The sequence below is a fragment of the Alishewanella maricola genome (assembly GCF_016343785.1).
In the GTDB taxonomy this organism is placed as follows: domain Bacteria; phylum Pseudomonadota; class Gammaproteobacteria; order Enterobacterales; family Alteromonadaceae; genus Alishewanella; species Alishewanella maricola.
Genome location: NZ_JAEINI020000001.1, coordinates 518,658 through 576,328, shown reverse-complemented (window position 1 = coordinate 576,328; position 57,671 = coordinate 518,658). Strand labels below are relative to the sequence as shown.

The window sequence follows — 57,671 nt, the reverse complement described above, 5'->3', positions numbered from 1 at the left end:
TTCATCTGTGCTTCCTGTTACAGCTGTGCAAGCACATTGATCATTTCGAGTGCCGACATGGCTGCTTCGCCGCCCTTGTTACCGGCTTTAGTACCCGCACGCTCAATCGCCTGCTCAATACTGTCTACGGTTAGAACGCCAAAAGCCACCGGCAGGTCATACTGCATACCCACTTGGGCAATACCTTTGACACACTCGCCAGAGACATACTCAAAGTGTGGTGTGCCACCACGGATCACCGCACCAATTGCCACAATCGCATCATATTTCTTGGTTGCAGCAACACGTTGTACCGCTAATGGCAACTCAAAAGCGCCAGGAATACGTACAACAGTAATGTCTTGTTCAGCGATATTACCCACGCGACGCAAGGTGTCGATGGCGCCACTGAGTAAACTCTCAACAATAAAACCGTTAAAGCGTGCGACTACTATCGCAATTTTCTTACCATTTGCTGCATAGCCTGCTTCAATTACCTGCATGACCTGTCCTTACTATTTAACTGCCGTCAAAATTTAGCCGTGTATAATAGCATAATTTCTGACGCTCGGGCATAGCCTTATTCAGAAACGTAATCCACTACATCCAGACCAAAGCCGGATAACGCATGGTACTTAATCGGCTTGCTTAATAAGCGCATTTTCTTCACGCCTAAACTGGCTAAAATTTGTGAACCCACCCCCACATTTCGTGAGGTGCCTTTCCAAGGTGCCACTGGCGGTTTCTCACCTTTATCTTCTGCTTCAAAATGTTGCACCATCTGCACTAGCTCTGAGGTACTTTCGTGCTTACCTAACAACACCAAGACGCCACCTTCATCAGCAATGCGCTGCATGGCGGTATGCAGTGGAAAACTACGATGAGTCCCGCGCGTCGTCAGCAATAAATCATTAAAGGTGTTATGTAAATGCACCCGCACTAAGGTTGGCTCATCAGCGACAATCTCGCCTTTAACTAAAGCAAAGTGCAACTGATTATCAATAGTGTCTTTAAAGGTCACTAATTCAAAGTCGCCCATCTCGGTTGGCAACTGACAAGTCGCCACTTTTTCAATGGTGGTTTCATTGAGGTTTCGGTACTCAATTAAATCAGCGATGGTGCCGATTTTAATATCATGCTCTTTCGCAAACACTTCAAGATCCGGACGGCGCGCCATAGTGCCATCATCATTAAGGATCTCGACAATCACAGCTGCAGGTTCCAGCCCGGCTAACCGCGCTAAATCACAACCGGCTTCAGTATGGCCGGCACGAACTAATACACCGCCATCTTGCGCCATTAAAGGAAAGATATGCCCTGGCTGAATAATATCTGTTGGGCGAGCATCACGCGCCACCGCCGCTTTCACTGTTTTAGCGCGATCGGCCGCTGAAATACCAGTGGTCACGCCTTCTGCAGCTTCAATGGATACCGTGAAGTTGGTAGCAAACGGTGATTTATTGGCATCGACCATTAAGGGTAAGTTGAGTTGCTGGCAGCGTTTTTTCGATAAGGTTAAACAAATTAAGCCACGACCAAACTTTGCCATAAAATTGATGGCTGCAGGCGTGACATACTCGGCGGCCATCACCAAATCGCCTTCATTCTCGCGATCTTCATCATCCATCAAAATAACCATTTTACCTTGGCGGATATCTTCAATAATTTCTGCAGGTGTATTCAGTTGCATAGCTAACCTTCTTTATAAAAACCCGCGTTGCGCTAACAACGCCAGATCAACACCTGTTGTAGGGGCAGGTGTTTTAGTATGGAGTAAGCGTTCTAAATAACGCGCGATCAGATCCACCTCTATATGGACCAAGCTGCCTTTTTGCAACTGCAGCAATGTCGTTTGCGCAGCCGTATGCGGCACTATCGTTAAACGAAAGGCTGTGGCACTTAATTCATTTACGGTTAGGCTGACGCCATCAATGGTTACCGAACCTTTATGTGCTAAATAAGGGGCTAACGCCGCAGGCATAGCAAACCACAGTTGCCAGGCGCGCGCGGTTTTTTCAATACGCAGCAGCTCGGTTACGCCATCAACGTGACCACTGACCAGATGACCACCTAATCGACTGGTGGCTAATAAGGCTTTTTCTAAATTCACTCTCTGTCCCACCTGATACTGACTAAAGCGGGTTAAGGCGAGTGTTTCAGCGGATACATCAGCGACAAAACCTTGGGCTAGCAATTGGGTAACGGTAAGACAGACCCCATTGCTGGCAATACTGTCCCCTAACTGCACATCGCTAAAATCTAACTGCTCACTGTGGATCTGCACTTCTAAATCGCCGCCTTTAACGGTTAAGCGGCTAATGTGACCTGTGGCAGCAATAATACCGGTAAACATATCAGCTCTCTTTTGTTGGGTTGGCAACAGTTGCTGTAGTAGGCTTCGCCCGAATTCGAATATCGTTGCCGAGTTGGTGTACATCCAGCAGCGTTAAATGCGGTACTTCGGTTAATTGTTGGAAATCGCCCAATTTCGCTAAAGGTTGAGCGCAGTCACCCAACAGGAGTGGCGCTTGATACAAGATGACTTCATCGACTAGCCCATGTTGCAATAACGCCCCAGCAAGCGTGCTTCCCGCTTCAGTCCACACGCTATTAATATGCTGCTGATGTAACGCTTTAAGCAAGGCCGATAAATCGAATTGATCTGACGCTAACACGGCTAAAGGCAATTGAGTCACCCTAACTTTAGAGGTGCTAAGTTGCTTTGCGGCTTGTGCTGCGTCATAGCAAAGTAACACCGCGCCACCTTGACTAAATAAGGCTTCAGTACCGGTTAAGCGCTGTTGCCGATCCAAGATCACGCGCAGTGGCTGGCGTAAGCCGCCATCGGCTAAAGTAGTAATGGTATTGCTCGCGGTTTGTCGCACCGTTAAACGGGCATTGTCGGCTAAAACGGTGCTAGCAGTAGAAAGAATCGCGCTGCTCTGAGCTCGAAACTGCTGCACATCATCACGGGCAACATCCCCGGTTAACCATTGACTTACGCCATTCGCCAGTGCTGTGCGCCCATCTAAACTGGCGGCCATTTTGAGCCAGACATAAGGTCGTTGACGTTCCATCCGACTGAGAAAACCCGGATTAAGCGCCCGAGCGGCGTTCGTAAGCAAACCATGCTGCACGCTGATCCCTGCGCTTTCGAGGATAGCGACGCCTTTGCCTGCCACCAGTGGATTCGGATCTAACATGGCAATCACCACCCGACTGACCCCAGCTTTGACTAACGCTTCGGCGCAAGGCGGGGTGCGTCCATAATGCGCACAAGGCTCTAACGTGACATAACAAGTCGCGCCTGCTGCCGCAGAGCCGGCTTGTTGTAAAGCATACACTTCGGCATGGCCCTGCCCCGCTTGTCGATGATAGCCTTGCCCTATAACCTGAGCGTTTTTCACCAACACCGCACCCACATTAGGATTAGGATCGGTGGTGAAACGCCCAGCCGCAGCTAAGCTTAACGCCAGCGTCATATACTGATGATCGGCTTCTGAAAAGGACACCGTTACTTCTCTCCCAATCGGGCAATTTCCTCGCCAAACTCACGAATATCTTTGAATGAGCGATACACGGAAGCAAAGCGCACATAAGCCACTTTATCGACTTTAACTAACTCATCCATAATTAAATTACCCAGCAAATGACTACCGACTTCACGTTCGCCCGTTGCACGTAATTGCGATTTAATTTTATGGATCAGCTGTTCGATTTCTTCGGTAGATACCGGGCGTTTTTCTAACGAACGCAATAAGCCATTGCGTAATTTATCTTCGTTAAAAGGCTCACGCGAACCATCACGCTTAATAATGCGCGGCATCACCAGTTCGGCAGCTTCAAAGGTCGTAAAACGTTCATGGCAAGCCAAACATTCACGACGCCGGCGCACTTGATGACCGTCGGCGACTAAACGAGAATCAATGACTTTGGTGTCATCCGCGTTACAAAAGGGACAAAACATGCTGAGCTCTCTATATCACCCTATCGGGACTTTTTGAGATGGCCGGATAAAATAATGGCCGCAATTGCGGCCATCATAACATGTTATTTTAGTTTACGCATAAACTGGGAAACGGCTACATACCTCAGAAACACGGGCTCTGACGGATGCAATAACCGCTTCATCACCACGGCTGTCTAAGACTTCACAAATCAATGTTGCCACTAAACGTGCTTCAGCTTCTTTAAAGCCACGACGGGTAATAGCCGGAGTACCAATTCGTAAGCCACTGGTCACAAAAGGTGAACGTGGGTCGTTAGGCACTGAGTTTTTATTAACGGTAATGTGCGCTAAACCTAACCATGCATCCGCTTCTTTACCGGTAATATCTTTGTCGATGAGATCCATCAAGAACAAGTGGTTTTCCGTACCGCCTGATACCACTTTATAACCGCGAGAGATCATCTCAGCACACATGGCTTTGGCATTTAGTAACACTTGTTGCTGATACACTTTAAATTCAGGCTGTAAGGCTTCTTTAAAGGCTACCGCTTTTGCCGCAATAACGTGCATTAAAGGGCCGCCTTGGCCGCCAGGGAACACCGCTGAGTTTAACTTTTTCTCAATGGCTTCGTTTTTACGCGCCAAAATTAAACCACCACGTGGACCGGCTAAGGTTTTATGCGTTGTCGTTGTCACGACATCAGCAATAGGTACGGGGTTTGGATATAAACCCGCCGCCACTAAACCGGCTACGTGCGCCATATCAACCAGTAAGTATGCACCGACTTTATCCGCGATATCACGGAAACGCTGCCAATCAACAATACCAGAATAAGCAGAGAAACCAGCAATAATCAGCTTAGGTTTGTGTTCTAGCGCTAAGGCTTCGGCTTGATCATAATCAATTACGCCGGTTTCGGGATGCAGGCCATATTGCACAGCATGATAAAGTTTACCGGATGAGCTGACACTCGCACCGTGCGTTAAGTGACCGCCATGCGCTAAGCTCATACCTAAAATGGTATCGCCAGCGTTTAATAACGCTAAAAATACTGCTGAGTTAGCTTGTGAGCCAGAGTGTGGCTGTACGTTAGCGTAGTCAGCACCAAACAATTCTTTAGCACGAGCAATGGCTAAATCTTCGGCTAAATCAACATATTCACAACCACCGTAGTAACGCTTATGCGGATAACCTTCGGCATATTTATTCGTTAACTGTGAACCTTGCGCCTGCAATACCCGAGGGCTGGCATAGTTTTCTGAAGCGATAAGCTCGATATGGGCTTCTTGACGTTCAGTTTCTTGTACCATGGATTGCCATAATTCCGGATCGAAATCTGCAATATTCATTTCACGCTTTAACATGCTTTCTCCTGCGCGCGGCTACCACGCTGATCGATTGACAACAGTCTAAAAATTGTTGGTTATTCTACTCTTATTTTTTAATTCTTGCACTGAAAAAACAGACATCCAGACAGCTAAATGAAATGAAGTCTAAAAAAATCTTACTGGCTGTGCAGAAATACTGCCACTTGCTTTACAACGTGTTACAAGGGGCGTAAATTACTGGTTATTCATACAGCGCTATTTGCAGCAGGATTATGTCGCATCGAAAAATTATCCATTTAGACATGGATTGCTTCTTTGCCGCGGTTGAAATGCGCGACAATCCTGCCCTGCGGCATATTCCGTTAGCTATTGGCGGTAGTCGATCTGAACGCGGCGTGATTGCCACCTGCAATTATCCGGCTCGGGCTTTTGGTGTGCGCTCCGCCATGCCGACACATGAAGCCTTAAAGCGTTGCCCGCATCTAACCTTAATGCGCGGGAGCATGGATAAATACAAAGCCGTTAGCCAACAGATCCAAAGCATATTTCGCCGTTATACCGAGCACGTCGAACCACTTTCTTTAGATGAAGCCTATTTAGATGTCACCGATTGTAAGCAATTTAAAGCTAGCGCCACGCTGATTGCTGCGGATATTCGCCGCACGGTGTTAGCAGAAACCGGTTTAACCGTTTCTGCTGGGGTAGCGCCCAATAAATTTCTCGCCAAAATCGCCAGTGATGAACAAAAACCCGATGGTTTATTTGTGATCCCGCCTGAGGCTATCAACGATTTTGTTCTGCAACTCGCCCTGCGCAAAATCCCCGGCGTTGGGGTAAAAACCGCAGAGAAACTTGCCAAGCTCGGATTTCATTTTTGCCGTGATATTTGTCAGCCAGGTGAAGAGATCAGTACAGAGCGACTTGCCTTGTTATCTCGGCATTTTGGCAGCTTCGCCGCTACGTTAATTAAACGCAGCCAAGGTATTGATGAACGCCCGGTCCGGCAAGATCGTGAACGTAAATCGATCGGTGTAGAACAGACATTGCCGAACGACATCGCGGACTTAGAGCAAGCCGAACAAGAAATGCTACAGTTATTACCCACCTTAGAGCAGCGTTTAGCACAAAGCGGTAAAGCGGCATTACTACAAAAAATTGGTGTGAAATTAAAATTCAGTGATTTTCGGCAAACGACAGTAGAAACCCAATGTCATCGTTTAGATCCGCGCTTATTGGCACAACTATTAGCGCAGGCTTGGCAACGCAGGCAAGAGCACAGCGTGCGTTTGATTGGCATACAGCTTGGCTTTAAATCGGCTTGTCATGAACAATTACCCCTACCGTTAGAAGGCACCACTTTTTAAAGGCGTAACTTAGGCAAGGTATTCGGCAATAAAAAAGCCGGCGCTAAGGCCGGCTCTTTAAAATCTTTACTAATTAACCGATAACAGTTACGTTTTCAGCTTGTGGGCCTTTTTGGCCTTCAGTAACGATAAAGGTCACTTGTTGGCCTTCAACTAACGTTTTACGGCCTGTACCGTTGATAGCGCGGAAGTGAACAAACACATCTTTACCGCCTTCACGCTCGATAAAACCAAAACCTTTATCTTCATTGAACCACTTAACTGTACCAGAAATTAACTGTGACATAACACTCTCTTACTTTAACAAATTTTGCCGAAATTCCGGCGACTTAAATAATACCGGCCACGTCATCGAGCTGATACTTACTTCGACCGCATTATCAGGGATGCTGATTAAGTGGTCAATATAAATACCGAGACGAACAGAAAATAGTTTTCTGTTGGGCCGTTCCGGCAAGGACTGCTAAGCCTTACTTACTCAGTGTAGCAGTAATGTGGAAAAAACCATCAATCTTGTGGTGTTTTTTTACGTCGAACCGGCGCCAAGCCGTCATCGCCACCTTGGAAGAACACTTTCGCCGGGGCTTTTTTCACCGTTTTCGCGCTGGGCTTGCCCGAGTGTTTAGCTTTCGTGGTGCTTTTAGCTGACTTCGCCGCCGCTTTACCGGCTTTTTCTACTGGCTCGGTTGGGCCTTTGAAGCGCGCCACTAAACCTTCCACCTCGCTAAATTCTGCAGGCCGGCGTAAAAAACCTTCAATTTTTTGCAGTGATGCCCAATCTTTTGGCCCGACTAAGGAAATAGCCTGCCCCTTCGCACCGGCACGACCCGTCCGACCGATCCGATGCACATATTCTTCGGGGTGTTTTGGCAAGTCAAAATTGATAACATGAGTCACTTGCAGTAAATCTAGGCCACGCGAGGCTAAGTCAGTGGTCACTAACACTTGATATTTACCGGCTGCGAATTGCTGCATCACCGCATTACGTTGGCCTTGGTTTAAACGGGCACTTAAGCCCATGGCGCTAAAACCGTTATCAACACACACGGTCGCTAGGCGCTCGGCATCGTCACGAGTGGCGGTAAAGATAATGAGCTGTTTCACCGGCTCGTGTTTGAGCACATGTGCTAATAAGGCTTCTTTGTGCGTGAGGTTATCGGCAAAAATAAATTGCTGCTGAATATCGCTGTGTTGCTCATGCCCACTGCCTAAGGCAACCCGAAACGGGTTTTTTAATAAGGCAACCGTTAGCTCATCAACTTCAGTGTGATCTAAGGTTGCTGAAAACAATAAGGTTTGACGTAATCGATGCTCGGCGGCTTTGTTAATGGCATTTAATTGCGGCATAAAGCCCAAGTCTAACATGCGATCTGCTTCATCTAAGATCAGCATTTCTAAGCCTTGCAGAAACACTGACTTATGCTCTAGATGATCTAAAAAACGCCCAGGCGTCGCCACTATGACGGTCGGTTGGCGTTTTAATAGCTTCTCTTGATCATTAAAATTCTCGCCGCCCACAATTAATGCTGCGGTAACAGGCGTATTTGACACAAACAAGCGTAATTGTGCATACACCTGTTTTGCCAATTCGCGGGTGGGTGCCAAAATTAACGCACGGGCATCTTGCTTAGACAAAGGGCGGCTTTTCAACAGCCGCTGCATCATCGGTAACAAATAAGCCAGGGTCTTACCCGAACCGGTTTTGGACGAGACCATCAGATCACGGCCCACCAATACTGCAGGGATAGCTTCTTGCTGAATTTCTGTAGGCGTGGCAAAGCCTAAATGTTGTACCGAGCGCAATAATCGCGGGTCCAGCCCTAAGTCCTGAAAAACCAAAATATACCTCTCTTTACGATAGGCACCTATGATACCTCAACTGACAGATTTGAGTTAGTGCCCTGTGTCGAGCTAGTATAAGCAATATTCCCATAATTCGTTAAGAGTAACCTCATGAGTAATGCCTTTAAAGAGCAACTGCTTAAAGCCGGTTTAGCCGATCCGAAAAAACTAAAAGCGGCAAAAAAGCAACAACACCAGCAACGTGTGCAATCAGGTAAAAACCAAAAAGTGGTTGCCGAGGCCACCTTACTAGCCGAGCAACGCCGCCAAGAGCAGGTGGCACGCGATCAAGAATTAAACCGCCAAAAAGAACAGTTGTTGCAGAAAAAAGCCATTGCGGCGCAAGTTTCACAATTAATAACTAGCAATACCATTAAGCCCAGTGGTGAAGTGGCCTTTAACTTTACCGACGGCAAAGTAGTTAAGCGGCTATACGTTAATAACAAGTTGCATAATGAATTAACTCGTGGTTTACTTGCGATCGTTAAGCAGGGTGAAAACTATGTGTTAGTGCCCGCAGCGATTGCTGCTAAAATTGCACAGCGCCAACCAGAAAGCGTTATCGTGCAACAGGATCGCCCTGTCGAACAGGCCGATGAAGAAGATCCGTATGCCGCTTACCAAATTCCTGATGATTTGATGTGGTAACACTACAAGGCGGGCTTCTTCTCTTAATATTTTTATTAAATGAAGGAGCTTGCTATGCGGCAACTACTTAGTATTGGATTATTGCTGTTTTTCGGTGTCAGCCAAGCGGTCTTTGCCACTTCTGTTTGGCAAGTGAGTAAAGATCAAACCCAGTTTTACTTAGTTGGCACAGTGCATCTACTTAGTGAAAACGACTTCCCTCTCCCTAACGCTTTTGATACCGCCTTTAATGCCAGCCAGCATTTGATTTTTGAAACCGACATGCAACAACTTACCAGCCCAGCAGGGATGAATAAGATGATGTCTCAAAACACTTATCGCCCTGGACAAAACTTAAAAGATGTTTTGTCGAATGACGTTTATCAGCAGCTGCAAGCGATGGCAAAAGAGCGGCAATGGCCACTCACTGCCATAGAACAATTTAAACCGGCTTTTGCCGCAATGATGATTTCAGTACAAGAACTGCAACGCCTCGGTGCCGCTTCTACCGGCGTAGATATGCACTATTTACAATTAGGCTTACAACAGCAAAAGCGCATAAGTGGGTTAGAAACGGTCGATGAACATCTGGCGGTGCTGACAGCATTAAATGAAATTGACGCCAACAAAGTGATCAGTTCAACCTTACAAGATTTAGAAAAAATCGAAAGCATGTTGGCACAAATGAAGGCCGCTTGGCGCAGTGGTCATGCTGAGCAATTGGCTGATCTATACATTGATGACATGAAAAAAACCCCTGAGATCTATCAAATCACCTTGGCAAAACGCAACTATGCTTGGCTGGATACGCTAACACAACTGGAAGGTAAGGATACGATGGTATTAGTGGGAGCACTGCATATGGTCGGTGAAGATGGCCTATTAAAATTACTGGCCGATCGCGGCTATCGTATTGAACAGTTGCACGATTAAAGCGTTAACGCAACAACGATGCCCAACTGCCTTGGCGGATCTGTTGGGCTTTTTTAGCTTTATTTTATTGATTTGCGCTGGGCGCCATGCCTCGCACTGATGCCCTGTGCGGTAGAAAAGCCAGTTTGTACCTGCCATTTTGGCCGGATCGGCGTTAAGGGTAATTCTCTTTTCCGCGCCACCAAGAGATAACTCGACGCAAAATAGCGTAAATGACGTTCACTGAAACGTTGCCAACGCCCAGCTTTATAATCTGGACTTAACATTGAACTGCAAAAAAACCGCTGCTCACCGACCACTTCAAAACCAATTAAGTGCAACCAATCTTTAATCCTCGCCGCACTAAAAAAATGTCCTTGCCACGGAAATTCATTTTTTAGCCAAGGCGCAAAGCGGGTTAACCCAAGCACACTATGTGGATTAAAGCCGCTAAGCAATAAATAACCATCGCCAATTAACACCCGGTGCGCTTCGCGGATCACGTGATGCGGATCGGATTGAAATTCTAAACAATGACTTAATAGCACCGCATCAACGCTCGCTGCCGCTATTGGCAGCGCGTCGGGCTCGGCAATCATTTTTGCGCCGGTGGGGAGTTCTGCTTGCCCTTCGGCAGAGCCTAGCGTTAATTGTTGGCGTAAGCGGGCACTGGGTAAACTTAATTGGCTACTTAAATCACCAATCTTCAATAAGTAATAACCGAAGATTTTTTGCAACCACGGCTCTAACTCCTGCTCTAGCGCACTGGCTAAGGCATGACCTTGCCGAAAACAGTGCCAGCCGGAAGGGACTGCAGGATGATTGTCACGAAGTGCCGGTTTCATGTTAATGTTCTGCCCTGATTAAATGCAAAGGAGTTCCCAATGCTGGATATTAGCCCTATTCATGCCTTTCAGGATAATTATATCTGGGTTATGTCACGCCCGAACCAACCCCATTGTTTGCTGGTTGACCCGGGTGATGCCACGGTGGTCAATCAGTACCTTCAGCAAACCGGCAAACAATTGCTTGGGATCTTAATTACTCATCATCATGCTGATCATACCGGAGGCCTAGCGCAATTAAAACAGCAGTGGCCTGAGGTTCGGATCATCGGCCCTGAGGCAGAACAACATAAAATTCCATTATTAACCGAAACCGTAGCCGATAATAGCATCATTCATTTTCCGGAACTTAATTGGCACTGTCAGACTCTACAAGTGCCGGGCCATACGGCTGGGCACGTAGCTTATTATTCAGCGGACGTTTTGTTTTGCGGTGATACCTTATTTAGCGGCGGTTGTGGCCGCTTATTTGAAGGGACACCCGCGCAGATGCTGCAATCTTTGCAGCGACTCGCTCACTTGCCCAGTACCACTAAAGTGTATTGTACACATGAGTACACCTTGACAAATTTGCGTTTTGCCTGTGAGGTTGAGCCAGATAATCTTGATTTACTAGATTATCAGCAGCAAAGTCAGTTAAAGCGACAAAATAATCAGGAAACTTTGCCTTCTAATTTAGCATTAGAGAAAAAGATCAATCCTTTTTTACGCTGTGAAAACATAGCGTTACAACACAAATTTAAACAAAGCTCGGCTCTTGAGCTGTTTACTTACTTAAGAGCAGCCAAAGATCAATTTAAATCCTGACTTGCATTGAGCTGTCAGACAGGTAATATTTATTTTTTTAAAACTGGATCTTCGTTATGTTTGTAAGAATCTCTGCCGTAGTTTTACTGGCACTGTTATCCGGCTGTGTCAGCACGACAGGGTCTGATGCTGAAACGACAGCTCAGTTACCACAGCCACAACCAGCAAAAACTAAAGCTGTAGATTTTCACAAGAATACCGCTTCGGCTGAGAAAATTGCCGCGAGGTTATGGGCTTCAGGCCTCAGTGAAGAACAACTGCTTGATGCCAGCGAGTTGGAAGATCTTTGGTTGCGTATCCAAGCGCAATTAAGTTTTAAGGTGCCACAAACCCGCGCTATCGTCGAACAACGTAATTTTTATACTGATAATCAAGCCTATTTAGATAAGGTCGCGGGCAGAGCCCAGCCTTTTTTGTACTACATAGTGCAAGAGCTAGAAAAGCGCCAAATGCCGTTAGAATTGGCCTTATTGCCCATTGTTGAAAGCGCCTTTGATCCCCTGGCTACCTCTCCGGCGAATGCCGTTGGCATGTGGCAATTTATGCCCGTCACCGGCAAACGTTTTGGCTTAGCACAAAACACCTGGTACGACGGTCGTCGTGATGTAGTGCAATCCACCCAAGCCGCTTTAGACTATTTGCAATATCTGTACGATACCTTAGAACATGATTGGTTAAACGCGATTGCCGCATACAATGCTGGCGAAGGCCGGATCATGCGCGCGATTAAAGCGAATCAAAAACGGCGCTTACCCACTGATTTTTGGTCGCTCGATTTACCGGCAGAGACCACCATTTACATTCCAAGATTATTAGCTTTGGTTGACATTTTACAACGCCCTGAAGAATTCCAAATTGTCTGGAAGTTTATTGCTAATGAGCCAAAAATTACCGTGGTTGATGTTGGTAGCCAAGTTGATTTAGCCATTGCGGCAGACTTAGCCAACATGAGCGTTGCAGATTTGCAGGCGTTAAACCCTGGCTTTAGCCAATGGGCGACCGCACCAGATGGTCCCCATCAACTGGTATTACCGATTGAGCAAGCCGAGTTATTTAACCAAGCGTTAGCCAATACCCCGGTAACGCAATTAATGCAGTTTAAACCTTATCGTGTGAAAAGTGGCGATAACTTAGGCGTAATTGCGCGTCGTTATCAAACCTCGGTTGACGTGTTAGTGCGCTTAAATAAATTGTCCGGCAATACCATTCGGATTGGTCAAGAATTATTGATCCCCAACAGCACCAACCAAAGCACTTCAACGCAAAGCATTGCCGCTAACGACAGTGCCCAAAGCAGCAACGGTGAAATGACCGAGCATATTATTCAGCGCGGTGATACCTTATGGGATTTAAGCCGTAAATATGATGTGACGGTAGCACAGCTTCGTAACTGGAATAAACTAAGCGTTAACAGTGTCTTAAATGAGGGGCAGCGCATCCAGCTTTGGAGCAACAGCCCATTACAAACCGCAACTCAGCAAACCCGTACCGTTAATTATCGAGTGAGACCTGGCGACTCTTTAGTTAAAATTGCCCAGCGTTTCAGCATTACAGTCGCAGATATCGTAAAATGGAATAATATTAATACTGAACGCTATCTTCAGCCTGGACAACAATTAACGCTATTAGTCGATGCAACCGCTGTCTGATTTTTACCGAGGTATCAGATGAAATATGTAGTATTAGCCTGGTTACTGTGTTGCAGCCATTTCAGTTATGCTGACTTTGCATACCATGGCCAATTGCAATTGCAAACGGCCAGTGGCGAACAACGTCAGCAGATTTTTACCCTGCAATTGAAACGTGAAGCCGGTGCCTATCAGTTTACGGTTGGCCAACAGCAAACCCGTTTCGCGATGCCGCCGCAGTCTTATTCGATGGCTTTAATTTTACAAGATGATACTGATGTCTGGGTTACCGACTTGAGCAACCAGCCTTTGCATGGCTTTACATTGCAACTTGGCCAATATCTTATTAAGCTGAATAAGGATGATAATGCCCGTTCTGCGCGAGGCCGTTTTGTTCTGCAAATCAATGATGAGTTCTATTATTTTAGTAAAGGTCCAGCCCAAATTAATTTCAGTTTAACTGACAACGGTATTAGTGAGTTAAATGTGCGAGGAATGTTTAAACCGAAACGTTAAGGCTCTTTTTGAAGTTGTAATAAGGGCATTAAACCTGATGCTAAACAGAGCACTGGTGCCAGTAATAATGGCCAGAAATAGTCTATGGGGATCTGATTCCACCAAGCATGGATAGCTGCGGTGCCTTGAAAGACTAAACCAAAAATCCCCACATAACAGAACGTGCGATTTAACCAACGTTTTGGAAAGCATAGCCTCATCACTTTAATACCCGATGCCTTGCCGACACTTCCAAATTAACCAGCATTCTGGCAAAAACACCTAATACTAAGCGTTCTTGCTCAGTGTAATAGCGATAGTTTTTTACCGAGTCAAAACCAACAAAACCTAACAGTTCCATACCCGCCAACAAGGGTATAGTGAGAAGGCTTTTAATCCCCTGCGGTTGTAATATTTGTTTTAACGCATCCCCCTTGGGCAGCGCAGGAACATCAGGGATGTGCATCTCTTGCCCTGTTTGATGTGCATGCAGCCATTGCGGGATAGCGGCTAAGGGCACGCCTTGTAAACTGTTGATCTCCGGCATAACGCCCTCAGCGCACCACTCAAAAGTGTTTGAACAGGTATTGTTGTTAAAATCATAATTAAAAATATAAACGCGATCTGCCGCCACGGTTTGCCCTAATTTGGCTAAAGCTTGCTGGATGAATGCAGGTAATGCAGCCGGTTCGACCGTACTAAAATGCTGGCCTAGCTCTAACAGTAAACTGACTAAAGCCACAGGATTGCGCTGGCTGGCCGTTGGCGGGCTGGCAAAATGTAAGTTGGGAATTTGCTGCAGGATCACTAAAAAAAAACCTGCGGCAGGGGCATAACTATCTACTTGGTAACATAAGGCGGTGCTTTCTGAGAAGTACACCGCATGTCGGTTAAACTCCTCTGGCTGACTACCCGCTAAACGCTCGGCCGTTAATCCCGTAACCACCTTGAATATTGCATTCGCATCAACAAATACCCATTGCTCTGGATGCGTCGCGGTTTCTTGATATAAAGCACACCCAAACGGCGCTTGTCGCCACCACTGGAACATATCATCGTTGCTCATTCTGAATAATCCAACCTCGAAAAATCCTTACTTGCGAAGCATTGCATCAGTTAATACCACAATACGGTAAAGATAACGTTGCAGCAATCGCTTTACAGCAAACACTATCGAGAAGGTAAGGTTATTTATAGTTGCGCATCACTTTGATGTTCTGGCGCAGCAAGAGCAAATGCCGCCAATTGCTGACAATGATGATAAATACGATTGATCTGCGGATAATGCATCATATCGAGTTTAAAGCGCAGAGCGTTGTACACTTGCGGCACTAAACACACATCTGCCAAACTTACACTGTCGCCATAGCAATAATCGCCAGCACAGGATGATAAGCGTTGCTCAAAGGCTTTAAAGCCAACATGCAACCAGTGATGCAACCATTCTAACTTTTGCGCTTCAGATAGCGCCAGCGGACCCGTTAGGTACTGCAATACACGAAGATTATTCAGCGGGTGCATCTCACAAGCAATATCCAGCGCTAGGCCGCGAACTTGTGCTCGCGCAACCGGATTGTCAGGCAATAATGCATGTTGCGGATAACACTCTTCTAAATATTCAATAATGGCTAACGATTGATGCAGTGTTGCCTGCTCATCAATAAAAACAGGAACTAACTCGGCTGGATTTAATCGCTGATAGGGCGGTTGATGCTGCTGCCCGCCCTCTTTTAATAAATGAACGGGAATCGTCTCAAAACTGAGCTGCTTAAGATTGAGCGCAATGCGTACACGGTAAGCCGCGGATGAACGCCAATAACTGTATAGTTTCATCTAAGTTGTCCCCTCAGCAATAGGCGGGTGCGGCGCACCCGCCTGCAAACAACAACAGCTTAGTGAGAAGCTGTTACTTGCTGATCAATAGCGCCAAAGATGCTTTGACCTTGTGGATCCAGCATTTCTAAACGGATGGTATCGCCAAACTGCATAAAACGTGTCGTCGGTTTACCATCACGAATGGTCTCAATCATGCGGATTTCTGCAATACAACTATAGCCCACGCCACCTTCAGCAATGGCGGTACCATAGTCAGTACCTTGTTTATTAGACACTGTACCTGACCCAATGATAGCACCTGCACCCAGGTTGCGTGTTGCTGCCGCATGCGCAATTAATTGACCAAAATTAAAGGTCATGTCGATACCGGCATTCGGTTTACCGAAAGCTTCGCCGTTATAGGTGGATAACAAGGGCAAATGCAACCGACCGGCTTGCCAATGCTGTCCTAGTTCATCAGGCGTAACGGCAACAGGGCTAAAACTTGAAGCGGGTTTCGATTGAAAGAAGCCAAAACCTTTGCTTAATTCATTCGGTATCAAGCCACGCAGCGACACATCATTAACCAACATCAGTAAACGCACTTTGTCTAAGGCCGCGTCTGCACTTATTCCCATCGGCACATCGTCGGTAATCACGGCGATTTCACCTTCAAAATCGATGCCATGTTCAGGGGTGATCGCTACGATAGGATCACGTGGGCCGATAAAATCATCTGAACCACCTTGATACATTAACGGATCGGTCCAAAAACTCGCTGGCATTTCAGCATTACGTGCTTTGCGCACGAGTTCAACATGATTGACATAAGCACTACCATCAGCCCATTGATAGGCACGCGGTAACGGTGATTCACACGCTGCCTGCTCAAACGGCTGGGCATCGCTTAAACTACCTTGATTCAATGCTTGATAAACTTGCTCGGCTTTACTGGCTAATTGTTGCCAATTATCTAATAACTGCTGCATCGTGTGTGCGATCTGTGGAATAGCAACACAATGCTGTAAATCACGGCTGACCACTACAAGCTGGCCATCACGTGTTTGGTTTTTTAAACTTGCTAACTTCATTTTTTATCCTTATGCAGGCAATTAAGGCTTAACTTTCCAGCTGTTAACATAGTCAGGGTTTTCGGTAGCCACCGCCGCATCGCCGGCAATCATCGCGTCTCGCGTATCGAGCATCACAGCCACTTCATCAGTGAACTTTTTCCGATACTCTTGCCCTGCTTGAAACGCCTTAGGATGAGGACCATGAGTAAAACCGGCCGGATGGAAAGTGACCATACCTTTTTCAATATTATCGCGACTAAAGAAATCACCCGCATGATAAAACAGCACTTCATCATAATCATCGTTATTATGATAAAACGGCACTTTTAAAGCGCCAGGATCGCTTTCAATAGGCCGAGGCACAAAGGTACACACCACAAATCGTTGAGCGACAAAAGTCGTGTGTGCCGACGGTGGCAAGTGATAACGATGGCTCATTAAAGGCCGAATATCACGCCAGTTAATGCGCATCACGGCTAAATCACCATGCCAACCAATGGCATCCAGCGGATTATAAGGATAGGTAATGACCGATACTTCATTGTGTCGTTTCACTTCCACCTGCCATTGCTGCTCACTGTATTGGGCTTTAAACGCCTCATCAATTTTTGGCGTATCGAGCATCGCAGGGTCAAAAATCGCATGATTACCCACTAAGCCTTTTTCTGGCAATTGATAGCTGTCGTTAGTTGCTTCAATTAACACAATGAGCATGGGCTCAGACGGCTCTAAACGCCACATGGTCGAACGAGGGATCACCACGTAATCCCCGTCACGCAATGTTAAATGGCCATAATCGCAATACAGCTCAGCACTGCCCTCATGAATAAACAACAACTCATCACCATCGGCATTTCGAGCGAGTCGCGACATCTTGTCAGTTAAACGCCAGGTACGAAATTTACAATGGGCGTTATGTAACAAGGTCGGTACTGACCAAGGTGAAGCGGTGTTGTTGCTATTCACCGCATTAAAGTCAAATAAACGTGGCCGCAACGGGCCTTGCCAATCGCTCCAGCCCGTGGGTGCGTGCCGATGATGGAAGTGAGTTGCGGGACCAAAAAAGCCGCTGCGCCCCGCTTCACGCTCATAAATGGCCTGCTCTGGAAAATCGGCATGCGCTTGACGAGATATATCACCTTCTTTTAATGGAAAGGCTGCCCATTTACGCATTATTTAACACTCCGCGCTGGATCTGATCTTCTTCAATCGATTCAAATAAAGCCTTGAAGTTACCTTCACCAAAACCTTCATTACCTTTACGTTGAATAATTTCAAAGAATACTGGCCCGATCACGGTCTTAGTGAAGATTTGCAGCAAGATGCCATCTTTCATCGGCGCGCCGTCGATCAGAATACGCAAATCGCGCAGTTGATCGAGATCTTCAGTATGGCCTTCGACCCGTTCATTTACCTTGTTGTAATAGGTTTCAGGTGTCGGCATAAATTCCATACCGCGCTCACGTAAAGTGCGAACTGTTTGATAGATATCTTCCGTGGTTAGCGCGATATGCTGAATACCCTCGCCTTTGTATTCACGGATAAATTCTTCAATTTGTGATTTGTCATCTGACGATTCATTGATTGGAATACGAATTTTGCCACAAGGTGCCGTCATCGCTTTGGAGACCAGCCCCGTCAGTTTACCTTCAATGTCGAAATAACGGATCTCACGGAAGTTACCGATATTTTCATAGAAACCGGCCCACAAATTCATATTGCCACGCATAACATTGTGTGTGAGGTGATCAAGAATTTCTAAACCCACACCATGCTTGGCCATCTCAACTTGCCAGTTGTCATAGTATTTAAAATCGATGTCATATACTGAGCTCGCGCCATAGCGATCAACAAAATAAAGCAAGCTGCTCCCAATACCGTAAACGGCAGGAATATTAAGCTCCATCGGGCCAATTTGGTTTTTATATTCTTTTGCACCATTCGCTAAAGCATGTTGCAAAGCTGTTGCGGCATCTTTTACGCGAAACGCCATGGCGCACACGGATGGACCATGCTGGCGTGCAAAGGCTTCAGCCTGCGAATTGGGCTCGGCATTGATGATAAAGTTAATATCGCCTTGCTTATACAGCCAAGCTTGTTTTGAACGGTGTTTTGCGACTTCGGTAAAACCTAGACCGAAAAACAGCTCTTTTAACTTTTGAATGCCGTTAGCATCGGCAGCGGTATATTCTACGAATTCAAAACCATCTGTGCCTAGCGGATTAATATGATCAGTCATTGTACAACTCCTATTACCTTATCTTTGCCGACATCATGCGCGAGCGCCAGAAAAAAGAAAGGGGCAAGCTCAGGAAGAGCTTTAGACGACACTGAGACTAGAATGTACAGTTAAACATACAAAACCACTGTTTTTCTGCTTATTCAAACAGAAAGGCCGTCAGCACTGGCTGACGGCCTTAACGATGTACAATAAAAAATACAAAATCGTCTTTATATTTTTACACTCTTACGATTAATACCATAATCACGTAATTTATTTGCCACCGCAGTATGGCTTAACCCCAGTTTTTTTGCCAGTTGCCGTGAGCTAGGATAGGCCGGAAACAATTTTCGCAGAAGATTTGCTTCAAAGCGTTTTACGGCTTCATCTAAGGTGCCATCAAAGTCTTGCTCTAAATAACCAAAGTCATTGGTATAGCTTGGTAACTGTAAGTGATGCTTATCTAACTCGCTTCCATCTAACAAGGTAACCGCACGATATAAGGCATTTTCTAATTGTCGAACATTGCCTGGCCAAGGATATTGCTGCAAAAATTGACCACAGCTTTCACTTAACTTCGGCGCTTTGCGTCCTAAACGTGCAGCGTAACGCGCAATAAAAAACTCCGCTAACGGCACCACATCTTGACGACGTTCCCGCAATGGCGGTAGGTTGAGCGTCAATACATTTAACCGATAAAACAAATCTTCGCGAAACTTCGATTCTTGCACCATCGCTGGCAAATCTTTTTGCGTGGTGCACAACACTCTAACATCCACTTTAACTTCTTTTTCCTCACCCACTCGACGAAAGCTACCATCTTGTAAAAAGCGCAATAATTTCGTTTGTAGTTGATGAGACATCTCGCCAACTTCATCAAGAAAAACGGTGCCACCATTAGCTTGTTCAAAAATGCCTTTTTTGCCTTCAGCCGACCCGGCAAAAGCATTGGGACCATAACCAAATAACTCAGACTCCGCGACGTTATCAGGCATTGAGGCGCAAGGCACGGTTAAAAACGGTTTACCATGACGTCCGCCCGCGGCATGACAAGCGCGAGCCATTAACTCTTTTCCGGTGCCGGTTTCACCCATAATCAGGATAGGGGCATCAAGTTGCGACATCCGTCGTGCTTCACGCACCACTTTGCGCATGGCATTACTGGTTGCCTGAATGCTATTAAAGCTTTCTTGATCGCCTTTTTTAAAGGCAATCATATGCTGACCTAAGCGGCTTTCAGATTTCAGGTTTATCACCGCGCCCGCTAAGATATCTTTACCCGTTTCGTCCGGCACGTGTACCGGTAGAATGTCGGCGATAAAGCGTTTGCCATGAATTTCAAAACGACGGGTTTGCGCCAAAACGTCATCACCTTCTAACCAGCGCAGAAAATTGAAACCTTTGACCATGCCTTGCAACGATTGATCGGCAATCTCTTCGCGGGCAACCGACAGCGCTTCTAATGCCGCATCGTTAATAACCGTTACATTGGCTTTAGCATCAATGGCGATTAAACCATCGGGTAAAGTACGTAATAATGTCATTAATTCGTTATGCTCACGCTCAGAGGGTAGAAACGCCGTCGTTTTCACGTCTTCTACGCCATTAATGCGGCGCATTTTTGCCATTAACTCTTGGAATTGCTGAAAGTCGACAGTAGGGAAAGATACATAAATTTTGTTTAACGAAGGATCAACCTCGATACCGCGCAGATCAAGCTGGTAACTGACCAGAATATTCAGCACATCCTGCGCCAGCCCAAGCCGATTTTGACAAAGAATTTCTAAACGCATAGCCTTATTACACCTCTGGCTTAACAGATGATGCATGATACGGTATAGAATGGCTGACAGACCAGTTATTTTCGTAAAGAATTCTGCACAAAATAAAACTGGCGCCCTCGGCGCCAGTTTTTTCATCAAGCTGCCATCATGACAGCAGTGCGTCGGTTTTCGCGGCGCAAATAAAATCGTTTTTATGCAGGCCTTTAATCGAGTGCGACCACCAGGTCACCGTTAATTTGCCCCATTCAAGTAATAACGCCGGATGATGACCTTCGGCTTCAGCTAATTCAGCCACTTTATTATGAAAGGCCCAAGCTTGCTTAAAGTTTTTAAACTTGTATTCGCGCTCTAATTGTAAGATGCCATCACGCACTATCGGCGTCCAATCCGGCAACTGTCGCATTAATTCAGGTAATTCCGCATCTGATACTTTAGGGGCATCTGCGCGGCAAGCTTCACATTTCATTGTGGTTAATTGTGTCATGAACTCTTCCTAACTGGCTTGTTTTTCTTTTGGCGGAAATTTCGGGGCATGTAAACCGAGTGCCCGAGCTTGGTTAACCAACTGCATCATATCTAACTGCGAGATGTCGAACAGATCATCAATGCTGTTAATCATAAAGTAGATGGGTTGCATAATATCAATACGATAAGGAGTTCTTAGCACATCCACCGCATCAAACACTTTACGTTCGGGAATATCTGAGCCCAGTGCATACTGCGTTTCACCCGGTGAAGATAAAATACCACCGCCATAAATACGTAGGCCATCGGCGGTATTAAGTAAACCAAATTCGATGGTAAACCAATAAAGACGAGCTAAGTAAACGCGGTCTTGCTTACTGGCCGCTAAACCCAGTTTGCCGTAAGTATGGGTAAATTCAGCAAAGGCTGGATTGGTAAGCATGGCGCAGTGGCCGAATATTTCATGAAAAATATCCGGCTCTTGTAGATAATCAAACTCCTCGCGGCTCCGAATAAAGGTTGCCACAGGAAAACGTTTGTTCGCTAACAACTCGAAGAATTTATCAAAGCTGATCAGGGCCGGTACTTCGGCACATTCCCAACCGGTACACTCGCGCAGTACTTGGCTCACTTCCTCTAATTGTGGAATGCGATCTTGTGGTAACTGTAATTTCTCTAACCCAGCCATATACTCAGCGCAAGCTTTACCTTCGATCACACTGAGTTGCCGAGTGATTAATTCATGCCAAATCTGATTTTCTTCCGCACTCCAGTGGATAATGCCTTGCTCATCCGACTGCCGTGACTGGTATTTACTTGTCTTAGTCATACACTACCTGTTGTCTTAATGAAGGTCGGTATTAAACCGAATCGCTTGGCGGCATTATTATTGTTGGGCGGTGCGCCAAGCGTAATAGCTGCAGATACTAGATGATTGGGCGACAGGAGTTAATCCTGTGCGCCCGATTAATGTCATGCACAAGCGTAAAGCTGGCATTACAGTGAGCGTCAAGCGGGCAGAGAGTGGCTCTGGCGTTGTGGCACCGCGACAGTGATAATACTCAGGGCACGTTGCAAGTCAGCCAAAATATCATCGATATGCTCTAAGCCAATTGAAACGCGGATCAGGCCATCACTAATACCTGCTTTGGCCCGCTCTTCTGCCGTATATGGGCTGTGTGTCATTGACGCAGGATGTTGAATTAATGATTCGGCATCACCTAAACTCACCGCAATGTTAAACAGCTCACATCGATTGATGACTTGGCGGCTCTGTTCCAAGCTGGCCTTTAATTCAAAAGCAATAACACCACCGGCCGCTTTCATCTGATTACCAATAAAGCGATAACCTGGATGTCCTGGCAGACCCGGATAATACACAGCGGCGATCGCCGGATGCGCTTGTAAAAACTCAGCTACTTGCTGAGCATTTTCACAATGACGCTGCATTCGTACCGATAACGTTTTTAAGCCACGAATAATTAACCAAGCATCATGTGGGCTCATCGTCGCCCCCATGTCTTTTAACGTGGTCATTTTGATTTGTTGAATGTTATCTTGATCCGACACAATAATCCCCGCTACCACATCACCATGACCATTGAGATACTTGGTCGCACTGTGAATGACTATATCAGCGCCATATTGAGCAGGTTGCTGTAATAACGGCGTTAAAAAGGTATTGTCGACGACAGACATCATATTGTGCTCGCGACAGAGCCCGCATAAAAAAGCCAGATCTAACACCACTAAATTGGGATTAATCGGCGTTTCTAAAAACATCATCTTGGTATTGGGTTGGATCGCCGCTCGCACTGCTGCATGATCGGTCATATCAACAAAACTGACCTCGATACCATAGCGACGAAATTGATGATTAAACAGTGCAAAGCTACAACCATAAATGGCTTGGCTAGCAATCAGGTGATCACCTTGTTGTAAAAATGCCATGGTCGCAGCGGCCACCGCGCCCATTCCCGTTGCCGTTGCCGCGGCATCAGCCATACCTTCTAAGGCCGCCACTTTTAACTCTAATTCACGGGTGGTGGGATTACCTAAGCGGGTGTAAATATAACCTGGTTGCTCACCTGCAAATCGCGCAGCACCTTGCTCGGCATTATCAAATACAAAGGTTGAAGTTTGATACAAAGGCGTACTTAGCGCGCCATGCTGATCAACAGCTTTGCCAGCGTGAATACAAAGTGTTTCTAAATGCTTATTTTTAGGTTGATGCATAATGATGTCTGCTGATGGCTTAACTTGTGAATAACATTAACTCGCGCCAGCAGAAAGGGAAGCAAGCCAGACGGCTTGCTGTCTGAAGCAACAACATATCTTACCAGTTAAGATTGTCAGCTTTTATTGTCAGTTGCAGTCTGGCCTTTAAAGCGCCCTACTAAGACTTTGGCTAATTCGCTAACACTGACCTTTTGGTTCACTTGCAGGGGTAAAGGGCGTAATTGCTGCTGCGCTAAACTGCCAATACGGGCTACCAACAAACCGGCAATCACGCCTTGCCCAGCGCGGGCTGAAATTTTCGCCGTCAACTCACTACTGAGCACATCCGACGCCATATCCAGCACCACCTCAGAGCCGCCCGCCCACAATAAGGCGGTAAAAGTTCGTTTTAACATCGCCATACTGCGTAATTGACCAATAGGCGCACCATATACCTGCGCTAATTCGCGTAACATGCGACTGCTGCGCCATAACACCAATAACATATCGGCCAAGGCAAAAGGACTGATCGCCACCGCCAAACTGCTATCGGTACTGGCGCGCCAAATAACCTGCCGCGCTTTGGTATCGGCATCGCTTAGCACCAACTGATTAAATAAATTAAGCTGCTCTTGATCACTGTGCTCGGGCGTCAGCGCTTGCTGCCAACGCGCAGTTGCTGCGGTTAACGAGCTACTCGGAGGTAAAACCGCTAACATGTCTTGGCATAAAGCTGGTGCTTCACCAAACTGCACGCTGTCATTGATCCTTGCGGCTTGTTGCTGCCAACGCTGATTTTGCTTTAAACGCCGCCATAACTGCCACTCTCTAAAACCCACGATCAACACGACACTACCAAGCACCACACTGAGTAAGCTACTGAGTATTGCCATCGGTATACTGGCTTGCCAACTTTGTTGCCACCACGCTAACCATTGCCCTATCGCCAACACTAGTACCAACACGACACCCACATACATTAACTTGCTAACGAGGCGTGAACCGGGCTCGCTGGCAAGCTCGCTGGGCTCTGGTAGCTCTGGCTGTATTGCGTGTTCGCTAAACTGTGCACGCGGTTGTAACAAAGGACTATTCACATCGGCTACATCGCTAAAGCGTTGCGCAGGCTTTAAATCCGTCATTGTAATTTGTCTCCTAGTAGAAACTCCAAGGCGTGATCCATCCGCACATGTGGCATTGGTTGTTGTCCGCTGTGTTGCAACGGCGCGAGCGCCGGAAATTGAAAAGGATGCCGGTTAAATAAGGCCGTATCCGGCAGTTTAGCGGGTACCTCACCTGGAAACAGCGTGACCTTATTTCCGCTATCTAACTCAACACCACTGATACAAGGGCTTTTTTGCCCAGCGTGTTGCACAAATCCGGCGCTACTAGCACGAATCGCCGCTAAGGCCATGGCCTCACTTTTTGCTGACGCATAATGGCTATGTTTAATCGGCTGTTGTAAAAGCTGCTGCAATAATAACGTCAGGGCTTTATGTTGCTCGGGTGTGACATGATCGGCCTTACTGGCGGCAAACAGCACTTTATTAATCTGGGGTTTAAATAAGCGGCCCAGAATACTGGCGGGGCCATAGCGAAAGCTTTGCATAATTAAACCTAAGGCCTGCTGTAATTCTTGTATAGCGGCGAAGCCTGCATTCAATGCGGATAAGCAATCCACTAACACGACTTGACGATCTAAGCGGGAAAAATGCTGTCGATAAAAGGGTTTAATCACGTAATCACAATAGCTGTGATAATGCTCGCTGAGTTGTTGCAACAACGGGCTATCCTGCTTTAATTGCGCCGGTAACAGCGGAAAGAGTTTTAACATTGGCGCGCCGGCTAATTCGCCAGGCACTAATAAACGACCGGGTTGATGCAAAAACGTCGCCGCATTCTCGCGAAAAGTGTGTAATAAATTTAAATAAGCATCGGTTAAACGTTGCAGTTGCAATTCGCTGACATCGTTTAAATCGGTATTGGCTAGCAAGTCCGCAAAAACCTGTGCTTCAGCTTGACGATGTGGCTGCTCAAACAGCGTCCAACAAAACGTTGACCACTGCTGATAATCTTGCTGCAACATTGGAAGGTCAAGTAACCATTCACCAGGGTAATCGACAAGCTCCAGTTGTAACTCACTGCGCTGTTGGATCTTCGAGCGCCAGCCCGCGGCTGATTTGTAACGTAAGGTGAGGTTTAATTGGCTCCAACCAGCCGTAGACGGTGGCCATGTTGCTGGCTGTTGCTGTAAATACTGCACGTTTTGTTCATAAGGAAACCGCGGAAAAGCCAACGGTTGGTTGTTGGCTAGCCGCCCCCCTAAATAGCGCCCTTGTTGCACCACAGCAAAAAACGGCAAATGTTCTGGCTGATCACCCAGCGTCAATTGATGTACTAAGGAAGTAATAAATGCGGTTTTTCCAGCACCACTGAGCCCCGTCACACCAAGGCGCAAATGCCGATCCAGTGCGCGTTGGCCCCATTGTTGACTTTGATACTGAATGCTTTCTAACCAACTCATAATACTCGCTTAGTCTGTAAAGACATCAGAGGTTATTAAACTCTCGATTTAACTGAAAGTGGCTTGAGGTCACATGCCGCTCCATATCACGCAACGTCAACTCCATGCTATTAAACTGGTGGTTTAAATGCTGTAACGCCTGTTTTGGCGACTCACCACGTTGCCAGACTCGCGTTTTAAGCTCAACCGATTTCCCATTATAAATGGAACTGCCTGCCCCGGCTGTTGGCGGTTGAGCCAGTGACTTTTTTTCAAGCACCACCCAAGCTGCAATATAGAGTACAAATACTAAACCACCTGCACCAAGAAAAGCGGCAGAAATGGTAATAATGCGCACCAGCCAAATTTCCCAGCCGAAGTAATCAGCGATACCGGCACACACACCCGCGATCTTGCCATTTTCATCATCGCGCAGTAATTCAGCTCTTTTCTTAATCATGTTGCGTCCTCCAACGTGGACTTTCTGCATCTAAAATCGCTTCTAGTGTTTTAATACGCTCCGACATTTTTTCAGCGCGATGCGCCAGTTCATTTAATTGCTCTAACTCACTGGCCGAGAGCCCCTGCTTAATTTTATTTTTACTGCGATAATGCATAATTACCCACAGCGGTGCCACAAAAAGCATAAACAGTATCAGTGGCACAAAAATTAATTCATGTAAATCCATGGTTTAACCCTTTTGAAACGACGCCTGTCATCAGGCGTCTTTAGAACCTTGCTGTATCTTGGCTTTTAAAGCAGCCAATTCGTGATCAATCTTATCTTGCGCCGCCAGTTCAGCGAACTCGTCTTTTAAGGTCTTTTTGCCTAAGTCGTAGGCTTCAACCTGCGCTTCTAAGTTATCAATTTTTTGCTCATAGCGTTCAAAGCGATACATCGCATCATTCAGCTTAGTGCTATCTAGGGTTTTCTTCACTTCTAAACGATTCGCCACCGTTTGCTGGCGCATCAGCATACTTTTTTGGCGTGCTTTGGCATCCGCCAGTTTTTCTTGCAGCTGCGAGACTTCATCCTGCAACTTACTGATATGTTCATCCAGATTAGCGATATCACGGCTTACCGCATCCGCTTGCGTTTGGGCTTTTTGCCGTTCAATCAAAGCGGCGCGCGCTAAATCATCGCGATCTTTCGATAAGGCTAATTCGGCTTTAGCTTGCCAATCGTTCACTTCTTCATGCAAGCGATTAACCACACGCTGTAATTCTTTTTTCTCAGCGATCGTTTTAGCCGATGAAGAACGCACTTCGACTAAGGTGTCTTCCATTTCTTGGATGATTAACCGCACCATTTTTTCTGGATCTTCAGCTTTATCCAGTAGTGCGTTGATATTCGAGTTGACGATATCGGAAAAGCGGGAAAAAATGCCCATAATGTAATCCTCTGCGTTAAGTAAATAGTGTTTACCCCTTAACCTTATTCAGATTCCTTGCCAACTTGGAAATAAATTTTAAATTAATGAATATAAACAAGTTTATTTAAAATAAAAATAAAACTGTTCCTACCGGCGGTTATGAAATACACTATAAATTAGTTAATTTAACCAACTAATAGCTCACCATGAATCAAAAGTTTCGGCAAGATAATCTCATCGGCCAAGCCAACAGCTTTTTAAACGTGCTTGATCAGGTGTCGCAATTGGCCCCGCTGGATAAACCGGTTTTAATCATTGGTGAACGCGGTACGGGTAAAGAACTGATTGCCGCTCGCCTACATTTTCTATCTAAACGCTGGGATCAACAATATCAAACGCTTAACTGCGCCGCGCTGAACGAAAACCTGCTTGAAAGTGAGCTATTTGGCCATGAAGCCGGCGCTTTTACCGGTGCCAGTAAACGCCATGAAGGCCGCTTTGAACGGGCCAGTGGTGGTACCTTATTTCTAGATGAACTGGCGAATACCCCCGCGATGGTGCAAGAAAAACTGCTGCGGGTCATTGAATATGGTGAGTTTGAACGTGTTGGCGGCAGTCGACCGATCCGAGTCGATGTGCGCCTGATTTGCGCAACCAACGAAGATTTACCGTCAATGGCGGAGCTAGGCGAGTTTCGTGCCGACTTACTTGACCGCCTCGCTTTTGATGTGATCACCTTGCCACCGATGCGTGAACGCCGTGAAGATATTATGCAACTGGCCGAGCATTTTGCTATGAATATGGTACGCGAGTTAGGCCTAGAGCTATTTAGTGGTTTTACTGAGCGGGCAAAACGCACCCTTCTCGATTATGACTGGCCGGGTAATGTCCGCGAATTAAAAAACGTGGTTGAGCGCGCGGTATATCGCAATAATAATGCTTATGTGCCGGTACATGAGATCCAACTTGATCCTTTTGAATCGGCGTTTCGCCCACAAAAACGGACCAAGACTAGCCATGTCGCGAAAGCGCCAGCCGCTGTGGATAAAACAACTGAGCACGCAAGCCCCTCGTCTAATTCATCTGCGCCGCCTTCGGCCACCGAACATGACTTTAGCCAACCTTTGGATTTTAAAATCCTGTCGCAAGATTTTGAAATCAATTTAATCAAGCAAGCTTTGGCGGCAAGCCAGTATAATCAGAAAAAAACAGCAGAGATGCTAGGACTGACTTATCATCAGTTAAGAGGTTATATGAAAAAATATCAGCTGCTGGATAGCCAACAAGCATGAAAATTCGATTAATCGCGGTGTTAGCCAGTGTTATTTGGCTCGCCGGGTGCCAGCAAGACGTTCCCGAGACGGTGCGCTCGGGCTTAGTGTATTGCGCAGAAGGACCACCTGAACACTTTAATCCTCAGCGGGTGACCTCAGGCACGACTATCGATATCATCAGCCAGCAACTTTATGATCGTTTACTGGATATCGATCCTGAGAACGGTAACTTGCTGCCTGGCTTAGCGGTGTCTTGGCAACGCTCGGCCGATGGCCTGATCTATGACTTCACCTTACGCCAAGATGTTAAATTTCATCAAACCCGTTTTTTTAACCCAAGTAGGCCCTTCAACGCGGATGATGTTGTCTTTACTTTTGAGCGAATAATGGAGCCCAGCCATCCTTATCACTTTTTAGGTGGCGGCAACTATCCGTACTTTCAAAGCGTTAACTGGGCCGATTTAGTACAGCAGGTTAGCGCTATAGCTCCTAATCAGGTGCGCTTTGAGCTGACTCGTCCTGACAGCTCGTTTTTATCTAACCTAGCAACGGACTTTGCTGCGATTTTATCTGCCGAGTATGCCGCAAACCTTTTAACCCATGGGCAGCAGGCTTTGTTAGATAGTCGACCGATTGGTACGGGACCATTTCGCTTTCGTGAATATCAAAAAGATGTGCTGGTACGTCTATATCGCAATACTGACTATTGGCGTGGCCAATCGGCGATGGAACAATTGGTATTTGATATTGTGCCCAATAATGCCAAACGCATGGCAAAATTGCTGACGCATGAATGTGATATCGTGGCCTTTCCGCGTCTGGCGGAGCTTACGCTGATTAGCGAACGTCCCGATGTTAAAGTGCAAGAAAGCACCAGCATGAACGTGGGTTTTTGGGCTTTTAACACCACCAAAGCGCCATTTGACCAAGTTAAAGTGCGCCAAGCGTTGGCAATAGCGATTAATCAAAGCGCGATTTTACAGGCGGTATATTTTAATCAAGCCACTGCGGCCAAGGGGATCTTACCGCCAACCTCGTGGGCCTTTGAGCAAAAGCTCCCCGACGCAGAATACAATCCACAACGCGCACGCGAGTTGTTGGCAGAAAGCGGTTTAGCTGCAGGCTTTAGCATGGATATCTGGGCGATGCCGGTGCAGCGTTTGTATAATCCCAATGCGTTAAAAATGGCGGAACTGATCCAAGCCGATCTGGCTAATATTGGCGTAACCGCCAATATAGTGAGTTATGAGTGGAACACCTTTCGGCGTAAATTATCCGAAGGTGAGCATGATTCGGTGTTAATTGGCTGGGCCGCTGATAACCCAGATCCTGATAATTTCTTTAGCCCGCTACTAAGCTGTGCCGCAGCCGATAGCGGAAGTAATCGCGCATTGTGGTGTGATCCGACCTTTGATTTATTGCTGAGTCAAGCGCTCAGTACTGACAACCAAGAAGCGCGCCGCGCTTATTATCTTGCAGCACAACGCCATTTACATGCAGAAATGCCCTTAGTGGCGATTGCGCACTCGCAGCGTTTTCAGGCCATTAATGCTAATGTTGAAGGCGTTATCATTAACCCTTACGGTGGCATCGCGCTGTTTGCCGCTAAGCGGGTGCTACCATGATTGTTTTTTTATTACGTCGCTTGTTTTTGCTTGGCACCGTCTTGTTAGGTCTAAGTATCTTTGCTTTTGCGCTCGGTTATTTATTTCCTGGAGATCCGTTACAAAACTTCAGTGGTCTGCGTTATATCGAAAGTACACAGCGCGATTTACTGATCAGTGAGTATCGACTTGACCAATCATACTTGGCACAGTATTTGGCTTTTCTTGAACGCATTATCGCGGGTAATTGGGGCTTATCCTTTGCCAGTCAGCAACCGCTGTTACAAGAAATATGGCAAGTACTGCCCGCCACCTTAGAATTAACGGCCTACGCCCTACTGCTTTCCTTTGTGCTGGGTGTGCCCTTTGGTATTTTAGCCGCCATTAAACCGCAAGGGGTATTTGGCAAGACCATCTCTGGGCTGGCATTGATTGGTTATTCCTTGCCGATTTTCTGGTGGGCTTTGTTACTCATTATGTTTTTTTGTATTGGGCTCGGCTGGTTTCCCTCCGGCGGTCGTATCGGTGTGTTATATGAAATCCCCAACGTTACCGGCTTTATTATGCTCGATATTATGTATGCTGATGTTAGTTATCGACAAGCAGCCTTCAACGATGCGCTAACACACTTAATCTTACCCACCTTCGTCCTCGCTACCTACCCCACTACCGTGATGATCCGCTTTGTACGCGATGCGATGCTTGAAGTGTGGGATCAAAACTATATAAAAACGGCCAAAGCCAAAGGCTTAAACCGGCTACAAGTATTATATCGACATGGCTTGCGTAATGCGTTGTTACCAGTGATCCGGCAAATAGGTTTGCAGTTTAGCGCGCTCATCACGCTAGCGATGTTAACTGAAGTCATATTCTCGTGGCCAGGGATAGGCCGTTGGTTAATAGACAGTATTTATCAGCGCAACTTTCCCGCGATCCAATCGGGTTTAATGATTATTTCCACGTTGGTAATTACTGTTAATATGCTGACTGAAATTCTGCATACGCTGTTTAACCCACTGGCCAGGAAGTCTTAACATGGCTAAATTTCGTCTCTACATAGAAGAAAACAATCGCTCACCACTGGCACAGTTGTGGCGTGAGTTCTCTCGGCAACACAGCGCTTTGGTGGGGTTAACTCTCTTTGCCAGTTTTTTACTTTTCAGTGTTATTGCGCCCTTTATCACCCCGCATGATCCGTATTTTCAAGCCGATAATTTATTGCTACTGCCGCCGTCTTGGGCACCAGAAGGCTTAGTGCAATACCCGTTTGGTACCGACGACTTGGGACGCGATCTGCTTTCGAGAATGCTCAAAGGCACCACCTACACCTTTGGTTTAGCTTTAGTAACGGTATTAGCCAGCTTAATGGCCGGTTTGGCATTGGGCGCATTAGCCGGTATGAGCCGTGGTGTTAAATCCAGCGTCTTTAATCACTTACTCGATCTGATTTTGACGATTCCCTCATTATTGCTGGCGATTATTATCGTGGCGATTTTAGGCCCTGGTTTAGCTAACACCGCTTGGGCCATTATTTTGGCGCTCTTACCACAATTTGTGCACGGCATTCGTAATGCCATTGCCGATCAGTTAAAGCGTGATTATGTTACCGCCTACCGCTTAGATGGTGCGAATAACTGGCAGGTGTTAACCCGTGTGGTGATCCCAAATATCTGGGAAAAAATTACGGTCATGAGCAGCATGGCCTTATCCACGGCGATCTTAGATATCGCGGCGCTGGGCTTTTTAGGCTTGGGTGCACAAGCGCCTACCGCGGAATGGGGGGCGATGATCAGTGATTCTATGGATCTGATCTACGTGGCGCCAGCCAGCGTGGCAGTACCGGGCTTACTCATTTTCGCGGCAGTATTATCCGTTAATTTATTAGGTGATGGTTTAAAAGTGGCTATTCAAAAACGGCGGGAAAGCTAATGTTGCTGCTGGATATTAAAAACCTGACTATCGAACTAGAAACTCCTGAAGGGCTGATCCGCGCCGTCGATCGCGTGAGCCTCAGTTTACGCGAAGGCGAAACACGAGGCTTAGTGGGTGAATCGGGCTCAGGCAAAAGCTTGATAGCCAAAGCAATTGTTGGTGTACTCAATCGTCGCTGGCAAGTTACCGCCGATCGCTTTAACTGGATGGGCCAAGATATGCTGCGGGTGACGGCTGAACAACGGCGGCAAATTATCGGTAGAGATATCGCCATGATTTATCAAGAGCCCAGCCGCAGTTTGGATCCTACCGCCGAAATTGGTGAGCAACTTGAAGAAGCCATCCCCAGCCACCTGCTGACCGGTAGCTGGTGGCAAAAACCTTTTTTGCGGCGCAAAAGAGCCATCGCCTTGCTGCACAAAGTGGGGATCCGCGATCATAAAAGCATTATGCAAAGCTATCCCTATCAGTTATCAGAGGGGATTTGTCAAAAAGTAATGATTGCCATGGCCATCGCGAAAAACCCCAAACTACTTATTGCCGATGAGCCTACCACCGCCTTAGAAAGTACGACCCAAGCGCAGCTGTTTCGTTTACTGGCCAGTTTTAACCAATTAAAAGGCATGGCGGTATTGTTAATCAGCCACGAACTGGAGAGTGTCGCGCGTTACACACAACATATTAGTGTGCTGTATTGTGGACAATTAGTAGAAAGCGGCGAAACTAGCCAAATTCTGAAGCACCCGTTTCATCCCTACACTAATGCCCTGATTAAAAGCGTACCTGAATTTCAGAGTAACCTAGCCCATAAAACACCTCTGTATGCATTACCGGGCAGTATTCCAACCTTACAACATGTACCGATTGGTTGTCGCTTAGGGCCTCGTTGCCCAAATGCTCGCAAAGAGTGTGTGAAAACACCGGTGCTAGAACGACTACAAAATCATTATTACAGTTGCCACTTCCCTCTGAAAAAGCGAGATGAATCATGAGTGCCTTACTCGAGGTGGAACAGCTTAGCAAATGCTATTTTAAACAGCGTGGGCTAAACCGTAAAAAAATTATTGCCTTACAAGATGTCAGCTTTAGCTTAGATACCGGTAAAACCTTGGCAATTATCGGGGAAACCGGTTCAGGTAAAAGCACCTTGGCTAAGTTGTTAGTGGGCATCGAAAAACCCGATAGCGGCATTATTCGCCTGTCAGGACAGCAAGTTGATATTACTAACTATAAAAAGTATAACCACGTTATCCGTTTTATTTTTCAAGATGCTGGTCACTCACTTAATCCGCTACAAAAAGTTGGGCAAATGTTAGAAGACGTACTGCGCCTTAGTACCATTTTAGATACTGAGCAACGCCGGGTAAAAATCCGTAGCACCCTTCGCACCTTGGGTTTATTGGATGAACATGCAGAGTACTACCCGCACATGTTCTCCGGGGGGCAATTACAACGGGTCGCGCTGGCACGAGCCTTAATTCTCGATCCCAAGTTGCTGATCTTAGATGAAGCCTTAACCGCACTGGATCCTTCTTTACGCGCCCAAATTGTTAACTTGCTGCTTGAGCTACAGCAAAAAAATGGCTTGGCGTATTTATTAATTACCAATAACTTACGTTTGGTACGTCATATTAGTGATGAGATGCTGGTGTTACATGAAGGACAAATGGTCGATGTAGGTAATACCACCGCGGTGTTCAATAACCCCGTACATGACTATACCAAGCGTTTAATTAAAAGTAGCGGTTAACACCCAAGAAAAACGCCGCCAGCACAGCCTGTGCTCAAATGAATAAAAAAGGGAGCCAATTGGCTCCCTTTTCAGTGTTTTGGCGTTAACGCCGTTTCTGTGCGCTTACAGCTGCTCACTCAAATCAGCCGAGCGCAATTGACGCGTGATCTTAGCGTCAGCTTTTAAAGTGGCAATCAGCGCTTGATAATGCAGCTCTGCTTGCTGACGTGCAATCGCTTCTAACTGGCTGGTATCTGGCACACTGCTAATATTGGCAGGGGTAACCGCATCGACAGCCACTAATACCACATCACCGTTACTTAACTGCACCGAGTCAATACTGACTTGATCGTTAATAGGTCTTGGCATAGCAAACGCTTTACTGCGTACCTCTGTTTCTAAACTACCACCAAAACGCGGCGTGGCAGCACTAGCAACGATGCTCGATTCTGCTTTACTGGCCATCACGGCTAAATCGCCACCTGCGGCGACGAGCTCTGCAGCATAGGCAGCAGCTTGTTTGGCCATTTCAGCTTGTTGTAATGCGTTTTGTACTTCAGCGCGCACTTCATTTAAACCTAAGGTACGTGCCGGTACATGCTCCTTAACACGCATCACCACAACATGCTCCCGAGCAATTTCTATCACATCGCTGTTTAAGCCTTCGGCAATGAAGTTCAAATCAAATAACCGATTCAAAATAGCCGGTTGTGATAAGGGCTCTGCCGCATTAGCGCGTTCAAATAAGCCAGTACTTTTAACTTGTAAGCCAACCACATCAGCGGCTTCTTCTAAGTTGTCGGGCTGTTCAAACGAGACTTGTGCTAAACGCTGTTGCAGATCATAAAATAAGGCCGTGGCTTGCTCCGCTTTTAACGTTGTCGCAATTTCTGCAGCAACCTCAGCTAAAGGTTTAGTCACTGCCGGCTCAAGCGTGGCTAACTTGATAATATGATAACCATATTCACTTTTCACTACGCCAGATAATTGGCCTAGTTCTGTTAGAGCAAAAGCGGCTTCTTCGAACACAGGGTCCATTTGACCGGCCACCAACTCACCTAAATTACCGCCATTTTCGGCAGAAAAGGTATCGGCAGAGCGGGCTTTTGCTAACTCAGCAAAATCTGCACCTTGTTGTAATTCCGCTAATAAGGCAGCAGCTTGCGCAGCAATAGCAGCATCTTCACTTTCGCTTTCCAGCATAATGTGGGCAAATTCACGCTTTTCTTCGGTGCCATAGCGTGCAGCGTTAGCTTGATAGTAATCAGCCACTTGCTGCTCAGTCACTTCGATGTCTTCCGCTAACTTGGCCGCTGACAATTCTACATACTCAGCAGAGATTTGCTCAGGTGTCATAAAACGGCTGATATTTTGCTGATAGTACTCTTGCAGCATATCGTCACTGATACTAACTTGCTCTGCAAAACGTTCAGCAGTCACCGTGAAATATCGAATGTCACGTGTTTGCTGTTGTAACGACAGCAATAAATTAATTTCGGCAGGTAAACCAAACTCACTGCCCACTAAACCTTGCATTAGTTGGGTCGTGGCTAAACCTTCCCGAACCATTTCGCGGAAGTCAGCAGGTTGATAACCGGCTTGGCGTAATAACGCAATAAAACGGTCTTGATTAAACACGCCATCAACTTGGAATTCCGGTAGGCCAGTAACGGTTTCACGTACTTGTTCATCACCTACCCGTAAACCCAACTTACGTGCAAATTGCTTTTGTAAAGTTTCATCAATTAGACGTTCTAACACTTCATTACGAAAGTTAGCCATATACGCTGGATCGGCAGCTAACATATCGTACATTTCACCAAACTGCTGTTGCATACGAGCACGTTCATTTTGTAATGCTTGCTCATACTGCACCTGACTAATGTCATCACCATTAACCACGGCAACAACTGCATCACTTGGCGTACTTAGGTAATTACCAACGCCGGCAAGGGCGAATGTCAGGATAACCAAGCCCAAAATGATTTTGGCGGTCAATCCTTGCGAGCCTTCTCTGATTCGTTCTAACATCTTTGCTCTTTCTCTGTTATCGGTGACACAAAAGTTTGTGCTAAAAAAAAAGCGCATCTTAACAGATGCGCCTTTTTTATAGAAGCCTTGGCATTGTCTGCGGGCTTAAGGACCCTCCCCGGCGCGCCGGGCAGAATACTGTTAGTTTACTGCGTCTTTTAACGCTTTACCTGGCTTAAATGAAGGAATCTTCGCAGAAGCGATTTGAATAGTAGCACCAGTTTGTGGGTTACGGCCAGTACGGGCAGCACGCTCGCGTACAGTGTAAGTGCCAAAACCAACTAAAGCTACAGAATCGCCTTCCTTAAGAGCTTCGGTAACCGCGTCGATGAACGCGTCTAAAGCACGACCTGCTGCGGCCTTAGAAATATCTGCATTCGCAGCAATTTTGTCGATAAGTTGAGACTTGTTCACAATATCATCCCCTTCAATTGTTATTATTTTCTACAACGTCAAGCTATTAGTTTTAGAAGTTGCCCGCTTGTTATAACAAGCAACGACTTTGCTTGCAAGCAGCAGAAACGAGAAAACTAATAATTTTGGCTTTGACCGCAGCCCTTGCTACACAAGGGCTTGGCCGAAACTGACCATAACTTAGCACAGCCTACGATAATAAAAAGCCCCTAAACCGGATTTTTTTCGGTTTTTTTGCTTTTTGCAGCTGTTTTTGGTGAATTAACCGGCGTAACACGAGCAATTGGCTCTTGTAAGGCCAGTTCTAGCACTTCTTCAATCCATTTCACCGGCTTAATTTCTAAGGCACCTTTAACATTTTCTGGGATTTCTTTTAGATCACGAATGTTATCATGCGGAATTAATACCCGTTTAATACCACCACGGTGCGCAGCCAACAGTTTCTCTTTCAAGCCACCGATGGGTAATACTTCACCGCGCAAAGTAATTTCACCCGTCATCGCCACATCGGCGCGAACAGGGTTACCGGTTAAACCCGACACTAACGCTGTTACCATGGCAATACCGGCACTAGGGCCATCTTTAGGCGTTGCACCTTCAGGTACGTGCACGTGAATGTCCCGTTTCTCATAAAAGTCTTCGTTTATCCGCAGCGCTTCTGCACGGCTTCGTACCACCGTCATCGCCGCTTGGATTGATTCTTTCATCACGTCGCCAAGCGAGCCGGTATAGGTTAATTTACCTTTACCGACCACGGCCGCCGCTTCAATCGTTAGTAAATCGCCCCCGACTTCTGTCCAGGCTAAACCGGTAACCTGACCAATGCGGTTGCTGTCTTCGGCTTTACCGTAATCAAAACGATGCACGCCGAGGAACTCTTCTAAGTTGGCGTCATTAATCACCACAGTTTTCAAATCTTTATTTAGTAAGATTTGTTTTACCGCTTTGCGACATAACTTTGATAATTCGCGCTCTAAACTACGCACGCCCGCCTCACGGGTGTAATAACGAATAATGCCAATGACTGCACTATCCTCAATCACCACTTCAGTGGGTTTTAAACCATTGCGGCTAATTTGCTTAGTGATTAAATGCTGACGGGCAATGTTCAGTTTTTCGTCTTCGGTATAACCCGATAAGCGAATCACTTCCATCCGATCTAATAACGCGGCTGGAATGTTTAAGCTATTCGAGGTTGCAAAGAACATGACATCTGACAAGTCATAATCCACTTCTAGGTAGTGATCACTAAAAGCAGCATTTTGTTCAGGATCTAATACCTCTAGTAACGCCGCAGCGGGATCGCCCCGGAAATCCGAAGCCATCTTGTCAATTTCATCCAATAGGAATAATGGGTTACGGACACCCACTTTTGCCATTTTCTGAATGATTTTGCCTGGCATTGAGCCGATATAGGTTCTTCGGTGTCCCCGGATCTCGGCTTCATCACGCACGCCGCCAAGTGCCATACGAACGTACTTACGACCAGTAGCTTTTGCCACAGATTGCCCCAACGAGGTTTTACCCACACCCGGCGGGCCAACAAGACATAAGATCGGGCCTTTCAGTTTATTTACGCGCTGTTGCACCGCCAAATACTCAATGATGCGCTCTTTAACCTTATCTAAACCATAATGGTCGGCATTGAGAATTTGCTCAGCAATCGCTAAGTTTTTCTTCACTTTAGACCGCGCTTGCCACGGCACCTGCGTTAACCATTCAATATAGCTGCGCACCACCGTCGCTTCGGCTGACATCGGTGACATCATCTTCAGCTTTTGCAGTTCGGCTTTGGCTTTGGTTTCGGCTTCAGCGGGCATTTTCGCTTCAGTAATTTTTTTCGCTAACGCTTCAAATTCATCCGGCGCATCTTCTAGCTCACCCAATTCGCGTTGGATCGCTTTCATTTGCTCGTTCAGGTAATACTCGCGCTGGCTTTTCTCCATTTGCTTTTTTACCCGGCTACGAATACGCCGTTCAACTTGCAAAATGTCGATTTCACTTTCCATCATCGCCATCAAATACTCGATGCGCTCTGTAACATTGGTCAGCTCTAAGACTTTTTGCTTATCATCCACTTTTAGTGGCATATGCGCCGCCATGGTGTCAGCCAAACGGGCCGCATCATCAATACCGCTTAAGGCGGTCAGCACTTCTGGCGGGATCTTTTTATTCAGTTTGATATAACCTTCAAACTGATTAATGGCCGAGCGTAAAAACACTTCTTGCTCGCGGCTATCGATGTCTTGTGTTACTACAGGATCAATAAAAGCGGCGAAGCTTTCTGTTGTTTCAGTAAATTCAGCTAATTGCGCACGTTTGCCGCCTTCAACTAACACCTTTACAGTGCCATCAGGCAATTTTAGCAATTGTAAAATAGTGGCAATGGTACCGATGCGATACAAATCACTTTCAGCTGGATCGTCCAAAGCGGCGTCTTTTTGTGCCACCAAGAAAATCTGCTTATCGTTTTCCATAGCAGCATCTAAACATTTAATGGATTTCGCCCGGCCGACAAAAAGTGGGATTACCATGTGCGGATAAACAACAACGTCCCGCAACGCCAGTACTGGCATGTGCAAACGTTCTGAATGTTCTGTGGTCATTGATTTACTCTCGAATTAAATTACTGCAGGCGACAATAAATAGTATATGGGGACGGATCTACAAACTTCAATTCATCTGATAAAAAAGGAGCTTTGCAGCTCCTTTTTTATTTAGTGTGATTCAGCAACCGCCGGTTCGTTGTTCTCATAGATTAGTATGGGCTGACTCTCGCCTCGGATCACTGTTTCATCAATGACCACTTTTGCCACATCTTGCATAGAGGGCAACTCATACATGGTATCAAGCAGAACACCTTCCACTATAGAACGTAAACCACGCGCACCGGTTTTGCGTTCCATCGCTTTTTGAGCAATAGCTTTTAAGGCATCGTCACGGAACTCTAATTCAACGTTTTCCATTTCGAATAATGCCGCAAATTGCTTGCTTAGTGCATTTTTCGGTTGACTTAAAATTTGCACTAAAGCGTCAAGATCCAATTCCGTTAATGTTGCAACAACGGGTAAACGCCCGATAAACTCTGGGATCAGGCCATATTTCACCAAATCTTCAGGTTCAACATCACGGAAGGATTCGCTCAAGCTACGACTGCTTTCTTTGCTTTTTACTTCAGCACCGAAACCAATACCCGCACCTTTGGCGCTACGCTGTTCAATCACTTTATCTAAACCGGCAAAAGCACCACCACAGATAAATAAGATCTTAGAGGTATCTACCTGTAAGAATTCTTGTTGTGGATGTTTACGCCCGCCTTGTGGCGGCACAGAAGCAACAGTACCTTCAATCAGTTTCAGTAAGGCTTGCTGCACCCCTTCACCTGAAACGTCACGGGTGATGGATGGGTTATCAGACTTACGCGATATTTTGTCAATCTCATCAATATACACGATACCGCGCTGGGCTTTCTCAACGTCGTAATCACATTTTTGCAGTAGTTTTTGAATGATATTTTCGACATCTTCACCGACATAACCGGCTTCGGTTAAGGTGGTGGCATCAGCCATAGTAAACGGTACATCGAGTAAACGCGCTAACGTTTCAGCCAGTAATGTTTTACCACAACCGGTTGGACCGATTAACAAGATATTACTTTTACCCAATTCAACGTCTTGTTTGTGCTGCGAGCTACGTAAGCGTTTGTAATGGTTGTATACCGCTACCGCTAACACTTTTTTCGCATGTTCTTGACCGATAACGTAATCGTCTAAGTGTTGCCGAATTTCACGAGGCGTCGGTAATTTTTCACCGTCGCGTTTAGGTGAAATATCTTTGATTTCTTCGCGAATGATATCGTTGCATAGGTCAACGCATTCATCACAAATATAGACTTGTGGCCCTGCGATCAACTTACGCACTTCATGCTGTGATTTGCCACAAAAAGAGCAATACAGTAATTTGCCGCTCTTGTCGCCGTCAGTGCGGTGATCAGACATGTAACTACCTCTTTTTCCAATCAGCGGGCACATACTGCCCGCATAATCCAATTATTTAGCTTCTCTATTGGTCAATATGGAGTCGACTAAGCCATATTCCAAGGCTTGCTGCGCACTTAAGAAGTTATCGCGTTCAGTATCCTTACATACTTGCTCATAACTCTTACCACTGTGCTCAGCCATCAAGCGATTGAGTTTCTCTTTAATATACAGGATTTCCTTGGCATGGATCTCAAAATCTGTCGCTTGGCCTTGGAAGCCCCCTAATGGTTGGTGAATCATCACGCGGGCATTAGGTAAGCAATAACGTTTACCCTTGGTACCACCGGATAACAAGAACGCGCCCATACTGGCGGCTTGGCCAACACAAACGGTTGCGATATCGGGTTTAATATAACGCATGGTATCGTAAATCGATAAACCGGCTGTGACTGAACCACCAGGTGAATTAATATAAATATAAATGTCTTTTTCTGGGTTTTCTGATTCGAGAAACAATAGCTGTGCCACAATCAGGTTAGCCATATGGTCTTCGACCTGACCAGTTAAGAATATAACCCGTTCTTTCAGCAAGCGGGAATAAATATCAAAAGAACGTTCGCCTTTAGCCGTTTGCTCGATAACGATAGGTACTAAGGCATTTACGATGTCATTCATGTCACGAGACATTGGCATAATCTGGGATCCCTCTGCTGTAGCTGGGTAATACTGGCGAAAAGACGGTGCCTAAAAATAAAATGGCCCGAACACGTGTTCGAGCCATTAAAACCGCCACACGCTAAGAAGTCAATCTTAGTTAGCGGACTTTGGGTTCATAATCTCGTCAAAAGCGGCAGCTTGCTCAGTCACCTTAGCCGCAGCTAAGACAACTTCGATTGCTTGCTCTTCTAACGCAACATTACGCATGCTTTGCATCAGCTCTTTGTTAGTGGTGTAGTACTGAACCACTTCTGCTGGATCTTCATAGGCCGAGGCCACGTTGTCGATCAGCTCTTGAACTTTAGCTTCATCCACTTTCAGTTGATTAGTCTTGATAATTTCACCTAATAACAGGCCTACTTTTACGCGGTCTTTTGCTTGTTCTTCAAACAATGACGCAGGTAATTCTGGCAACTGTTTTGGATCCATGTTTTGACCAAAACGCTGTAATGCTTGTTGACGCAATACATCAACTTCGCTGGCGATCAGAGACTTAGGCACTTCAACTTCGTTGTTTGCTAGCAGGCCTTTGATCACTTGCTCTTTTACTTTGCCTTTGATGGATTGCTTCAGTTCGCGTTCCATGTTTTTCTTTACTTCAGCTTTTAATGCATCAACAGACGCATCGGCTAAACCGAATAAAGTGGCGAATTCATCATTAAGCTCAGGTAACACCTGGCCTTCAACTTTCTTCACGGTAACAGCAAAGCTTGCGGCTTTACCTTTCAGGTTTTCAGCATGGTAATCTGCTGGAAAAGTCACTTCTAACGTGGTTTCTTCACCAGCGGCTTTACCGATAACGCCTTCTTCAAAGCCTGGGATCATGCGGCCTTGGCCTAATTCTAAAACGAAATCAGTCGCTTTACCGCCTTCGAATTCTTCGCCGTCAATTGAACCCACGAAATCCATGGTGACGCGGTCGCCAGTAGCCGCCGCATCTGCTTTGTCTTCCCATTTCGCGTGTTGCTTGCGTAAAGTGTCTAACATATTAGACAAATCCGACTCGGTGATTTCAACAGTAGGCTTAGTGACTTCTACTTTATCTAAAGCCGCTACCGTGATTTCTGGATACACTTCAAAAATAGCCATAAATGCTAAATCTTTACCGCTTTCTAACGCGCCAGGTGCAAACTGAGGCGCACCGGCTGGCGTTAATTTGTTTTCAACAATAGCTTCGTAGAAGGAACGTTGCATTTGCTCAGAAGCGACTTCTTGCAGCACAGCAGAACCGAAACGTTTCTGAATAATAGAAACGGGGGCTTTGCCCGGACGGAAACCATCGATACGCTGACGTTTAGCTAATTCGCGTAAACGGCTCTTCACTTCTGAATCAATACTGGCAGCTGGCACGACGATATTTAAACGGCGCTCTAAACCTTGGGTGGTTTCAACAGAAACTTGCATCTCTTTACCTCAAATTCAATGTCAGGCGGCTCTGATACGCCTTACTGTGATGGCCGGGTGTCGACAAACTCAAGATGAACCTGACCTGTTATAAAAATTAACGCGGCATTATAGCGAGCTATAACCCGCTAGTCGAGCCTTTAGATACGATGCTTTTTCAAGACAAAAAAACAGGCTTTTATCAACGATAAAAGCCTGAAATAACTTCGTCGTGTTCTTTTAAACTCGGGTTTGCCCAACGCCGGTAACCACATACTTTTCGGTGGTTAATGCTTCAAGCCCCATTGGCCCATAAGCATGTAACTTACTGGTAGAAATACCGATTTCCGCACCTAAACCTAACTCGCCACCATCTGAAAAACGTGAGGAGGCGTTATGCATGACCACCGCAGTATCGACGGTAGCAATAAAACGGTCAGCATTAGCTTGATCTTCTGTACAAATCACTTCGGTATGTTGGCTGCCAAAACGATCAATATGGGCAATGGCACCGTCAAAATCTGCAACCACCCGCACGGCAATTTCCGGCGCAAGGTATTCTTGGCCAAATTCATCTTCCGCAATAACTGAGGCACCACTAAAATACGGTAAGCTTTGTGCACAAGCATGCACCTTAACGTGATTTTCGGCTAAGGCCGCGGCAACTTTATGTAAAAAACTATCAGCAATCGATTGATGTACGAGTAGGCCTTCTAAGGCGTTACACACACCAGGACGTTGCACTTTACCGTTAATTAATAAGTTAAGGGCCATCTCGGGTTTTGCGCTGGCATCCACAAATAAATGGCAAACACCTTTAAAGTGCTGGATCACCGGAATACGGCTATGCTCAGTTACAAAACGAATTAAGCCTTCGCCACCCCGTGGTATCACTAAATCGATGTAATCATCCTGCTTTAACAGTGCAAGTAATAAATTACGATCAGGATCAGGCACAATACTAATCACCGCATCAGGCAGATTATGCTCAGCTAATGCCTGACGCATAGCAGCGGCAATCGCTAAGCTCGTTTTAATCGCTTCCCGACCACAACGTAAAATCACGGCATTACCCGACTTGAAACACAAAGCACCGGCATCAGCTGTGACATTTGGGCGCGCTTCATAAATCATGCAAATTACACCAAGCGGAATACGACGCTTGGCAATATTGATGCCGTTAGGCCGTTGCTCAATTTGGCGGGTTAACCCCACCGGATCGGGCAGCTGGATAATTTGCTCAATGGCACTGGCCATCGCTTCAATGCGCTCAGCCGTTAACGTTAAACGATCAATCATGGCCGCGGCCGTGCCATTGGCCGTCGCCTCTGCTACTTCGGCACGGTTTTCGGCTAAAATAGTTGGCGTGGCTTGACGAATCTTATCGGCAAACGACTGCAATACGATATTTTTTTGCTCGGTGCTTAATACCGCTACCGCTTTTGCCGCCACTGCGGCTTCTGCAGCAAGCTTAGCTGCAACATCATTACTCATATTTTCTCCAGTAACATCATTTCACTGCGATGGATCACGGCGTTACTACCGTTGGGACAATAACCTAAATAATCGGCAATATGCTGGGTTTTTTGTCCTTTAATCGAAAACAGTTCACTCGCACTAAAGCGTGTTACGCCTTTAGCAATAGAGCGCTTGCCGTTAGAGCAACGAACGATCACCGCATCACCTGATTCAAACTCGCCTTTTACTTCAACAATACCACTGCTGAGTAAAGAAGCACCGTTATCACGTAGCGCATCGATACAACCGCTATCAACCCAAATTTCGCCTTTGGCACGTAAGGTATGTCTAACCCAATGTTTTTTAGCCGGTAACGGATTTTTTTGAGCATAAAATATGGTGCCCGGATTCTTGCCCGCTAAAAGACACTGAAAACTGTCAGCCTGATGCCCGTCTAAAATCACGGTATCAACACCCTGTGTGGTGGCTTTTTCTGCTGCTTCAATTTTAGTACGCATCCCTCCCGTACCCACTGATGAAGTGGCACCACCGGCTAAGTCATAAATGCGTTGATCAATTTTTTTGACAGTAGGGATTAAGGTCGCTTTCGGATCTTTGTTTGGATCTGCAGTATACAAACCATCGACATCTGAACAGATAATCAAGGCATCAGCCTGCGTTACCGTTGCAACCATTGCCGCTAAATTATCATTATCGCCTACTTTTAATTCTTCGGTGGCAATAGTGTCGTTTTCGTTAACGATAGGCAATACACCATGATCGAGCAGTCGGCGCATAGTATTTTGCACGTTAACGTGGCGTACCCGATCGCTTAAATCACCGTGCGTCAGTAATACCTGAGCACAAGGAAAATCGAAACAACGGCTCCAGAAATTCATCATCTCATTTTGACCTACTGCAGCCATGGCGCGTTTTAAAGCCATGGGTACACGATGATGCTGGAAATTAAAATGGTGTCGACCAGCCGCTACACTGCCTGAAGAGACTAAAATCACTTCACGACCGAGTGCGCGACATTCGCGGATAAATTCGGCAATAGGACGCAAATACTTTTCGCTGCATCCTTCATTGTCCGGCGCGATTAGGGCACTGCCGACTTTCAGTACAACCCTACGCCAGGATGGGTTAAGCATAATTCCTCCGTTATGTAAATCGGTGCATAGTCTAACAAAAACAGCCTAGCCCTACCACCCAACACCACGCGTACAATACTTAAAACCACAGTTAACGGAGTAAAAATAAGTGATAATTATCATTAATTTAGAAAAAAACATCGGTATTTTCAAACCTAGAATATGTAAAGGAAGCCCCTGATAACTGTAACAAAATTACAGATCCACGCGGCTCACTTTTTCTGCAAAAACGCCCCCCATTATCACAAAAATAAAAAACTACTATTATTCTGATGAATAGTGGTTATAACGCCCTGTCACTAATCCAAATGGCCACCTGTTCACTAGGGCTCAGTGAGAGCAGTAAAACTGTCCAGCAAATGTCAATTACCATTGCAAGCATGAACACAACCCTCGTTCAATGAGATGCGCGAGGTGTTGGCATATTAATTAAAGCATTTGTTTTATATAAAGAAGTTTTGCGGATACGACATGTGTTTAACTCGCATTTGCATGGTCAAAATCTGACCGGTTGGAGACATAAAGAGAGAATTGTTAAGGAAGTTGCGTAACAAATATAAATAACGGGGGTACCGGAGTTGAAAATGCGACGGCATACATGAAGACAAACATGCTCATACAATTATTGTAATGTGAGATTTTGATTCAAGATGTTTAAGACGGGACAATGGTCGGAGATGAACCTGCAACTGCATTAATGAACACAAACATGTGCATCATAATTTATTCTAATGTGAGATTTTGATAAGGTAATTTTAAGACTCAGGGAGAATGGTCGGTGATGCAGGATTTGAACCTGCGACCCCTTGGACCCAAACCAAGTGCGCTACCAAACTGCGCCAATCACCGACAAAGGGGATGGGGTGGATGATGGGGTTCGAACCCACGACAACCGGAATCACAATCCGGGGCTCTACCAACTGAGCTACAACCACCACAATTTGAAACTTTGCACCAAATGGCGCGCCCGATAGGACTCGAACCTATGACCCACGGCTTAGAAGGCCGTTGCTCTATCCAGCTGAGCTACGGGCGCACATGTCAAACGCCTATCTGGGACTCTCTTAATTTTTTGAATTAAGATTGGTCGGTGATGCAGGATTTGAACCTGCGACCCCTTGGACCCAAACCAAGTGCGCTACCAAACTGCGCCAATCACCGACAACGTTACATCGCTGCAACGGGGCGGAATATTAACGCCCGCCATGCACACCGTCAAACCTTTTTTTAGGTATTTACGCTGATTGGCTATTATTTGAACCTAATTGACCCGCACTGGCGGTTATTCATGTTTGCAACGGACGATGATAGCGTTCTTTTGGCAGCTGTGCGAAAATATTGTTCTTTTTAGTTCCTAGGAAATCAGCAGGCATGACAGCACAAATAATAGATGGCAAAGCCGTTGCTAACGCAACAAAAGACAAAGTCGCCGCTCAGGTGCGCGCTCGCGTAGCAGCCGGAAAACGAGCTCCCGGACTTGCCGTTGTATTAGTTGGGCTTGATGCAGCCTCACAAGTGTATGTTGGCAGCAAACGTAAAGCCTGCGAAGAAGTCGGTTTTCATTCAGTATCTTACGATCTTCCGGCTGAAACCAAGCAACAACAATTGTTGGAGCTTATCGATACGTTAAATAATGACAACAGCATCGATGGTATTTTAGTACAACTACCCTTGCCGGCAGGGTTAGACGCTTCGGCTATTTTAGAACATATTCACCCGCACAAAGATGTCGATGGTTTTCATCCCTATAATATCGGCCGCTTAGCGCAGCGTATGCCAGCCTTACGCCCTTGCACCCCTAAGGGTATTATGACGTTACTGCAAAGTACCGGCGTAAACGTTAAAGGTATGGATGCGGTGGTCGTGGGTGCATCTAATATAGTCGGTCGCCCTATGGCTCTGGAATTACTCCTCGCCGGTTGTACAACAACAGTCTGCCATAAATTTACCCGTAATTTAGAAGAGCAAGTGCGTCGTGCGGATTTATTGGTTGTCGCCGTAGGTCGGCCAGAGTTTATTCCTGGTGATTGGATCAAGCCCGGTGCTCTGGTCGTTGATGTCGGGATCAATCGCTTAGACAGTGGCAAACTGGTCGGTGATGTCGAATATGCTAAAGCGGTTAAATTGGCTCGCTATATTACTCCTGTCCCTGGTGGTGTTGGCCCAATGACTGTGGCCAGTTTAATTGAAAACACGCTAGAAGCGTGTGAGCTATACCACGACAGTAAATAACCGCTACAGTTGCCATAAAAAAACCGCCATCGGCGGTTTTTTTATTATGCAATGACCGTTTTAAGCCTTACGCCAACTGGTCACGCCATTTTTATCTTCAACAATAATGCCTTTAGCGGTTAATTCAGCGCGAGCCGCGTCAGCCGCGGCCCAATCTTTAGCGGCACGAGCCGCATTGCGCTTGGCAATTAACGCTTCAATTTCTGCCACATCGCTATCTGATGCGCCACTTTGTAAAAAGGTTTCGGCATCGCCCTGCAGCAAGCCCAGTACGCCCGCTAAAAGTGTCAGCAAACCCGCTAGCTCTGCGGCTTTTGCTGGCTCAGCCTCTTTAAAGCGATTCACCTCACGCGCTAATTCAAACAATACCGGCAAAGCTTCAGGCGTATTGAAGTCATCATCCATCGCGGCTTTAAAACGCACAATATACGGGCTGGCCAAATCAATGCTATGGCTTGGCGTTACTGTTCGCAGCGCAGTGTAAAGTCGTCCTAGCGCGGCATGTGCTTGCTCTAAGTTTTCTTTAGAGTAATTTAATTGGCTACGGTAATGGCTAGACAGAAGGAAATAACGTACCGCTTCTGCATTATATTCAGCTAATACGTCTTTTACCGTGAAAAAATTGCCAAGTGATTTCGACATTTTTTCTTTATCAACTTGCACCATACCAGTATGGATCCAGGTATTGACGTACTTTTGGCCATGGGCACAGGTAGATTGTGCGATCTCATTTTCATGGTGAGGAAACTGTAAGTCTGAACCGCCACCATGAATATCGAAATGTTCGCCCAAATGCTTAGCGCTCATGGCAGAACATTCAATATGCCAACCGGGCCGACCATTGCCCCAAGGTGAAGCCCAGAATGGCTCACCCGGCTTGGTGCCTTTCCATAACACAAAGTCTAATGGATCATCTTTATTTTGCGCCACTTCTACCCGAGAACCGGCTTGTAACATATCCAGGTTTTGTTGGCTTAACGCACCATATTCGGCATATTTACTGACATCAAACAGTACATCGCCATCCGCTGCAACATAGGCATAACCTTTGGCAACTAAGGTTTCGATCAGGCTAATAATCTCGGCCATGTGAGTGGTCACTTTTGGCTCAATATCGGCGGGTAATAGCCCTAAAGCTGCAAAGTCGGCATGCATTGCCGCGGTGAAGCGTGCGGTTAAAGCATCGCAACTTTCGTTGTTTTCTGCCGCGCGCTTAATAATTTTGTCGTCAACATCAGTGATATTTCGCACATAGGTCACGTCATAACCGCTAAAACGTAAGTAGCGATTAATGACATCAAAAGCAACGTAAGTGCGGGCATGCCCTACATGGCAGTGGTCGTAAATGGTAATGCCACAAACATACAAGGCCACTTTCCCCGGAATGATAGGTTTGAAGACTTCTTTTTGGCGGCTTAAGGTATTGTATATCTGTAACATTATGTCCTCTGACAGAAAATATGAATCATTAACAGCAAAATGCGCCGATTAGTTTAGCATTGGCAGATGCTAGCCGCTATCCTTGCTTTATGATTTGACGGCAGTGCGTTAGAATGACGCATCTGTAATGATAAGGAAAAAATGATGGTTAGCTTACATACTAATTTTGGCGTGATTAAATTAAATCTTTTTGCTGACAAGGCACCGGTGACCGTGGCTAACTTTATTAGCTACGTGAAAGATGGCTTTTTTGACAACACTATTTTTCACCGGGTGATTGACGGCTTTATGATCCAAGGCGGTGGTTTCACTGCAGATATGCAGCAAAAAGAGACAAAAGAAACCATTAAAAACGAGGCTAACAACCGCGTCGCGAACAGCAAAGGCACCATCGCTATGGCGCGAACCAGCGATCCGCATTCTGCCACCTCACAGTTTTTTATCAACGTTGCTGATAATAGCTTCTTAAACTTCAGTGCTGAAAACGCTCAAGGCTGGGGTTACTGTGTATTTGGTGAAGTGGTTGAAGGTATGGACGTGGTTGAAAAAATCAAAGCGGTACGCACGGGGCGTAACGCTGGTCACAGCGATGTACCGGTTGAGCCCGTAGTGATTGAACGTGCTGAGCTGAACGACTAAACCATGTCACACACGCTGTTTATTGCAGATTTGCATTTATCAGCAGAAAGGCCTGATATTACTCAGGCCTTTTTACAGTTTATTGCGCAGCAAGCGCCAGCGGCCGATGCACTGTATATTTTAGGCGATCTGTTTGAAGTCTGGATTGGTGACGATAATCCCGAACCGTTACTCGACACCGTTGCCAAGGTGTTAAAACCGCTCAGTCAGCACACGCCGATTTACTTTATCCATGGCAATCGTGATTTTTTATTAAAACAACATTATGCCAAACGTGCGGGGTTAATTTTATTACCGCAACAGCAGGTAATTGATCTTTACGGCACCCCCACCCTTATCATGCATGGCGATAGCTTATGCACGATGGATGTGGCTTATCAAAAGTTTCGACGTTGGTGGGATCAATCTTGGTGGCAACGATTGATGCTCTCATTACCCCTTTTTATTCGGCAAGCTTTAGCCCGCAAAGCGCGCGCCAAAAGCGCTATAGCCAAAGCACGTTATCAAACAATGGGTAGCGCCAACATTATGGATGTTACGCCAACGGAAGTGCCTAAAATAATGGCCGAGTATACCGTACAACATCTGATCCATGGCCACACACACCGCCCTGCGGTACATCAATTAACCGTCAACAACCAACCCGCTTTGCGCTATGTGCTGGGAGATTGGTATAGTCAAAGCAGTTATCTCAAGGTAACCGCCGATCACTGGCAACTGGTCTTTAACCCGCTTGCGCCATAAGCTCAGGCACTGGGCTACCACTATGAAATTTAAAGTCGTTATCCGCGGATAAAATTAACTCGGCTTCCTTCTCACCAAAAAAGGCTACGCGCGCACTGATATCCTGCCCAGCAATTTGCTCTGCAAGTTGCAGATAATCTTGATAATGCCGCGCTTCTGAGCGCAATAAAGACAAATAAAACTGACCAATATCCGCAGGCAAATGCGGCGCTAAAGTAGCAAAACGCTCACAAGAGCGTGCTTCGATGTAGGCTCCACAAATAAGCTTATCAATCAAAGCCGCTGGTTCATAAGTGCTAACATGACGCAACAAACCACGGGCATAGCGACTTGAGGTGATTTTTTCATAAGGCACATCATGTTGCTGCATCATTTCAAGCACTTGATAAAAATGATGTAACTCTTCTTTAATTAACAACACCATCTTATCGATAAGTTCTTGGCCATAAGCTGAATTCGATTTCGGTAACATCGACTTTTTCAGTTTGATATCCGCTAAGGCTTGCCATGTGCCATGCTGGCGATAAGTAAAGTCTTCATAAGGTTTCAGCCATTGTAGTAAGGCATCGGCACTTTGCTCATCTACCGCATAACGCCGGATCAGATACATCGCGGATTGCGCCGCTTTTAACTCACAAATCAGATGATCAGTTAACAGCATCGGTAAACGAGCCGGTTGCATTGCTTCATTTAACCAAGCTTGAGGCGTACTGCAGTGCAAAAACTGCTGAATGGGTGCTAATAAGGTCTGATATTCGTGGCTTAACATAAGGCGGTCTACTGATTGAACACGCCGCGCAGTATACCCGAAGGTAGCAATGTGCTCCAGCATCGACATGAAATGTTGAATTTTTCAACATTGTCCTTGACGAATCTGCGTTATTCAACCATAACTTTAATACGGGTAAATTTTTTAAGTTCCCGCACAAGGCGCTTCAATAATAAGGATAATAACGATGATTCTAAACCATTTGTGGGGCATCTACGCCCATCCAAAAGAAGAATGGCATACCATTGATGCCAGACATGAAAGTTTACGCTATAGCTTAATTCACATTTTACTGGTTGCTTTGATCCCTTCCATTTGCGCGTACTACTCGGCAGTGCATTTAGGCTGGAGCATTGGCGTTGGCGAAAAAATCTTTTTAACCGCAAATAGCGCTTTAATGCTGTCTGTTGCGATGTATTTTGCCTTAATTATTGGCGTGCTAGCGCTAGCACTTTTAGCACATTGGATGGCCCATACTTTTGGTGCTGAGCCGACTTACACTCAGACCTTAGAGTTGTCGTCATATACATCAACACCATTGTTTATGGTGGGTTTAGCCGCCTTATACCCTGAACTATGGTTTGTGATGGTGGTGGGTTTAGCGGGCTTAACGTATTCAGTGTATTTACTGTACGTTGGGGTGCCTATCTTAATGCACATTCCTGAAGAGCGCGGTTTTATTTATGCCAGCTCGGTAGTTACGTCAGGTTTAATTTTGTTAGTGACTTTACTTGCCGCCACTGCTATTTTGTGGAGCTCGGGCTTTGGCCCTGCTTTTACCCACTGATGGTAAAACCAAACGCATAATAATAAGACAAGGTAGACAGTAAAACGGCTGCATTTGCAGCCGTTTTTTTATACTTGCAACAACGACTTGGTTTAACCTTCGTTGTAAGTTTCTAAATTGGTTGCCATGTTCATGCTAGACGCCGCTTTCACATCGTCACTACGTAATTGATCAAGACGATTTAAATAATCTTGATCAATATCGTTGGTAACATAATGACCATCAAACACCGACGTTTCAAAATGGGTAATGTCCGGGTTTTCTGTTCTCACTGCGGCAATCAAATCTGGCAATGATTGGAAAATCAGGGCATCCGCGCCGATGATCTGACAAATACTGTCCACATCATGACCATGAGCAATGAGCTCATTGGCTGACGGCATATCAATACCATACACATTCGGGAAACGTATTTCTGGTGCTGCCGAAGCGAAATACACTTTCTTCGCACCCGCTTCGCGCGCCATTTCGATGATTTGACCCGAAGTGGTGCCACGGACGATTGAATCATCCACCAACAACACGTTCTTACCTTTAAACTCTTGCCAGATCGCATTCAATTTACGCTTCACCGATTTTTTACGCTCTGTTTGGCCAGGCATAATAAAGGTACGGCCAATATAACGGTTTTTCACAAAACCTTGGCGGTAAGGTAAATTTAATACATTGGCAATTTCTAAAGCCGCATCATTACTGGTTTCTGGGATCGGGATAACCACATCAATATCCAGATGCGACCATTCCCGTTTTAATTTTTTACCGAGGTAAGTTCCCATCGCGACACGAGAAGCATAAACCGAAATATTGTCGATGGTTGAATCAGGACGCGCAAAATAGACGTACTCAAAAATACAAGGGGTATAACTTGGGTTCTCGGCGCACTGCATGCTGTGTAATTCACCTTCCTCGGTGATGTACACGGCTTCACCTGGTGAAATATCCCGTAATACGGTAAAGCCATCCGCATCAAGGGCTACGCTTTCTGAAGCGACCATATACTCAGTACCCGCCGCAGTTTCACGTTTGCCCATCACTAACGGGCGGATCCCGTTCGGGTCACGGAAGGCGAGTAAGCCATGGCCAATAATCAGCGCCACCGCCGCATAACCGCCTCGTACTTTGCGATGTACATTGGCCAGCGCTTTGAAGATTTGCTCAGGCTCTAGCTTCATATTCGGTTGAATGGCTAATTCGTGCGCCAACACATTTAACAACACTTCTGAGTCAGAGGTCGTGTTCACATGACGACGCGCTAAACGAAAGATTTCGTCTTTTAGCTCATGCGCATTAGTCAGATTGCCATTGTGCGCTAAAGCGATACCAAAGGGGCTGTTAACGTAAAACGGCTGCGCTTCTGCGGTGCTTGACGAACCAGCGGTAGGGTAACGCACATGCCCAATTCCGATATTACCGGCCAGACGCTGCATATGACGTATCTCAAATACGTCTTTGACCAGACCATTGGCCTTGCGCAAGCGCAAGGTATTATTATCGACCGTAACGATACCCGCAGCATCCTGACCACGGTGTTGCAAGACTGTCAGACCATCATACAGCGCCTGATTAACGGGATACTTACCTACGATTCCAACAATACCACACATTGATTTTTCCTCGCCGGCTATGGCTTTTGCATAAAACTAGAACGGCTTTGCAGATATTCGAAAAACCATTCAATAATAAAACCAAACTCAGGGATCAAGCTAGATTGGCTCCACCAATCAGCCGCCGCCGCAGGAGTAAAGGCGTCAATAAAAAATAATACGGCACTGACCACTAACACACCGCGCAACGCTCCAAATACCAGCCCAAGCAACCTGTCTGTGCCAGATAAGCCGGTAGACTGGACGAGTTTGCCAACGACATAGTTGATCAGCGCGCCCACAATAAGCGCGCAAATAAATAAAATGGCAATAGCGGAAGCATTACGCAGCGTGGGTTCAGAAATATTTGTGAAAAAACTGGCTAGATGGGGGTAATACGAGCTGGCAATAAAGAAAGCCGCGATCCATACGGTCAAAGAAATAGCTTCTTTTACAAAGCCTCGGACCAGACTGATCACAGCGGAGAGAGCTATGACCGCCAAGATGACAAAATCAACCCAACTCATTTGCTACCAAAGGTTGCCTAACAACGGGGCGCATTCTAACAAATTGCCGACCCAAATAGCTAGGGAATGTTCATAAACAAGTGATCCGTTTGTTTATTACAAAAGGAAACAACTCGTGTCTATCAAACTCAGTTGATTTCTGTAGGTTGATAATTACTGATCGTCAGCTTTGCAATACCGGTTAATTGTTGCAGCTTACCCAGACCTTGCTCAAGACGCTCGCGCCGTACTTCAGGACCAACAAAAACACTGGTTAACGGCTGGCCATTGCTGTTAGTAATGCTGCGGGTAAAGGTGGCAAAACCGGCTTGTCTTAATTTTGCCTCTAACGCACTGGCGTTTTGCGGATTACTAAAACTACCCACTCGTACCACCCATGCAGCTTGATTAAGCGCTACGGCCGTTTTCGTTGGCGTTGTGCTTGGGGTTGCTTCAACAACTTTAGTAGGCGTAGCAACTTTTTCAGCTTCGGTTGTGCCGGCGGTAACTTGGGCATATTGTTGCGAGGGTAAGTTAGCACTATCACTGCTATTATCAGCGTCATCCAAGACATCGACATCATCTATCAGCTGGCTGTTAACGGCTTGTTGTTTGGCCGCAAACTCATCATCAGGAAACGGCTGAACCTGTTGTACACCAACGAATTCTGGGCGATCGGGAATAACTTTAAAATCATCTTTAACGACTTGTTTTTCACCATCGAGTAAGTCTGGCAAAAAGATAATGCCGGCCAAAACCAAAATACTGGTACCCAATAGCCGATGTTTAAATTTTGCTATCATTGCTCCTCCTACTGAAGCGCCAATACCGCAGAAACGGTAACAAAAGAGCCGAAAATGACCAAGAGATCCGTAGGCTGCAAGGCACTGACGATAGTCTGATAAGCCTGAGCAACAGAGTCATGCTCAGTAGCGTTAGATGCACTGGCCTGATCGACACTGGCCAATGCCTGCTGTAATTGCGTACTGCTGGCGCCGCGGTTACCCGGTAAGCTGACAAGATGCCATTGCGTCACACAAGACGTCAAGGGCTGTAATGCTTGGCGCACGTCTTTGTCTTTTAACATGCCAACTAAGGCAATAATTTGCCGATAGCGCGGCTGCAATAATTGTAACTGCGTCGCTAAATAAGCCGCCGATTGCGGATTATGCGCTACATCTAACAAAATAGTTGGGTTTTGTTGCAACTGTTGCATACGCCCGGGCAAGGTTAACGTGCTTAAGCAGTGCTTTAACACGGGTTCGCTTGGCAGCTGCCCTAATTGTTCTAACACCGCTAAACTGGTGGCAACGTTTTGTACTGGCACTTGTGGTATGGGTAAGTCCGCAAACTGTTGTTGCTGCCCTTGCCAATACCATTGCTCTGCACTAACGTGATAGTGAAAGTCGGTTCCCACTTGCTTTAACACAGCACCTAGCGTCGTGGCCACCTGACTCAAGCTGGCTGGTGGCGTTAATTCGCCAGATATCGCCACCTTAGTAGAACGAAACACGCCGGCTTTCTCTCGACCAATACTTTCACGATCTGGGCCAAGCCAATCCTGATGGTCTAAATCAATTGTGGTGATGACGCTGATGGTCGGATCGACAATATTTGTTGCATCTAAACGCCCGCCCAGCCCAACCTCAATTAAACAGTAATCGGGTTGCTGAGCGCGTAAAATGGCAAAAGCCACCAAGGTCGTAAACTCAAAGTAACTTAATGGCACATCAAGCCGTAATTGCTCAACTAATTGAAAAGCGGTCAGCCAATCGGCATCAACCACATCAGTACCATTCAGGCGTAAGCGTTCATTAAACTGCAGTAAATGCGGTGAACTATAAACACCGACAGTAAAACCTTGGGCCAGCAGCAAATGCTCTAACGTACGAGCGGTGGTACCTTTACCATTGGTACCGGCTATCAACACAACCGTTCCAGGCAGTTGTGCCAAATCACCGCGAGCAGCCACTTGCCGCACACGATCTAAGCCAAGCTCAATTTTATCAATCGGATGACTTTGCTCTATATAACAAAGCCAATCGGCCAGGGTTTGGCACGATTGGCTATTTAATTGTTGGACCGACATAAATCCCTAGGATGCATCACGCTCCGCCACTGGCGCAGGTAGTCGCATAAACTTAGCCATAAGTCGGGCAATTGTATCGCGCATTTCACGGCGGTCAACAATCATATCAATTGCACCGTGTTCTAATAAGAATTCACTACGTTGGAAGCCTTCTGGCAGCTTTTCACGTACGGTTTGTTCAATAACCCGAGGACCGGCAAAACCGATTAACGCTTTAGGTTCACCGATGTTGATATCGCCCAGCATCGCTAAACTCGCAGAAACACCACCCATAGTTGGATCAGTTAATACCGAGATATAAGGCAAGCCTTGCTCGCTCATTTTCGCTAATGCCGCACTGGTTTTCGCCATTTGCATTAAAGAAAATAAGGCTTCTTGCATACGAGCGCCACCACTGGCAGAGAAACAAACAAAAGGGACTTTATGCTTTAAAGCATATTCGACACCGGCAACAAACTTAGCCCCCACCACGGAAGCCATCGAACCGCCCATAAACTCGAACTCGAACGCCGCGGCAACAATTGGATTACCATGCAAAGTACCGTGCATCACCACCATAGCATCTTTTTCATTAGTGGCTTTTTGGGCAGCAACAATACGATCTTTGTATCGCTTGCTGTCTTTAAATTTTAGCAGATCTTGTGGTTCAAGCTCAGCGGCTAACTCATGAGTGCTGCTCGCATCAAAAAAGCTTTGTAAACGCGCACGAGCCGATACACGCATATGGTGATCGCATTTAGGACAGACACCTAGATTGCGGTCTAGATCCGCTTTATACAGCACCGCATCGCAAGAAGTACATTTAGTCCAGACACCTTCTGGAATATTGCGGCGACCAGAAGACGATGTTCTAGGTAGAATCTTTTCTAACCAACTCATAGAGGTTTCCTAATCTGTCATAGTCGATAACACAGGGCTAACGACGGAAAAATACGTAAAAAACACTGATATAGCGTAAATGCAGCTATTAAAACACATATTGAGTACTGTCGAATACAGAAAACTGGTCTTAGTAGTCAGTGCTATCTGCCTAGGTAGCCGGTAAAAACAGCGGCCCTAGTGCCACTTTCGGGATCGCAAACTGCTCAGGGTAATCGACTTCAACTAAATACAAACCACCCGGCTTCGCCGTTGCAGCAGCAAGATTACGATCTTTACTGGCTAACAATTCAGCTAACCAGCTTACAGGGCGGCGGCCCATACCAATTTCCAGTAAACTGCCGGTAATATTACGCACCATATGATGTAAAAAGGCATTGGCTTTAATGTCTATGACAATGAAATCGCCTATTCGTGCGATTCGCAGATGATGCACATTTCGAAACGGCGTATTTGATTGGCACTGCATAGCGCGAAAAGCGCTAAAATCTTGTTCGCCCAGCAAGGCAGGTGCCGCTTGCTGCATTAAGGCTATATCAAGATCTTGATGGTAATGACTCAAACCCGCCCGTAAAATGGCCGGTCGATATTTATGATTATAGATGACATAACGATAACGACGCGCCGTTGCGCTAAAACGGGCATGAAAATCATCAGGAACCTCTTTGGCCCAGCGCACAGCAATTTGATCAGGCAGCTGAGCATTTGTACCCATCACCCAGGCTTTCATATCGCGATCAGCACTGCAATCAAAATGCACGACTTGACCGGTTGCATGCACACCGGCATCGGTGCGACCGGCACAAAATAATTCAATCGGCTGATTAGCCACCTTGGCTAATGCCTGTTCCACTTCTTGTTGCACGCTGTTGACTTCGCGCTGACGCTGCCAGCCATAAAAGCTGGCACCATCATACTCAATACCTAACGCAATTCGCATCACTGGCCCTCTGTTAACTGCGCGGATTATAACGCAGCTAACCGATTATACCTACTCTGCTCTGAGCGCTTTCACTTCTGCTTTTATGTGTTCAGGCGCGTTGGAAGTGAGAATTTCTCCAATCAGCAGTTCTGCACTTTCGGCTTCATCCATTTC

At 46.2% G+C, this 57,671-nt stretch carries 58 protein-coding genes and 4 tRNA genes (2 of these 62 cut by a window edge); 16 read left to right on the top strand and 46 right to left on the bottom strand.

The genetic code is table 11. The annotated features are described in order from the left end of the window. The 7 genes from nusB to glyA form a co-directional block, all read right to left on the bottom strand. Nucleotides 1-5 carry the 5' portion of a transcription antitermination factor NusB gene (gene nusB, locus JAO78_RS02840; RefSeq protein WP_226749830.1) on the bottom strand. The gene continues 409 nt to the left of window position 1, outside the view, so only the first 5 of its 414 coding nucleotides appear in the window; it begins with the start codon at nt 3-5; its stop codon lies beyond the left edge, outside the window. 12 nt (nt 6-17) lie between these two features. Further along, nucleotides 18-482 carry a 6,7-dimethyl-8-ribityllumazine synthase gene (ribH, locus tag JAO78_RS02835; RefSeq protein WP_226749829.1) on the bottom strand — a complete coding sequence of 155 codons (465 nt, stop codon included), beginning with the start codon at nt 480-482 and terminating at the stop codon, nt 18-20. Between the two features lie 77 nt (nt 483-559). Then, a complete protein-coding gene (gene ribBA, locus JAO78_RS02830) occupies nt 560-1,669 on the bottom strand; it encodes a bifunctional 3,4-dihydroxy-2-butanone-4-phosphate synthase/GTP cyclohydrolase II (RefSeq protein WP_226749828.1) in 1,110 nt (369 codons plus the stop codon). 12 nt (nt 1,670-1,681) lie between these two features. Continuing rightward, entirely contained in the window at nt 1,682-2,332 is a 651-nt protein-coding gene (locus tag JAO78_RS02825; RefSeq protein ID WP_226749827.1) for a riboflavin synthase, read from the bottom strand. A gap of 1 nt (nt 2,333) precedes the next feature. Continuing rightward, nucleotides 2,334-3,491: a bifunctional diaminohydroxyphosphoribosylaminopyrimidine deaminase/5-amino-6-(5-phosphoribosylamino)uracil reductase RibD gene (gene ribD, locus JAO78_RS02820; RefSeq protein WP_226749826.1), complete on the bottom strand. Its 1,158-nt coding sequence runs from the start codon at nt 3,489-3,491 to the stop codon at nt 2,334-2,336. Nucleotides 3,492-3,493: 2 nt separating this feature from the next. Then, nucleotides 3,494-3,946, bottom strand: coding sequence for a transcriptional regulator NrdR (nrdR, locus tag JAO78_RS02815; protein WP_226749825.1), 453 nt, complete (start codon nt 3,944-3,946; stop codon nt 3,494-3,496). 93 nt (nt 3,947-4,039) lie between these two features. Next, nucleotides 4,040-5,293, bottom strand: coding sequence for a serine hydroxymethyltransferase (gene glyA, locus JAO78_RS02810; protein ID WP_226749824.1), 1,254 nt, complete (start codon nt 5,291-5,293; stop codon nt 4,040-4,042). Between the two features lie 236 nt (nt 5,294-5,529). On the opposite strand from glyA, the gene dinB reads away from it, so the two are divergent. Next, entirely contained in the window at nt 5,530-6,621 is a 1,092-nt protein-coding gene (dinB, locus tag JAO78_RS02805; protein ID WP_226749823.1) for a DNA polymerase IV, read from the top strand. A gap of 73 nt (nt 6,622-6,694) precedes the next feature. On the opposite strand, the gene JAO78_RS02800 is transcribed toward dinB, so the two are convergent. Together JAO78_RS02800 and JAO78_RS02795 are read right to left on the bottom strand one after the other, a co-directional pair. Then, on the bottom strand, nt 6,695-6,907 hold the full coding sequence (locus JAO78_RS02800) for a cold-shock protein (RefSeq protein ID WP_226749822.1): 213 nt from the start codon (nt 6,905-6,907) through the stop codon (nt 6,695-6,697). A 221-nt stretch (nt 6,908-7,128) separates the two neighbouring features. Beyond that, on the bottom strand, nt 7,129-8,460 hold the full coding sequence (locus tag JAO78_RS02795) for a DEAD/DEAH box helicase (protein WP_226749821.1): 1,332 nt from the start codon (nt 8,458-8,460) through the stop codon (nt 7,129-7,131). 114 nt (nt 8,461-8,574) lie between these two features. On the opposite strand from JAO78_RS02795, the gene JAO78_RS02790 reads away from it, so the two are divergent. Together JAO78_RS02790 and JAO78_RS02785 are read left to right on the top strand one after the other, a co-directional pair. Further along, nucleotides 8,575-9,111, top strand: a complete 537-nt coding sequence (locus JAO78_RS02790; protein WP_226749820.1) for a DUF2058 domain-containing protein — start codon at nt 8,575-8,577, stop codon at nt 9,109-9,111. Between the two features lie 54 nt (nt 9,112-9,165). Further along, nucleotides 9,166-10,023: a TraB/GumN family protein gene (locus tag JAO78_RS02785; protein WP_226749819.1), complete on the top strand. Its 858-nt coding sequence runs from the start codon at nt 9,166-9,168 to the stop codon at nt 10,021-10,023. A gap of 59 nt (nt 10,024-10,082) precedes the next feature. On the opposite strand, the gene JAO78_RS02780 is transcribed toward JAO78_RS02785, so the two are convergent. After that, on the bottom strand, nt 10,083-10,847 hold the full coding sequence (locus JAO78_RS02780) for a class I SAM-dependent methyltransferase (protein ID WP_226749818.1): 765 nt from the start codon (nt 10,845-10,847) through the stop codon (nt 10,083-10,085). 39 nt (nt 10,848-10,886) lie between these two features. On the opposite strand from JAO78_RS02780, the gene gloB reads away from it, so the two are divergent. The 3 genes from gloB to JAO78_RS02765 are packed head-to-tail and all read left to right on the top strand — an operon-like array spanning nt 10,887 to nt 13,798. After that, on the top strand, nt 10,887-11,654 hold the full coding sequence (gloB, locus tag JAO78_RS02775; protein WP_226749817.1) for a hydroxyacylglutathione hydrolase: 768 nt from the start codon (nt 10,887-10,889) through the stop codon (nt 11,652-11,654). Nucleotides 11,655-11,710: 56 nt separating this feature from the next. Continuing rightward, nucleotides 11,711-13,303, top strand: a complete 1,593-nt coding sequence (locus tag JAO78_RS02770; protein ID WP_226749816.1) for a LysM peptidoglycan-binding domain-containing protein — start codon at nt 11,711-11,713, stop codon at nt 13,301-13,303. Nucleotides 13,304-13,321: 18 nt separating this feature from the next. Continuing rightward, nucleotides 13,322-13,798, top strand: a complete 477-nt coding sequence (locus JAO78_RS02765; protein ID WP_226749815.1) for a hypothetical protein — start codon at nt 13,322-13,324, stop codon at nt 13,796-13,798. Here JAO78_RS02765 and JAO78_RS02760 read toward each other — a convergent pair. The 15 genes from JAO78_RS02760 to pspA form a co-directional block, all read right to left on the bottom strand. Next, complete coding sequence (locus JAO78_RS02760; protein ID WP_439647495.1) at nt 13,795-14,001, bottom strand: hypothetical protein; 207 nt, start codon at nt 13,999-14,001, stop codon at nt 13,795-13,797. The genes JAO78_RS02765 and JAO78_RS02760 overlap by 4 nt on opposite strands. After that, nucleotides 13,998-14,843, bottom strand: a complete 846-nt coding sequence (locus tag JAO78_RS02755) for a GAF domain-containing protein (RefSeq protein WP_226749814.1) — start codon at nt 14,841-14,843, stop codon at nt 13,998-14,000. Before JAO78_RS02755 ends, JAO78_RS02760 begins: the two co-directional genes overlap by 4 nt. A 125-nt stretch (nt 14,844-14,968) precedes the next feature. Then, a complete protein-coding gene (gene maiA, locus JAO78_RS02750; RefSeq protein ID WP_226749813.1) occupies nt 14,969-15,610 on the bottom strand; it encodes a maleylacetoacetate isomerase in 642 nt (213 codons plus the stop codon). A 59-nt stretch (nt 15,611-15,669) separates the two neighbouring features. After that, nucleotides 15,670-16,683 carry a fumarylacetoacetate hydrolase family protein gene (locus tag JAO78_RS02745; protein WP_226749812.1) on the bottom strand — a complete coding sequence of 338 codons (1,014 nt, stop codon included), beginning with the start codon at nt 16,681-16,683 and terminating at the stop codon, nt 15,670-15,672. Between the two features lie 21 nt (nt 16,684-16,704). Then, nucleotides 16,705-17,838: a homogentisate 1,2-dioxygenase gene (locus JAO78_RS02740; RefSeq protein WP_226749811.1), complete on the bottom strand. Its 1,134-nt coding sequence runs from the start codon at nt 17,836-17,838 to the stop codon at nt 16,705-16,707. After that, on the bottom strand, nt 17,831-18,904 hold the full coding sequence (gene hppD, locus JAO78_RS02735) for a 4-hydroxyphenylpyruvate dioxygenase (RefSeq protein WP_226749810.1): 1,074 nt from the start codon (nt 18,902-18,904) through the stop codon (nt 17,831-17,833). Before hppD ends, JAO78_RS02740 begins: the two co-directional genes overlap by 8 nt. Nucleotides 18,905-19,116: 212 nt before the next feature. Continuing rightward, nucleotides 19,117-20,679, bottom strand: coding sequence for a transcriptional regulator TyrR (tyrR, locus tag JAO78_RS02730; protein ID WP_226749809.1), 1,563 nt, complete (start codon nt 20,677-20,679; stop codon nt 19,117-19,119). Nucleotides 20,680-20,815: 136 nt separating this feature from the next. After that, nucleotides 20,816-21,154, bottom strand: coding sequence for a 4a-hydroxytetrahydrobiopterin dehydratase (locus tag JAO78_RS02725; protein WP_226749808.1), 339 nt, complete (start codon nt 21,152-21,154; stop codon nt 20,816-20,818). A 9-nt stretch (nt 21,155-21,163) separates the two neighbouring features. Beyond that, nucleotides 21,164-21,964, bottom strand: a complete 801-nt coding sequence (phhA, locus tag JAO78_RS02720) for a phenylalanine 4-monooxygenase (protein WP_226749807.1) — start codon at nt 21,962-21,964, stop codon at nt 21,164-21,166. 179 nt (nt 21,965-22,143) lie between these two features. Next, nucleotides 22,144-23,370, bottom strand: a complete 1,227-nt coding sequence (megL, locus tag JAO78_RS02715; RefSeq protein WP_226749806.1) for a methionine gamma-lyase — start codon at nt 23,368-23,370, stop codon at nt 22,144-22,146. A gap of 116 nt (nt 23,371-23,486) precedes the next feature. Continuing rightward, nucleotides 23,487-24,494 carry a TIGR01620 family protein gene (locus JAO78_RS02710; RefSeq protein WP_226749805.1) on the bottom strand — a complete coding sequence of 336 codons (1,008 nt, stop codon included), beginning with the start codon at nt 24,492-24,494 and terminating at the stop codon, nt 23,487-23,489. Further along, nucleotides 24,491-25,876 carry a YcjX family GTP-binding protein gene (locus JAO78_RS02705; RefSeq protein ID WP_226749804.1) on the bottom strand — a complete coding sequence of 462 codons (1,386 nt, stop codon included), beginning with the start codon at nt 25,874-25,876 and terminating at the stop codon, nt 24,491-24,493. The genes JAO78_RS02710 and JAO78_RS02705 overlap by 4 nt, the downstream gene beginning before the upstream one ends. A 25-nt stretch (nt 25,877-25,901) precedes the next feature. Continuing rightward, the gene (pspC, locus tag JAO78_RS02700) at nt 25,902-26,315 is read right to left on the bottom strand and encodes an envelope stress response membrane protein PspC (protein ID WP_226749803.1); all 414 of its coding nucleotides are present in this window, start codon (nt 26,313-26,315) and stop codon (nt 25,902-25,904) included. Then, complete coding sequence (pspB, locus tag JAO78_RS02695) at nt 26,308-26,544, bottom strand: envelope stress response membrane protein PspB (protein WP_226749802.1); 237 nt, start codon at nt 26,542-26,544, stop codon at nt 26,308-26,310. The genes pspC and pspB overlap by 8 nt, the downstream gene beginning before the upstream one ends. A 30-nt stretch (nt 26,545-26,574) precedes the next feature. Beyond that, entirely contained in the window at nt 26,575-27,246 is a 672-nt protein-coding gene (gene pspA / locus JAO78_RS02690; protein ID WP_226749801.1) for a phage shock protein PspA, read from the bottom strand. Between the two features lie 188 nt (nt 27,247-27,434). Here pspA and pspF point away from each other — a divergent pair, with 188 nt between their 5' ends. Genes pspF through JAO78_RS02660 form a run of 6 tightly spaced genes read left to right on the top strand, consistent with a single transcriptional unit; the run spans nt 27,435 to nt 33,788 of the window. Further along, a complete protein-coding gene (gene pspF / locus JAO78_RS02685) occupies nt 27,435-28,520 on the top strand; it encodes a phage shock protein operon transcriptional activator (RefSeq protein WP_226749800.1) in 1,086 nt (361 codons plus the stop codon). Beyond that, entirely contained in the window at nt 28,517-30,127 is a 1,611-nt protein-coding gene (locus JAO78_RS02680; protein WP_226749799.1) for an ABC transporter substrate-binding protein, read from the top strand. Before pspF ends, JAO78_RS02680 begins: the two co-directional genes overlap by 4 nt. Then, complete coding sequence (locus JAO78_RS02675) at nt 30,124-31,140, top strand: ABC transporter permease (RefSeq protein ID WP_226749798.1); 1,017 nt, start codon at nt 30,124-30,126, stop codon at nt 31,138-31,140. The genes JAO78_RS02680 and JAO78_RS02675 overlap by 4 nt, the downstream gene beginning before the upstream one ends. A 1-nt stretch (nt 31,141) precedes the next feature. Then, a complete protein-coding gene (locus JAO78_RS02670; RefSeq protein ID WP_226749797.1) occupies nt 31,142-32,035 on the top strand; it encodes an ABC transporter permease subunit in 894 nt (297 codons plus the stop codon). Next, nucleotides 32,035-33,030 carry a peptide ABC transporter ATP-binding protein gene (locus JAO78_RS02665; protein WP_226749796.1) on the top strand — a complete coding sequence of 332 codons (996 nt, stop codon included), beginning with the start codon at nt 32,035-32,037 and terminating at the stop codon, nt 33,028-33,030. Before JAO78_RS02670 ends, JAO78_RS02665 begins: the two co-directional genes overlap by 1 nt. Further along, nucleotides 33,027-33,788, top strand: a complete 762-nt coding sequence (locus tag JAO78_RS02660; RefSeq protein ID WP_226749795.1) for an ATP-binding cassette domain-containing protein — start codon at nt 33,027-33,029, stop codon at nt 33,786-33,788. The genes JAO78_RS02665 and JAO78_RS02660 overlap by 4 nt, the downstream gene beginning before the upstream one ends. Nucleotides 33,789-33,893: 105 nt before the next feature. Here the strand turns inward: JAO78_RS02660 and JAO78_RS02655 are convergent, their stop codons facing one another. From JAO78_RS02655 to JAO78_RS02600, 12 genes are all read right to left on the bottom strand, one after another. Next, nucleotides 33,894-35,801, bottom strand: a complete 1,908-nt coding sequence (locus JAO78_RS02655) for a SurA N-terminal domain-containing protein (RefSeq protein ID WP_226749794.1) — start codon at nt 35,799-35,801, stop codon at nt 33,894-33,896. 141 nt (nt 35,802-35,942) lie between these two features. Then, nucleotides 35,943-36,215 (bottom strand): nucleoid-associated protein HU-beta, encoded by a 273-nt coding sequence (hupB, locus tag JAO78_RS02650; protein ID WP_226749793.1) that lies wholly within the window; start codon nt 36,213-36,215, stop codon nt 35,943-35,945. A gap of 209 nt (nt 36,216-36,424) precedes the next feature. Further along, the gene (lon, locus tag JAO78_RS02645; protein WP_226749792.1) at nt 36,425-38,821 is read right to left on the bottom strand and encodes an endopeptidase La; all 2,397 of its coding nucleotides are present in this window, start codon (nt 38,819-38,821) and stop codon (nt 36,425-36,427) included. Nucleotides 38,822-38,932: 111 nt separating this feature from the next. Continuing rightward, nucleotides 38,933-40,213: an ATP-dependent protease ATP-binding subunit ClpX gene (clpX, locus tag JAO78_RS02640; protein WP_226749791.1), complete on the bottom strand. Its 1,281-nt coding sequence runs from the start codon at nt 40,211-40,213 to the stop codon at nt 38,933-38,935. A gap of 51 nt (nt 40,214-40,264) precedes the next feature. Continuing rightward, entirely contained in the window at nt 40,265-40,882 is a 618-nt protein-coding gene (clpP, locus tag JAO78_RS02635) for an ATP-dependent Clp endopeptidase proteolytic subunit ClpP (RefSeq protein WP_226749960.1), read from the bottom strand. A 123-nt stretch (nt 40,883-41,005) separates the two neighbouring features. After that, entirely contained in the window at nt 41,006-42,316 is a 1,311-nt protein-coding gene (tig, locus tag JAO78_RS02630; RefSeq protein ID WP_226749790.1) for a trigger factor, read from the bottom strand. 219 nt (nt 42,317-42,535) lie between these two features. After that, a complete protein-coding gene (locus JAO78_RS02625) occupies nt 42,536-43,789 on the bottom strand; it encodes a glutamate-5-semialdehyde dehydrogenase (RefSeq protein WP_226749789.1) in 1,254 nt (417 codons plus the stop codon). Further along, the gene (gene proB / locus JAO78_RS02620) at nt 43,786-44,907 is read right to left on the bottom strand and encodes a glutamate 5-kinase (protein ID WP_226749788.1); all 1,122 of its coding nucleotides are present in this window, start codon (nt 44,905-44,907) and stop codon (nt 43,786-43,788) included. The genes JAO78_RS02625 and proB overlap by 4 nt, the downstream gene beginning before the upstream one ends. A 772-nt stretch (nt 44,908-45,679) precedes the next feature. Further along, a tRNA-Pro gene (locus tag JAO78_RS02615) sits at nt 45,680-45,756 on the bottom strand. 10 nt (nt 45,757-45,766) lie between these two features. Next, a tRNA-His gene (locus JAO78_RS02610) sits at nt 45,767-45,842 on the bottom strand. Between the two features lie 24 nt (nt 45,843-45,866). Continuing rightward, nucleotides 45,867-45,943, bottom strand: a tRNA-Arg gene (locus JAO78_RS02605). A gap of 48 nt (nt 45,944-45,991) precedes the next feature. Then, a tRNA-Pro gene (locus tag JAO78_RS02600) sits at nt 45,992-46,068 on the bottom strand. Nucleotides 46,069-46,278: 210 nt separating this feature from the next. Between JAO78_RS02600 and folD the strand changes: the two genes are divergently transcribed. Continuing rightward, nucleotides 46,279-47,139, top strand: coding sequence for a bifunctional methylenetetrahydrofolate dehydrogenase/methenyltetrahydrofolate cyclohydrolase FolD (folD, locus tag JAO78_RS02595; protein WP_226749787.1), 861 nt, complete (start codon nt 46,279-46,281; stop codon nt 47,137-47,139). A gap of 60 nt (nt 47,140-47,199) precedes the next feature. Here folD and cysS read toward each other — a convergent pair whose 3' ends face one another. Then, complete coding sequence (gene cysS, locus JAO78_RS02590; protein ID WP_226749786.1) at nt 47,200-48,579, bottom strand: cysteine--tRNA ligase; 1,380 nt, start codon at nt 48,577-48,579, stop codon at nt 47,200-47,202. Nucleotides 48,580-48,723: 144 nt separating this feature from the next. Between cysS and JAO78_RS02585 the strand changes: the two genes are divergently transcribed. Both JAO78_RS02585 and JAO78_RS02580 read left to right on the top strand, forming a co-directional pair. Next, on the top strand, nt 48,724-49,218 hold the full coding sequence (locus JAO78_RS02585) for a peptidylprolyl isomerase (RefSeq protein WP_226749785.1): 495 nt from the start codon (nt 48,724-48,726) through the stop codon (nt 49,216-49,218). Nucleotides 49,219-49,221: 3 nt separating this feature from the next. Continuing rightward, entirely contained in the window at nt 49,222-49,962 is a 741-nt protein-coding gene (locus JAO78_RS02580) for a UDP-2,3-diacylglucosamine diphosphatase (RefSeq protein WP_226749784.1), read from the top strand. Here the strand turns inward: JAO78_RS02580 and miaE are convergent. After that, on the bottom strand, nt 49,943-50,731 hold the full coding sequence (gene miaE / locus JAO78_RS02575; RefSeq protein WP_226749783.1) for a tRNA isopentenyl-2-thiomethyl-A-37 hydroxylase MiaE: 789 nt from the start codon (nt 50,729-50,731) through the stop codon (nt 49,943-49,945). The two genes, JAO78_RS02580 and miaE, sit on opposite strands and share 20 nt — an antisense overlap. A 187-nt stretch (nt 50,732-50,918) precedes the next feature. Between miaE and JAO78_RS02570 the strand changes: the two genes are divergently transcribed. After that, nucleotides 50,919-51,518 (top strand): Yip1 family protein, encoded by a 600-nt coding sequence (locus JAO78_RS02570; RefSeq protein ID WP_226749782.1) that lies wholly within the window; start codon nt 50,919-50,921, stop codon nt 51,516-51,518. 92 nt (nt 51,519-51,610) lie between these two features. On the opposite strand, the gene purF is transcribed toward JAO78_RS02570, so the two are convergent. From purF to JAO78_RS02535, 7 genes are all read right to left on the bottom strand, one after another. Further along, on the bottom strand, nt 51,611-53,122 hold the full coding sequence (gene purF / locus JAO78_RS02565) for an amidophosphoribosyltransferase (protein ID WP_226749781.1): 1,512 nt from the start codon (nt 53,120-53,122) through the stop codon (nt 51,611-51,613). 17 nt (nt 53,123-53,139) lie between these two features. After that, entirely contained in the window at nt 53,140-53,628 is a 489-nt protein-coding gene (locus tag JAO78_RS02560; protein ID WP_226749780.1) for a CvpA family protein, read from the bottom strand. A gap of 128 nt (nt 53,629-53,756) precedes the next feature. Continuing rightward, nucleotides 53,757-54,410 carry an SPOR domain-containing protein gene (locus JAO78_RS02555; protein WP_226749779.1) on the bottom strand — a complete coding sequence of 218 codons (654 nt, stop codon included), beginning with the start codon at nt 54,408-54,410 and terminating at the stop codon, nt 53,757-53,759. Nucleotides 54,411-54,418: 8 nt separating this feature from the next. Further along, on the bottom strand, nt 54,419-55,696 hold the full coding sequence (gene folC / locus JAO78_RS02550; protein WP_226749778.1) for a bifunctional tetrahydrofolate synthase/dihydrofolate synthase: 1,278 nt from the start codon (nt 55,694-55,696) through the stop codon (nt 54,419-54,421). Between the two features lie 6 nt (nt 55,697-55,702). Next, nucleotides 55,703-56,575 (bottom strand): acetyl-CoA carboxylase, carboxyltransferase subunit beta, encoded by an 873-nt coding sequence (gene accD / locus JAO78_RS02545; RefSeq protein ID WP_226749777.1) that lies wholly within the window; start codon nt 56,573-56,575, stop codon nt 55,703-55,705. 151 nt (nt 56,576-56,726) lie between these two features. Next, complete coding sequence (gene truA / locus JAO78_RS02540; RefSeq protein WP_226749776.1) at nt 56,727-57,515, bottom strand: tRNA pseudouridine(38-40) synthase TruA; 789 nt, start codon at nt 57,513-57,515, stop codon at nt 56,727-56,729. Nucleotides 57,516-57,566: 51 nt separating this feature from the next. Further along, nucleotides 57,567-57,671, bottom strand: the end of a protein-coding gene (locus tag JAO78_RS02535) for a FimV/HubP family polar landmark protein (protein ID WP_226749775.1). It continues 3,087 nt past the right edge of the window; 105 of the gene's 3,192 nt are visible here — the last part of the coding sequence; its start codon lies beyond the right edge, outside the window; the stop codon is at nt 57,567-57,569.

Excerpts from the sequence above, each read along its gene's own strand:
- clpP (WP_226749960.1), bottom strand. The coding sequence starts at position 40,882 with ATGTCTCGTGACATGAATGACATCGTAAATGCCTTAGTACCTATCGTT.
- ribH (WP_226749829.1), bottom strand. The coding sequence starts at position 482 with ATGCAGGTAATTGAAGCAGGCTATGCAGCAAATGGTAAGAAAATTGCG.
- JAO78_RS02740 (WP_226749811.1), bottom strand. The coding sequence starts at position 17,838 with ATGCGTAAATGGGCAGCCTTTCCATTAAAAGAAGGTGATATATCTCGT.
- JAO78_RS02710 (WP_226749805.1), bottom strand. The coding sequence starts at position 24,494 with ATGACGGATTTAAAGCCTGCGCAACGCTTTAGCGATGTAGCCGATGTG.
- gloB (WP_226749817.1), top strand. The coding sequence starts at position 10,887 with ATGCTGGATATTAGCCCTATTCATGCCTTTCAGGATAATTATATCTGG.
- JAO78_RS02785 (WP_226749819.1), top strand. The coding sequence starts at position 9,166 with ATGCGGCAACTACTTAGTATTGGATTATTGCTGTTTTTCGGTGTCAGC.
- JAO78_RS02765 (WP_226749815.1), top strand. The coding sequence starts at position 13,322 with ATGAAATATGTAGTATTAGCCTGGTTACTGTGTTGCAGCCATTTCAGT.
- clpX (WP_226749791.1), bottom strand. The coding sequence starts at position 40,213 with ATGTCTGATCACCGCACTGACGGCGACAAGAGCGGCAAATTACTGTAT.
- pspB (WP_226749802.1), bottom strand. The coding sequence starts at position 26,544 with ATGGATTTACATGAATTAATTTTTGTGCCACTGATACTGTTTATGCTT.
- JAO78_RS02800 (WP_226749822.1), bottom strand. The coding sequence starts at position 6,907 with ATGTCACAGTTAATTTCTGGTACAGTTAAGTGGTTCAATGAAGATAAA.
- hppD (WP_226749810.1), bottom strand. The coding sequence starts at position 18,904 with ATGACTGATCATATTAATCCGCTAGGCACAGATGGTTTTGAATTCGTA.
- lon (WP_226749792.1), bottom strand. The coding sequence starts at position 38,821 with ATGACCACAGAACATTCAGAACGTTTGCACATGCCAGTACTGGCGTTG.
- JAO78_RS02725 (WP_226749808.1), bottom strand. The coding sequence starts at position 21,154 with ATGACACAATTAACCACAATGAAATGTGAAGCTTGCCGCGCAGATGCC.
- phhA (WP_226749807.1), bottom strand. The coding sequence starts at position 21,964 with ATGACTAAGACAAGTAAATACCAGTCACGGCAGTCGGATGAGCAAGGC.
- JAO78_RS02570 (WP_226749782.1), top strand. The coding sequence starts at position 50,919 with ATGATTCTAAACCATTTGTGGGGCATCTACGCCCATCCAAAAGAAGAA.
- megL (WP_226749806.1), bottom strand. The coding sequence starts at position 23,370 with ATGCATCAACCTAAAAATAAGCATTTAGAAACACTTTGTATTCACGCT.
- tyrR (WP_226749809.1), bottom strand. The coding sequence starts at position 20,679 with ATGCGTTTAGAAATTCTTTGTCAAAATCGGCTTGGGCTGGCGCAGGAT.
- JAO78_RS02625 (WP_226749789.1), bottom strand. The coding sequence starts at position 43,789 with ATGAGTAATGATGTTGCAGCTAAGCTTGCTGCAGAAGCCGCAGTGGCG.
- glyA (WP_226749824.1), bottom strand. The coding sequence starts at position 5,293 with ATGTTAAAGCGTGAAATGAATATTGCAGATTTCGATCCGGAATTATGG.
- JAO78_RS02780 (WP_226749818.1), bottom strand. The coding sequence starts at position 10,847 with ATGAAACCGGCACTTCGTGACAATCATCCTGCAGTCCCTTCCGGCTGG.
- JAO78_RS02555 (WP_226749779.1), bottom strand. The coding sequence starts at position 54,410 with ATGATAGCAAAATTTAAACATCGGCTATTGGGTACCAGTATTTTGGTT.
- dinB (WP_226749823.1), top strand. The coding sequence starts at position 5,530 with ATGTCGCATCGAAAAATTATCCATTTAGACATGGATTGCTTCTTTGCC.
- JAO78_RS02660 (WP_226749795.1), top strand. The coding sequence starts at position 33,027 with ATGAGTGCCTTACTCGAGGTGGAACAGCTTAGCAAATGCTATTTTAAA.
- truA (WP_226749776.1), bottom strand. The coding sequence starts at position 57,515 with ATGCGAATTGCGTTAGGTATTGAGTATGATGGTGCCAGCTTTTATGGC.
- tig (WP_226749790.1), bottom strand. The coding sequence starts at position 42,316 with ATGCAAGTTTCTGTTGAAACCACCCAAGGTTTAGAGCGCCGTTTAAAT.
- JAO78_RS02675 (WP_226749798.1), top strand. The coding sequence starts at position 30,124 with ATGATTGTTTTTTTATTACGTCGCTTGTTTTTGCTTGGCACCGTCTTG.
- JAO78_RS02790 (WP_226749820.1), top strand. The coding sequence starts at position 8,575 with ATGAGTAATGCCTTTAAAGAGCAACTGCTTAAAGCCGGTTTAGCCGAT.
- accD (WP_226749777.1), bottom strand. The coding sequence starts at position 56,575 with ATGAGTTGGTTAGAAAAGATTCTACCTAGAACATCGTCTTCTGGTCGC.
- JAO78_RS02580 (WP_226749784.1), top strand. The coding sequence starts at position 49,222 with ATGTCACACACGCTGTTTATTGCAGATTTGCATTTATCAGCAGAAAGG.
- pspA (WP_226749801.1), bottom strand. The coding sequence starts at position 27,246 with ATGGGCATTTTTTCCCGCTTTTCCGATATCGTCAACTCGAATATCAAC.
- folD (WP_226749787.1), top strand. The coding sequence starts at position 46,279 with ATGACAGCACAAATAATAGATGGCAAAGCCGTTGCTAACGCAACAAAA.
- JAO78_RS02585 (WP_226749785.1), top strand. The coding sequence starts at position 48,724 with ATGGTTAGCTTACATACTAATTTTGGCGTGATTAAATTAAATCTTTTT.
- pspF (WP_226749800.1), top strand. The coding sequence starts at position 27,435 with ATGAATCAAAAGTTTCGGCAAGATAATCTCATCGGCCAAGCCAACAGC.
- cysS (WP_226749786.1), bottom strand. The coding sequence starts at position 48,579 with ATGTTACAGATATACAATACCTTAAGCCGCCAAAAAGAAGTCTTCAAA.
- nrdR (WP_226749825.1), bottom strand. The coding sequence starts at position 3,946 with ATGTTTTGTCCCTTTTGTAACGCGGATGACACCAAAGTCATTGATTCT.
- pspC (WP_226749803.1), bottom strand. The coding sequence starts at position 26,315 with ATGATTAAGAAAAGAGCTGAATTACTGCGCGATGATGAAAATGGCAAG.
- maiA (WP_226749813.1), bottom strand. The coding sequence starts at position 15,610 with ATGAAACTATACAGTTATTGGCGTTCATCCGCGGCTTACCGTGTACGC.
- JAO78_RS02655 (WP_226749794.1), bottom strand. The coding sequence starts at position 35,801 with ATGTTAGAACGAATCAGAGAAGGCTCGCAAGGATTGACCGCCAAAATC.
- JAO78_RS02825 (WP_226749827.1), bottom strand. The coding sequence starts at position 2,332 with ATGTTTACCGGTATTATTGCTGCCACAGGTCACATTAGCCGCTTAACC.
- ribBA (WP_226749828.1), bottom strand. The coding sequence starts at position 1,669 with ATGCAACTGAATACACCTGCAGAAATTATTGAAGATATCCGCCAAGGT.
- JAO78_RS02755 (WP_226749814.1), bottom strand. The coding sequence starts at position 14,843 with ATGAGCAACGATGATATGTTCCAGTGGTGGCGACAAGCGCCGTTTGGG.
- purF (WP_226749781.1), bottom strand. The coding sequence starts at position 53,122 with ATGTGTGGTATTGTTGGAATCGTAGGTAAGTATCCCGTTAATCAGGCG.
- JAO78_RS02745 (WP_226749812.1), bottom strand. The coding sequence starts at position 16,683 with ATGAAGTTAGCAAGTTTAAAAAACCAAACACGTGATGGCCAGCTTGTA.
- proB (WP_226749788.1), bottom strand. The coding sequence starts at position 44,907 with ATGCTTAACCCATCCTGGCGTAGGGTTGTACTGAAAGTCGGCAGTGCC.
- folC (WP_226749778.1), bottom strand. The coding sequence starts at position 55,696 with ATGTCGGTCCAACAATTAAATAGCCAATCGTGCCAAACCCTGGCCGAT.
- JAO78_RS02560 (WP_226749780.1), bottom strand. The coding sequence starts at position 53,628 with ATGAGTTGGGTTGATTTTGTCATCTTGGCGGTCATAGCTCTCTCCGCT.
- JAO78_RS02705 (WP_226749804.1), bottom strand. The coding sequence starts at position 25,876 with ATGAGTTGGTTAGAAAGCATTCAGTATCAAAGTCAACAATGGGGCCAA.
- JAO78_RS02670 (WP_226749797.1), top strand. The coding sequence starts at position 31,142 with ATGGCTAAATTTCGTCTCTACATAGAAGAAAACAATCGCTCACCACTG.
- JAO78_RS02770 (WP_226749816.1), top strand. The coding sequence starts at position 11,711 with ATGTTTGTAAGAATCTCTGCCGTAGTTTTACTGGCACTGTTATCCGGC.
- JAO78_RS02680 (WP_226749799.1), top strand. The coding sequence starts at position 28,517 with ATGAAAATTCGATTAATCGCGGTGTTAGCCAGTGTTATTTGGCTCGCC.
- JAO78_RS02665 (WP_226749796.1), top strand. The coding sequence starts at position 32,035 with ATGTTGCTGCTGGATATTAAAAACCTGACTATCGAACTAGAAACTCCT.
- miaE (WP_226749783.1), bottom strand. The coding sequence starts at position 50,731 with ATGTTAAGCCACGAATATCAGACCTTATTAGCACCCATTCAGCAGTTT.